The organism is Mannheimia sp. ZY171111, assembly GCF_017750945.1.
Taxonomy (GTDB): Bacteria; Pseudomonadota; Gammaproteobacteria; order Enterobacterales; family Pasteurellaceae; genus Mannheimia; species Mannheimia pernigra.
In genome coordinates, this window is the sequence record NZ_CP046532.1 from 288,357 (window position 1) to 346,027 (window position 57,671).

Here is a 57,671-nt window from a genome sequence, read left to right on the forward strand (position 1 = left end):
TTTACTGGTTGGCTACTCAACCCGATGATTGCTGCGATTGCGATGATATTATCCTCTATTACGGTAGTGCTGAATAGCCAAAGATTGTTGAAATAATTCAAGCGGTTGGATTTGCAAAATAATTGACAAATTCAACCGCTTGTTTTAATTAATCTGCCAAAAACAGGGGGCCTAATGCCGTTTTCGGAATACCAAAATGCTCTGGGTAATGCACGTCCACTAAATACAAACCTTCTGCTTTCGCAGTTGGCGCTGCTTTTTCACGATCTCGTTGCTCTAGCACCCATTTTGCCCATTCCACAGGCTGCCTGCCCTGCCCGATTTCAAGAAGCGTACCAACAATATTTCTGACCATATGATGCACAAAAGCATTCGCTTGAATATCGACAATCACATAATTGCCTTGGCGGAAAACATTTAAATGGTGGATATTCCGCCACGGCGTGTTTGATTGGCATTTTGCCGCACGGAAAGAAGAGAAATCATTCTCGCCTAATAAATACCGCCCTGCTTGGTGCATTTTGGTTTCATCTAGCGGAAAATGAAAGTGGGTAACGCCTTTTGGCAGAATAGCGGAACGTAATTTGTTGTTAAAAATAATGTAACGATAACGGCGGGCGGTCGCACTAAAGCGAGCGTGAAAATCATCGCTCACTTCTACCGCCCATTTCACTGCAATATCATCGGGCAAATGAGCGTTTGTACCAAAACACCAACTTTGCAGCGGTCGATTAGCATCCGTCTCAAAATGCACTACTTGCCCTGTGCCGTGTACGCCAGCATCGGTTCTGCCAGCACAAAACACGTCCACAGGCGAATTTGCCACAACCGATAAAGCTTGTTCTAGCTTTTGTTGCACACTCTCTACGGTTTCTTGTCGTTGCCAGCCAAAATAGCGGCTGCCGTCATATTCAATGCCTAATGCGATTTTCATTACTCAGCCCAATAAACAAGCGGTAGAATTTTTGCAAAATTTTGCGAAAATCTTACCGCTTGCGATATTAAATTATTTATTTAATAAACCTAAAAACTCTTTGCGGGTTTCTCTATCTTCTAAAAAAACACCGCCAAATGCCGAAGTAACAGTATAGCTATTGGTATCTTTTACCCCACGACATTTCACACAAAAGTGCGTGGCTTTCACATAAACTGCCACATCATCTGTTTCTAAAATAGTTTGAAATGCGGTTAAAATTTGCTCGGTAAAACGCTCTTGCACTTGCGGACGTTGAGCGAAAAATTGCACCACACGGTTGATTTTAGAAAGCCCAATCACCCATTTTTTCGGGTAATACGCCACGGCAACTTTGCCATCAATGGTGACAAAATGATGCTCACAGGTTGAAGTCAGCGTAATATCATCAACTAATACCATCTCACTGACGTTCATTCGGTTTTCAATATTCGTGATTTTCGGAAAAGTGGCATAATCAAGACCGCTAAAAATCTCATCTACATACATTTTGGCAAGGCGATGAGGGGTTTCCTCTAAGCTATCATCTGTTAAATCTAAGCCAAGCAGTTCTAACACTGCTTGCATATGCTGTTGAATTTCTGCACGACGACTATCTTTATCTTTTTTATGGGCGACGGTTGGCGTTTCAATGCCTTTTATCAATAAGGCTTGGCGAACTTTTTGAGCTTCGGGAGAAAGTTGATTTTCTACACCATTTAATTCGGGCGAGATCGTTGTCATTGGTTTACCTCTCAAATGTAAGCGGAAGATTTTAACAAATTGACATCAAAAAAAATAGTTCTAAAATGAGCTATTTCAGCGATAAATATTCCTAAAACTATGCGAAATATCCAATATCTTTTTAATGCCGATGTGATTCCTGAAGAACAGGCAGAATGTGTACAATCTTTACTAAATTGCAAAAATATTGAACGTTCCGACCGCTTGTTAGGCTATTCAAAAGGGCGTGGCACAACGTGGTTTTTAAATACAACGCCAGAACTTGGCATTAATGTGGTGTTGCGTCACTATTATCGAGGGGGGATATTTGGAAAACTGATAAAAGACCGCTATTTTTACGCCCGCTTTGAACATACGCGAGCCTATAAAGAATTTTTCTTACTACAACAGATGTTAGCCTGGAAGTTGCCCGTACCTCGCCCAGTCGCAATTAAAGTAGAAAATAGCTTGTGTTGCTATCGTGCTGATATTATGTTGGAAAAGTTAGAAAATACACAAGATTTAAGCAAGATTTTGCAATCTCAAGTGCTTTCAAATCAGCAATATGAACAGATCGGAAAATTAATTCGCCGTTTGCACAATCATCAAGTTCATCATTCTGATCTGAATATCCATAATATTTTGAGAGGAAATGAGGAAAAATTTTGGTTGATCGATTTCGACAAATGCCGTATTGAACAAGGCGAAAGTTGGAAACAGAGCAATTTAGATAGGCTGTTGCGTTCGTTCAAAAAAGAACAAACTCGGTTGAATATTCTGTTTAATGAGGAAAATTGGCAAGCGGTTTTGAAAGGATACTCCGCCCGATAAACATATAGCGCCTGCAGATCGTGACCGCTGCAAGCGGTATATTTTCCATTTATTTTTGCAAAATTACTTCACTTCACGGATCATAATTTCAGACGGAATGACACTGCCTTGCCAGTAAAGCTCAGCCGCTACTTTTTCAGCCAATGCTAAATAGGCTTGGCTGATTTCGTGTTCTGGTGCTGCAACAACCGTTGGCACACCGCTGTCTAAATCTTCACGTAAGCGAATATGTAGTGGCAGTTGTGCGAGTACTTGCGTGCCGTATTTTTGTGCGATTTTATCCGCCCCACCTGTGCCGAAAATCGCCGCAGAGTGTCCACAATTTGAGCAAATGTGCATTGACATATTTTCAATCACCCCCAATACTGGCACAGAGACTTTTTCAAACATTGAAATGCCTTTTATCGCATCTAACAATGCAATATCTTGAGGTGTCGTCACTACCACCGCACCTGTTACGGGGATTTGTTGGGAAAGCGTGAGCTGAATATCGCCCGTACCTGGTGGCATATCAATCACTAAATAATCCAATTCATTCCACCAGGTTTCATTTAATAATTGGTTTAACGCACTGCTTGCCATCGGACCACGCCAAATGGTGGCGTTATCTTCTTCCATCAAATAACCAATTGAGTTAGATTGTAAGCCATAAACGGTAATTGGCGTGATATGTTTATTATCTGGCGATGTTGGGCGTTGCTCTTTTGCCCCCAACATATGTGGAATAGACGGGCCATAAATATCCGCATCTAAAATCCCTACTCTTGCCCCTTGTACCTGCAGAGCCAGGGCTAAATTTACCGAAGTAGTTGATTTTCCCACCCCACCTTTTCCTGAGGTAACTGCAATAATATTTTTTACCCCATTCACTGCTGGGTGCTTATTCGCACGCTTTAAGGTCGCAATTTGGTAATTTAATACCCATTTTACCCCCCTTGCACGGGTTAATTCTTTTAGCTTTTCTTCGGTTTCTGCTTTTAATACCGCAAAAGCAGTGTTCCACGCAAATGGCATCGTCATTTCAATGCGTAAAACCTCATTACCTAATTCTGCTTTTTTAAACGCATTCATTGCGATAAGGTCTTTTTGCAACGTGGGGTGAGTAAATTGTTGTAAAATATTTTTAATTTCAATAAGTTGCTGTTCATTAAGTTGATTCATCTATTCATCCTTTTATTCTAAAATACGCCTTAAATCCTTACTATAAATTACTTCGCTATCGTTATTTAAATCAATACCCCAAAGGGAGGAAACAACGCCTACACGGTGTTCATACTGAAATAGCGGTAACACAGCAACATCACTATAAAGCTGATCATTAATCTCTTGAATCAGTAAAGCACGTTGCTCTTGGTTTAAATTTTCTGCTTGTAACCGATTTAATTTTTCATCAACCACTTCGTTTTTATAATTCGAGTGATTATCTGGGCTGGCTGAATGAAATTTTTGCAAAAAAATGAGCGGATCAGGGTAATCTGCACACCATCCAGAACGTATTAGCTGATAATCTTTCTTCTCTCTTAATTGATTAGCAGTCTGCCAATCCACCATTTTAGGCGTAATATGAAATAAGTCTGATTGAGATAATGTGCGAGTAATCTGATTCGCAATATCGCTATTCATCTGGCTATCATCATACAGTAATGTCATTTTTACAGGATTTTTCAAACTCACTCCAGCTTTCATTAAAAGCTGCTCGACAATAATAGACCGCCACGGTTTTTCTCTCTCTTTCACTAAATGATGTGGAATAACCGACTGGCTTAAAATGCCATATACTTGCCCAATATTAGCTGAAGAAACCATTGCTCGTAACGCTTCACGAACCTCTTTTTTACTTAATTGAGGATCGTTAAAATTAAATTCATAATAATGTGAACATAAGCGTGGAAACTTTACAATATTAATCTTCTGGCTTAACGGAGGATTTTCCACAATATCAAACAGCGAATCCTGTTGCATAGTGGTCATTAAATCATAGACTACATGCTGAAATGGGACATCTTCAGATCGTGCTTTCAAAATTAATTTGTTATCCGATATTTGCTTAATTTGATACGCCGCATTACTTACAAAATGATCAGAATGGGGCTCTTGCCCTTGATAAGTTGGTAATAACGCTACGTGAGCCAACATTTGAGGCAACTGATGATTTGGTCGGTCAAGACGAATTTCTAGCGTATGAGCATTTAATGCTTTTATCCCTAATGCTAAAATTGGCTTTTGCTGATCTATAATCGCTTTAGCATTTTCTATGCCCATATAAATGAGATATTTTGCGAGTAAAGAATGATTTTTAGGATCAATCAAACGTTGCCAGCTCTGAGCAAAGTCTTGTGCTGTCACCGCTTTACCGTTTGACCAAGTTGCTTTGCCATCTAAAATAAATAACCACGATTTTCCATCTTCGGTAAACCAACTTTGTGCAATCGCTGGCACAACTTCGCCTTTTGTATTATATGCCATCAACCCTACCAGTAAGTCTCTCAAAGGGGCGGCATCAGCAGACACTTTTACTTTGTGTGGATCGAGCTGAAATACCGGCGAATAAATGGCTCGTTTTAGTTCGGTACTGCTTGGTTGAGTGTCAACTTGTGGCTGAGAAATTGATTTAGCATTATTTAATTTATCACAAGAGGCAATTAGCAAAACACAAGCGGTCATTTTTGCACATTTTTTTGCAATTTTAACCGCTTGTAAAAATTTCAACATACTCCCCCCCACAGCAATGAGCTATTTAACAAAAAGCACAGGGAATAAAGTAGTGATACCCGCTACAATAATTTCAATCCCCAGAGCCATTAGAATTAAGCCCATAATACGAGTCACCACATTTGACCCCGTTCTTCCTAATTTTTTCACTAAAGGGGCTGAATAACGGAATAAAACATAACAAATTAAGGCAAAAATAATGATAGCAATGCTAAAACCAACATAATCTTCCCAAGTATGGTAACGAGTTCCCCATACAATCGTTGATCCGATTGCCCCTGGACCTGCCATAATCGGCATAGCGAGTGGCACAACGCCAATATTTTCATACTCGGTAATATCTTCGTTTTTCTCTTCTTTATTTTGCTTATGTTCACCTAATTTACCGCTAATCATCGTCATTGCAATACTGACAATTAAAATTCCACCTGCGACTCTAAAAGAGCTTAATGAAATACTAAAGGCATTTAAAATCAGATTCCCGAAGTAAAGACTAACTAATAAAATCACACCGATAGACATAGCCGTAATGAGGCTTGTACGATTTCGCTCGCCTTCATATTGGTGGGCGGTCATACTGAAAAAAATAGGTAAAGAGCCAAAAGGATTGACGATAGCAAACAACCCGATGAAGAATTGGAGGTAGATGGCGAAATTAATGACAATATCCACAAAAACTTCCTCAAACAATGATATTCTAAATGATTAGATCGGTTAATCTTAGTAGATAAAACCTACAGCACTCAGCCTTTTGTTTGAAGCTGAGTGCTTTTTAGTTAACGTCGTATTTAGTGTGATGAATTTTGTTCGAGAAACTCATCATTTATTTCCACAGAGGCTTTTGCTCGAAGGGCTTTTAGTAGCTCATTACGCACTATAAGCTGATTAGCCTGAGTAAATTGTGGAGTAAAAGCCTTAAATTGTTCAGCATTACCTGCCACAATTTTATCTAAAGCAATAATCACAACATCGCCTTTTTGGTTACGAGCAATTTGGTAAGCCACCTTATCTTGCTGTTTTTTCATTGCAAATGCGATTGGAGCTAATACTGGATCTTCTCCCGCTGACTGCATATAAACTAACGTTTGCGGTGCATTGAATTTCACATTAGCAGACTTACCTTCATTGAGCGCTTTCACATTTTCTTCCGCCTTAGCTAACAAAGCCTTCTCTGCTTTTTCTGCTTTCACAGTATTTTCAACAGCTAACTTCGCTTCTTCTAATGTCTGCTGACGTTCTGCTTCGTACTCACTCACACGTACAAATAACGTCTGTAGATTTGTTTCGCTTCCAATATCTAACGCATCAGAATTTTGTTTATTTTGGCGTAGTTCACCTTCAAATAATGCTTTTAATGCCTTCTCGTGTTGTAATGCAGTTGGCACATTTGCACGAGTAAATTGCTCAGTTTTTTGCACTTTCACATTACCTGCTTTTGCCACCTCTTCAAGTGAACTATTATTTTCAAAGGCTCGATTTGCCATTTCACGCACAATAGTTGAATATTCCGTTAATACTAAATCCTGGCGAATGAGTTGAGTAATTTTATCTTTAACTTGGGCTAATCCAATTACTTGCTCAGGCTTACGCGCTAATACTTTAATAATGTGATAAGCGTTATCAACTTTAACAACGCGACTGACTTGCCCTGCTTCTAAATTTTCTACCGCATTTTCAAATGCTTTAGGGAAAGTTCCTGCTTGAGTCCAACCTAAATCCCCACCGTGATTAGCTGACAACATATCTACCGATTTTGCTTTCGCAACGGCTGCAAAATCTGCACCATTTTTTAGCTCTTGCTCAACTGCTTGAGCTTCGGTCTCTGTTGCAACTTGAATATGAGCTAAATGCACTTCGCCCTTAGTTAAATAGTCACCTTTATTGCGATCATAATAAGTTTGGATTTGTTCATCTGTAATATGGATGTTACTTTCAACATCTTTTGGAGAAAAAGTGACATATTCAACCGTTAATTTCTCCGGTGCTAATAATTTTTCTTTATTAGCATCGTAGTAAGCTTGTAACTCTTGTTGTGAAGCGGTCTGATTTTCCATTTCTTTTGCAATTGAGAATTCAGCTAAACGCACCTCACGCTGTTGTAACAATAATTTTGCCAACGTTTCTTGCTGTGATGGCACAGTAAAATCAGTGTTTACGATCCCTTCTTGGATTTGTGATTGCAACATACCCTCGTGAACAATAGCCGCATAAGTATCAGGACTTAAATTGTTTTGACGTAAGGTTTGTTGATATAATTCATTGCTGAATTTACCCTCTTGCTGAAACATTTGACTATTAACAATTTCAGACTTGATTTGTTCCGCACTAATATCTAATTTGAGTTCTTTTGCATATTGGCGTAACAACTCTTCATCAATCAAGCGATTAAGTACCGATTGATTAAATTGCTTCGCATATTCAGGGTTATCCATTAAATCCCAGAAACGGCTACCCATCTCTGAATTCAACACATTTTGCTGACGATTAACCTCATTATTAAATAGCTGTTGGCTAATTTCTTCGCCATTAACCTTAGCGACAGTATTATCGGTAGAAATCAAACTTGTCCCCACTCCACCAATAACAAATGAAATCGCAATTAATGAAAAAATAATTTTAAATACGGGGCCTTTTGTCCGTTCGTGCATTGATTCAATCATTTAAAAATTCCTAACCACTTAAAAAATTGCCGTTGATTATACCCTTTCTCAGATGAGAAATAAATTGCAAATTTTTATTGAAATTTGACCGCTTTCTCTTTAGAATCCACACTTCCTGTCGTAGCTGAGTTAGAGATCGGCTATTGATGTATTATCAACCCTTAATAAAAAGGAAATTAACATGTCTCTAAGCGTAGAAGCAAAAGCAAAAATCGTTGCGGAATTTGGTCGTGATACAAAAGACACTGGTTCATCAGAAGTTCAAATTGCATTACTCACTGCACAAATCAACCATTTACAAACACACTTTGCTAAGCATAAAAAAGATCACCACGGTCGTCGCGGTTTATTACGTATGGTGTCACGTCGTCGTAAATTATTAGACTACTTAAAACGTACAGATCTTGCTAAATATTCAGAAACTATCGCACGTCTAGGTTTACGTCGCTAATTTCAAATATTAGAAATGAGAGCCGAGCTGAAAAGCTCGGCTTTTCTACTCTAGGAATTTTATTTAAGGAAAAAATATGGCATTTGCCTCATTATTTACTTTATTAGATGATATTGCTGCCGTACTTGATGATGTAGCAATTATGACTAAAATGGCCGCAAAGAAAACGGCTGGCGTAATTGGCGATGATCTTGCTTTAAACGCTAATCAAGTAAGTGGGAAAAACGTACTGCCAGAGCGTGAATTACCGATTGTTTGGGCAGTTGCCAAAGGGTCATTTATCAATAAAGTGATCTTAATTCCCGTTGCATTGCTTTTATCATTCTTCCTCCCACAATTAATTATTCCGTTATTAATGGTTGGTGGGGCTTATTTATGCTTTGAAGGTGTAGAAAAATTATTTCATCACTTATTCCATAAAGAGGAAGACAATAATAAAAAAGAACTGTCAGAAAAAGATAAAATTAGAGGTGCAATTCGTACTGATTTCATCTTATCCGCTGAAATTATTATTATTGCGTTAGGAGTATTACAAAATGCTTCTACCTTAACCAAAATTTTATCACTTTCAGCGATTGGTATTGGTATTACCGCTTTTGTTTATGGTTTAGTAGCATTAATCGTTAAATTAGATGATATTGGCCTATGGCTAATCCAGAAGAAAAATACATTCTCACAAGCGGTCGGAAAAGGCTTATTATTTACTATGCCGTGGTTTATGAAAGGACTTTCTATAATTGGCACTATCGCAATGTTTTTAGTAGGAGGTGGCATTTTTACCCATAACTCTTCAATGCACCACCATTTTATTGAAACATTAAATATTCAGCCTAATTTTTCTTTCTTAATTGATTTAGTTGTTGGAATTGTTGTTGGAGTTATTGCTTATATAATTATTTTGCCTCTAATAAAATTATTTTCTAAAAAAGCACATTAACATTAAAAGCATATAGAACAAAGTAAAAGCCTTGATTTTGAAAATCAAGGCTTTTACTTTTAAATCATACTGGCAAAATATAAGTCAATTTTACTTAAATCTGACATTTTATTGTCTAAGTATAATAAAAATAGCAGGAAAACCCTGCTATTTTAAATTATATTGATTTTACATTATCTATATTTTCAGGTAATGCAAATACTTCATTCGTTTTAGGTAGAGCCTCCATATTTACTTGTTTGAGATTCTCCTCACGAATACGATTGGCAAGTATATAGTCATTTGTTTGCTCTGCAACATACAGTGCCATAATACGATCATCAGGCAAGCATTCATCGTGAGCTAATAATAATTCAAATTGTAATTTTGCTTTTTCATACTCATTATTTCGAGTATAGATATAACCTAATACTCTAGCATAATCATCGGTATATTTTACACTTGCTTTATTAGCACGCTTAGTCAATACTTTAACCAACTTGCTATCAGAAGCAACTTGTAGGCGTGTTAATTGAGTGAATAATCCCTGTAGTTGCTCGTCTTCAAATTTTTTCAAGGTTTCTAAAGCAATCTGCTCTGCAGATTGATGATCATCGCTATCAATTAAACGCTTAATCACACCAACACGACTATAAACTGATTTACGGCGACGATTTGGCTGATTCTCCCACCAGATGAGTAGACCTTCTTGACCATCTTCTTGTAAACGTTCATTTTGTAATCCATCATCAACAAAATGCTCTAAATCTGCATATTCTGTCGCAGTTAAGAAATTACGCTGACCAATATCCGATAGTAAACGATCTAATGCTACATAAGCGTTCAACTCTTTGTAAATTTGAATCGCTAAACGTAATACTTCATCATTATGTGGAGCTAATTCTAATAAGCTGTCAATTGCTGTGCGAGCAGCAGGTAACTTCCCTTGCTGTAATAAAATTCTAGTTCGAGCTAATTCAACGGCTAAATTATTTGTTCCTGCAATTTCGGTTGCTTTAATTAAGTATTTATTAGCTGCTAAATCATCACCGTTTTGCTGAGCCGCTTCCGCAGCTTTAATAAGATTCAGCACAGGCTCATCTGCATATTTCGCATTTTTGCTAAAGAGCTTTTCAGCTTTCGAATAATTACCCTCACTCATACGCATTAAGCCTTCAAGCGTTTCTTGTTTAGCTTTTTTATGCTTACGGGTTGAGAACCAATTATAAGCTCCACTACTCATACGACAAATTTTAATGAAAATCCATTCAAGTAGATAAACGACTGCCATTGCTACTACAAAAAAGACCACAAGCATCACAATGCTCATTTCAATTACTGTAGCCGCCGTTTCAATTCTGACATACCCTTGATTACCTGAAATATAAGGTCCTGCAATTAAGCCTGCCAATAATAAAAGCATTAAAAAGAGCGTTCTAAACATAATTATTTGTTCTCCTTTTACTGATTATTGTGCCAAAGGAGTAGGCTGTTCAGCTTCCTCTGATTTAGCTGGTTCTGTTTCTACTGGTTTTACAGGCTCTGCCTGCTCCAACTCTTTCTCAGCTTTAATTTCTACTTTATCAATTTGTTGGGGAGCTTTATTAATTTGCTGAGATAATACTTTCAAGCTTTGTAGAGAATCTGGAACATCAACATAGATAGTCTGTTCAGCTAAATCATCAATCTCTTTTAAGAAATTTTGCACATTATCATTTGAAGTATCGAAATAACTTCTTACCCAAGCTCCCACTGTTTGCAATGATTTTTTATAGAACTCACTTTGCTGACGAGGAATTGCTAAAATCGCAATTTGTAAACGTAAACGGATATTTTCACGTAAGTAAATTTCTTGATTAGGTGCAACAAAGGCTTTCTCATCAGCAACATTACGCTTAGATGATACACGAATAAAATGATCTAAGAAGGAAGTTGCACTTCTCTCTAAATTTTTCTGCCAATCTGCAATTGAATCTGTAACTTCACCTTCTGCGACAGCTGCCTGTGATTGCTCACTTTCTAAAATTGGTAAGTCATCTAATCGATTAGTCAAATTAGCCACACGCTGCATTAATGCGTTTTGGTCAATATTGTTAATATTGGTTAAAGTATTTAAATCTGCTTTAATTGCTTCACGAATATTCGTTGCATCTGAAACTTGAGCCAGAACTTGGTCGGCCTCTAAGAGCAGATTTTTAGCAGTTTCGATATCGTTATCTAATACCACTTTACGAACAGCATTATTTAATAAGAACTCAGCTTCAGATAATAACCAAAAACTCTTATCTGAACTTGAAGCCTTATTTAATTTTTCCACTTGTAACTGCAAGCCATTAACTAGCTGGGCATAATCGCTTTGTGCATTTTCAAGCTCTTTAATACGATATAATGCTTTTTGGTAATTCATTGAAAGCTCAGCAATTTCTGCTTTTTCATTCTCAAAATTTGGTAGTTCAACTGAAGGTTTAGCCAATGCTTGCTGGTTAACCTTATCTGATAAAGCTTGCATTTGAGCTTCAACTTCACCAAATTTTTTATTTGCCATAAAATGACCCGCACCACCGACCGCAAGTGCTACTAATAAAGCTAATAATGCTAAGCCTTTGCCACCTGATTTCTGTTGAACAATAGCTTGTTCTTCCGTGCTTATTTTCTTTTTACTCGGTTCTTTTTTTTCTTCAAACATAGTTTTTTCAATTGTCGATTTTTCAGTAATAGATTCGTTCAAAATACCTTCCTCAATCTCATTTTTTGCAAAAGATTGCTCAGAATTGACCGCTTGTTGGTTTTCCGCTACAACTTCTGCCGTTATAGGTTCTACTTTTTCAGGTACCTTCCTCGATTTTGACATACTCGCCCACCTTAGTTAGTTATATTTGTCAACTTTAAATAATAATGTATTCATCAATGTTACATTATCAGCTTTATCTGATACAAAAATTTTCTCTGCTTGCCAGCCCATTTGCATAGCAATTTTGCCAATACGTTGGCTTACAACTACAAGATTACACTCAAATAGCCACTCTCGACAATTTTCATTTGTTTGCTCATAAAGGCTTTTTAAAATTTCGCTACTGGTTATCACAATAGTATCTATGCCTAAACGCTTACATACGCTGATTTTTTCAGGAATATCGACAGCAACCGATTCTCTACGATAACATTCCAAATATTGAATTGTTGCCCCTCGTAGGATTGCGGTTTCAGCCAATAGCTCACGCCCAGCATTTCCTCTTAAAATCAAAATGGTTTTATCGGTTAGATTTTGCATATCTGGCAGAGCCAAAACACCTTCACTATTTTCTGATTCTAGCGGATAAATAACCGCTTGTTCAGCTTTTTCTGTAAAATATTTCGACGTTCGTTGCCCTACTGCAAAATATTTCAAATCTGAACGAAAGTGAAACCCCGTATCTATTAATGTTTTAACCGCATAATCGACTGCATTCGGCGAGACGACAAAAACATAATCGCCCGATTTAAGACGAGATAACACAGAAGGCAACATAGGTAATTCTCTACCCGCCTCAATGGTGAATAATGGCTGATGCACGGCAAAAATTTGTCGTTCATTTAGCATATCGACTAATTCCTGCCCTCGGCTATCTGGGCGTGTGACAAGTACATTCATTTTATTTGATGAGATTATGGCTATAAACTTCCGCTAAAATTTTATCTGCACCTTCTGCAAGTAACTGATCTGCAACGGCAATGCCTAATTGCTCAGCATCATCTTTATGTCCCTTAGCAGAAGCCCGAATAATTTGTGAACCATCTAACGCACCGACTAAAGCGTTCAGCGTAATTTCATCACCTGATAATGTTGCAAAACCTCCAATTGGCACTTGGCAGCCACCTTGTAATCGGTTATTCATTGCACGCTCAGCCATCACACAACAAGCGGTTAAATTATGATTTAATTTTGCAACATAACTTAGCACTCGCTCATCGTCAATTCTAGTTTCAATTCCTACAGCACCTTGCCCTACAGCGGGTAGAGATTGCTCAACAGAAATGTAGCTACGAATTCGCTCTTGTAACCCTAAACGAATTAAACCCGCAGAGGCTAAAATAATCGCATCGTACTCACCATTATCTAATTTACTTAAACGAGTTCCCACATTACCACGCAATGATTTGACGTCTAAATTAGGGTATTTCGCCATTAACTGGCACTGGCGACGTAAACTCGATGTGCCAACCACCGCACCTTGGGGTAAATCATCTAAACTCGGGTATTTATTGGAAATAAACGCATCTCGAGGATCTTCACGCTCACAAATTACCGCCAAACCCAATCCTTCAGGAAAGCTCATTGGCACATCTTTCATTGAATGCACAGCTATATCGGCTCTATTTTGCAACAACGCTAATTCCAACTCTTTAACAAATAAGCCTTTTCCACCAATTTTTGCCAGTGGAGTGTCTAAAATCACATCACCTTTGGTTGTTATCGGCACCAATTCAACCGATAATTGTGAAAAATGTTTTTCCAATTCATTTTTTACAAAATTAGCCTGCCATAAAGCCAAAGGGCTTTGACGTGTTGCAATGCGTAAAATATCTTTCATAAATTCTAAAATTAAAACACCATAATAAATGGTCCATCCTACCACTTTTTACTTGAACTGCCAAAAATAATCGCTGATTTCTGGTTATATTTAACCCCAAAACAGCTTTTTTCTACCCAAATACTTATATCGTATTTCTTGCTTTTTATAGCATATATATAACTTAAAAAATATTGACATAGATCAAATCAATGATAAAACCTTGCTGATTTTTAACGACAAAATAACTCTTTTGGGTAATAATTTCATCAGTTAAAAAATTTAAAATCTTATGAGGAAATAAACTATGATTAAAAGCACCCAAGCATTTGATGCCCAAGCAGAAGTCAATTCACTTGTCGAGAAAGGCTTACAATCCCTTGATGAGTTTAGAAAACTTAATCAAGAACAAATTGATTTTATTGTAGCCAAAGCCTCTGTTGCAGCACTAGATAAGCATGGTATTTTAGCAATGCACGCTTATGAAGAAACTGGGCGAGGTGTATTTGAAGACAAAGCCACTAAAAACCTGTTCGCCTGTGAGTATGTTGTCAATAATATGCGACATTTAAAAACAGCTGGTGTAATTAGCGAAGATGATGTGACGGGTATCACTGAAATTGCTGACCCAGTCGGTGTCATTTGTGGAATCACGCCAACAACCAATCCTACTTCTACGACCATTTTCAAAGCATTAATCGCTCTTAAAACTCGTAACCCTATCATTTTCGCTTTCCACCCATCAGCTCAACAATGCTCTGCCCACGCCGCTCAAATTGTGCGTGATGCCGCGGTTGCTGCAGGTGCACCAGAACATTGTGTGCAATGGATTACACAACCTTCAATGGAAGGTACTTCAGCCTTAATGAAACATTCAGGTATTGCAACTATATTAGCTACAGGCGGTAACGCAATGGTAGAAGCTGCTTACTCTTGCGGAAAACCCGCATTAGGTGTTGGTGCTGGCAATGTTCCAGCTTATGTAGAGAAAACAGCTAAAGTAAAACAAGCTGTATATGATATTGTGATGTCTAAATCTTTCGACAACGGTATGATCTGTGCATCTGAACAAGCGGCGATTGTAGATAAAGAAATTTACGCCGATTTTGTGAAAGAAATGCAATCTTACGGCGTTTACTTGGTAAATAAAAAAGAGAAAGCCTTACTTGAAAAATATATTTTCGGTATAGATAAAGCGAAAGATGAAAACTGTGCGGGTGCAAAACTGAATTCTGCGGTAGTAGGTAAACCTGCCGCTTGGATTGCTGAACAAGCTGGTTTTAAAGTGCCAGAAAAAACTAACATTTTATTAGCGGAATGTGCTTTTGTCGGCGAGGGTGAACCGCTCACACGAGAAAAGCTTTCACCCGTATTAGCCTTGCTCAAATCTAACTCCACTGAACACGGTCTGGCGCTTTCTGAGGCAATGGTCAATTTCCACGGTTTAGGGCATAGTGCCGCCATCCATACTGAAAACAAAGAGCTAGCGAAAATATTCGGTGAACGTGTGAAAGCGATTCGTGTAATTTGGAATTCACCATCTACTTTCGGCGGTATCGGTGATGTGTATAACTCTTTCCTCCCATCGCTCACCTTAGGTTGTGGCTCTTACGGCAAAAACTCCGTGGGCAACAACGTAAGTGCAGTGAACTTAATCAATATCAAACGTGTGGGCAGACGGAGAAATAATATGCAATGGTTTAAAGTGCCATCAAAAATCTACTTTGAGCGTGATTCAATTCAATATTTAAAATCAATGCACGATGTGCATAAAGTGATGATCGTGACCGACCGTTCAATGGTAGATCTAGGCTTTGTTGATAGAATTACAGAACAACTACGCCAACGCCGTAATCAAGTAATGATCCAGCTTTTCACCGATGTTGAACCAAACCCAAGCTTGCAAACCGTACAACGTGGCACGGAATTAATGCGTAGCTTCCAGCCAGATACGATTATTGCATTAGGCGGTGGTTCACCAATGGACGCAGCCAAAATTATGTGGCTATTCTATGAGCAACCTGATGTGGATTTCCGTGATTTAGTGCAAAAATTTATGGATATTCGCAAACGTGCGTTCAAATTTCCACAATTAGGCAGAAAAGCGAAATTTGTCGGTATTCCAACCACTTCAGGCACTGGCTCCGAAGTCACTCCATTTGCAGTAATTACCGATGGCGATATTAAATATCCACTCGCAGATTATTCTCTCACACCTACTATTGCGATTGTTGATCCAGCATTGGTAATGTCCGTGCCGTCTCACGTGGCAGCAGATACGGGTTTAGACGTATTAACTCACGCAACCGAAGCCTACACGTCGATTTTAGCCAACGACTATACGAACGGCTTGGCGTTACAAGCGATCAAATTAGTATTTGAAAACTTAGAGAAATCGGTGAAAGAGTTTGACGAAGCTGCACGTGAAAAAATGCACAATGCTTCAACTATGGCGGGTATGGCATTTGCTAACGCATTCTTAGGTATTTGTCACTCTATGGCACACAAAATCGGAGGCAAATTCCACACCATTCACGGCAGAACCAATGCTATTTTACTTCCACACGTTATTCGCTATAACGGCACTCGCCCAACCAAAGTGGCAACTTGGCCAAAATATACTCACTATGTGGCAGATATTCGTTTCCAAGATATTGCAAGAATGCTTGGTTTACCCGCTGAAACACCCGAACAAGGGGTGGAATCCTACGCTAAAGCGGTGCATAATTTAGCTATGCGTTGTGGGGTAAAAATGTCATTACGTGAGCAAGGCGTTGATGAACAAGCATTCCTAAATGCTCGCCGAGAGCTTGCTCTACACGCATTTGAAGATCAATGCACGCCAGCAAACCCTCGTTTAGCAATGATTGAAGATATGGAAGCAATTATGACGAAAGCCTACTACGGCAAAGAATAGGGAAAGAAATAATCGTTTATCTAATAAAAATGATCGCCTTACAAGCGGTCATTTTTGTTTGCTTTTTTGCAAAAATCACAAAAAATCTAACCGCTTGTAAGCAATCTCCACCCACCACCGAGTGCTTTATACAGATCAATTAAATTCAAGGCTTGTGAAAGCTGAGATTGCACCAGTTGCTGTTGATAACTTAGCACAGCCATTCTGGCTCTAATAGCAACATCTAATGTTTTCTCACCATATTTAAACAAACTTTGGGCATCACTTGCCTGTTTTTGTGCTTGTCGTACTACATTTTGTAGTAATAGGCTTTGATTAGTTAGACTTGATTGCTGCTGATAAGCAGAATCTACCTCGCCAAGTGCTTTCAAGAGGCTATTATCATACTCAATCATCGCTGCTTGCAAGCGAGCATCTGAGGCATTAATATTTGCTTGAATTCTGCCATTAGTAAAAATGGGCAATTTTATACCGAGGCTGACTAAATTAGCTAAAGCGGAAATTGGCGATAAATCATTATTGATTTTAATGTAGCCGCCTTGCCCTAAAAACTGAATATCAAAGCGAGGGTAAAGATCTGCCTTCGCACTGGCTAACTTAGCCGACATTGCCTCCACCTGGCGGGCATTCGCTCTTATATCAGGGCGGCGTGCAATGACGGAGCTTGGCATTTGTCCGCTTGGGCTATCAGGAATTTTCGCTAACGGGTTGCCACTTTTCACGATGTGAAAGCCTTGCGGCACAGCGCCAACTAATACCGCAATATTACGTTGGAGAGCATCAGATTGTGATTGCAAAGTTGATTGCTGAGCCTGAAAGGCGATAATTTGAGCTTTAATTTCACTGATTTCATACGCCGTTGCCTGGCCCGCATTAAAACGCCCTTGAATATAACGATGTAATTCTTCTAACATAGCCACATTTTTGCGAAGGATCTCTTGTTGCTGGTCGATCGCATAAATTTTGAAATAATTTTCTGCAATGCTGCTAGAAACTAAAAGTTGAGTACCATAAACTTGCTCTTGGCGTCCTAACATTCCAGCTTTTGCCGCATCAGCATCACTACGTTTTTTGCCGAAAAAATCAGGCTCCCAAGAAGCAGAAATACCGCCTTGTGCCGTTGTCATCCCAGCTCGTTTGGGATCAAACAGCCCTGTGTTCATATCCATCATTCCACCACCAACAGAGCCACTTGCCCCAACATTGATGCCCTTATCAGCTTCAGTATATTCACTATTAGCTCGAGCTTCTGCTAATCGGGCTTGAGCTAATTTAATATCAAGACTGTTCGCTAATCCTTTTTCAATTAAGGCGGTTAATTGTGGATCGTTCCAGTTTCTCCACCATTGCTGAATTTCATTCGACCCTTTAGCTACTTGGGTTTTATCAAACTCAACTGGTATTTCAACAGAAGAGTGGGTATCGACCTTAATACTGCTACAAGCGGTCAAAAAAGCAGTAAAAATTGCAATTGTCGATAAGTTATAAATGTTCATTTTTTATCCTTGTTTAGATAACATAGATTTAAATTGCATTAGTGCGATGCTTAAGAAAACCGCTCCAATTAATGCCATTTTTACTAAGTGTAGCCAGACCAAATCTAAGCTTGCATTGCGAAATAACACATCTTGAGCATAACTGCCAAGAATGGTTGTCGGCGAGAACTGCGTTAATTGTTGTGCTAGCTGTGGCATATTTTCAAGCGGGGAATTTGCTCCTGAAAGCATATACATCACTAAATAGATTGGAATACAAAGCAAACCAAATTGTGGCATTGTCGGTGCAAATACCGCCAATAAAATCCCTAATGAAGCAATAGAAAACAGAAAAATGGCTACCCCTAAAATAAAAATAGCGATTTGTTGATTACTTATTGGCGCACCGAGAAAGCCTGAAACAATAAATTTCAGTGAGAGTAAAGTAACAATTAACAGTATTACACCATTAGCAAGAATTTTTGATACAGCAATTTCACTTGAACGAACGGGCATAACCAATAAATGTTCTATTGTGCCACGTTCTCTTTCCCGAATTACTGCAGAGCCTGAAAGTAGCAAAGTTAATAATGTAAGGTTACCCACAATTTGCCCTGCTCCCATAAACCAAGCAGTATCATAATTAGGATTATATAGCACATTGATTGCAGTATTAAATGGAATAGGCAACGCTCTAGAGCCAACAAAACGTTGAATTTCTTGGTTAAAAATTTGACTGATGTAATAAGCCCCTATATTTGCTTGTGTCATTGCTGTTGCATCAACTAATAATTGCACTTTGGGCTCTTTTCCAGCTAGGGTGTCTCGTTGATAATTTGGGGGAATTTCTACAATAAAGGTATATTGACCTACATCCATTGCACGATCAACTGCTTTAGGCTCAATATCCTCCACTGTTTTAAAATAAGGGGGAATTAACGCATCTTTCAAGCGGTAAGATAGTGCCGAATGATCATAATTAATAATGCCAACTGATCCATTTTTAACATCGGTCATTCCCTGTTTAGCAATCGTAATAATGGCAAATGAAAACATATAGATAATGAGTAAAACCAAAACCTTATCACTAAATAAACTTTTCAACTCTTTAAATGCGAGGAAACCAACATTTTTAAACCAACGGTTCATTTATTTCTCCTGTTTTTTCAACGCAAAAGTTGCTAGCGCAAGATAAACGGCATAGATAATCGCCAACGCCAAATAGGGTTGAATAAAATCCGTAAATCCAAGCCCTTTAGTAAATCCGCCTAAGCTGATTTGCTGAAACCACGCCCCAGGGAAAATCATTGAAACCAGTTGCACATTTTCATCTAAGCGAGAAACTGGATACATCATTCCCGAGAAGTTAATGGTTGGCACAATCGAAATAATTGCCGCAGCAAAAATTGCAGCTACTTGCGATTTCACAAAGCTAGAAACTAACAAGCCAAAGCCAGTGGAAGCACAAATTGCTAATATCACCCCTAAAAACATAGCAGTTACTGAACCTTTAATCGGCACACCAAATACAAAAATAGCTGCCAGTACCATAATTAAATAGCTGATAAACGAAAGTGCAATATAAGGAAGTTGTTTGCCCAATAAAAACTGGAACTGAGAAGCGGGTGAGCCATAAAGATTCATAATTGTTCCCATCTCTTTTTCCCTTACCACACTCAGTGCGGTCATCATTGGGGGGACAAGCATCATCGCAAGCATAATAATACCAGGTGTCATAGCAAAAACGCTTTTGAAATCTTGGTTATAGATCATTCTAGGTTCTGTTGCAGAGGGAATGTTTGCACTAATGCCATTTTCTCTTAACATTTCCTGCATATATTGCCCGATAACCCCTTGTGCCGAACCTCGTAAATTTTCTGCCGTACTTGGATATGCCCCATCAATAAACAAACCAACTTCAGGCATTCTTTGGGCTAATAAATCACGTCCAAAATCAGATGGGATTTCTAACACTAATTTTGCTTTTCCTGTTTGTAAACTAAGGTTTATATCATCTATAGAATAAATATTGTCTTGACGAATAAAATAAGGCGAGCCAGAAAAGGCTTCAATCAATTTACGGCTCTCCGAGCTATTATCGTGATCAAGCACGGTAAAATTTAACGGTCTTATATCAAAAGAAATGCTTGATCCCATAGCCAATAACATCACTAACGGACCAAGTAAAGCAAATAATAAGCGTATATTATCTCTTAACAGTTCTTTACCTTCACGCACCGCAAAAGTCCAAACGACACTCAACCCATTTGCAAAAAATTTCTGATTTTTGACCGCTTGTAATGAGTCATTTTCTTGCTCGTTTGTATCAACTATTTGTTTCGGTGCAGTGACCTCATCGGCTTGTTCTTCTAAATAAACAATAAAGGCTTCTTCAAGCGTTTTCGCATTTTTTACTATTCTTAATTCTTCAGGCGTGCCAACCCCAAGCACTTTTCCTCTGTGCATAAAGGAAATACGATCGCAACGAGCCGCCTCATTCATAAAGTGGGTTGTCACAAAAATCGTAATACGATCTTCTCTGGAAAGTTTAATTAAATACTCCCAAAACATATCACGAGCGGCGGGATCAACCCCAGAAGTCGGTTCATCTAAGATCAGCACTTCAGGCTGATGCAAACACGCTGCGGCAAGTTGTAAGCGTTGGCGAATACCAAGTGGCAAAGATAACGGCTTTTCTTCGGCTAAATGAGCAAGATCAAATTGATTCATCACATTATTCACATAATGCGACCATTCACTACGCGGAATTTGGTAAAGTTTAGCGTGTAACTCCAGATTTTCTCGCACAGTCAGCTCTTCATAAAGTGAAAAAGCTTGTGACATATAGCCCACTCGCTTTCGGGTATCGATATTACTCGCATCAATCGGCTGACCAAGCAATAGTGCCATACCTTCTGTTGGTTCAAGTAAGCCTGTTAGCATTTTCATTGTCGTGGATTTACCGCAGCCATTAGAGCCTAAAAAGCCAAAAATTTCGCCTTTAGGAATCACGAAGCTCACATTATCTACCGAAACAAAATCGCCGAATTTCTTAGTTAAGCCTTCAGCTACAATAACAGGCGGCTCATCTTTTAGTGGTTCAAAAGATGGAATAACCAAGCCATCGACCGCACCTCGTTTTTCAGGCGGTAATAATTTAATATAGGCTTGTTCTAAATTTTGGCTATTTGTTTCAGCAATGACGGTTTGAGTAGGTTTATCAACAATTAACTTGCCATCGTCCATCGCAATCACATATTCAAAGCCTTCTGCTTCATCGATGTAGGCGGTGGCGATAATCACCGTCATATCAGGCGTTTCGGCACGTAACTCTTCAACCAACGCCCAAAATTGCCGACGTGAAAGCGGATCAACCCCTGTTGTCGGTTCATCTAAAATGAGCAGCTCGGGGCTATGCACTAAAGCACAACAAAGACTAAGCTTTTGCTTCATTCCTCCCGAAAGTTTGCCAGCTGCCCTATCTGCAAATGGCAAAAGACCTGTTGCTTTTAACAGACGATGAATTCGTGCTTTTCGCTGGCTTGGAGATAAGCCAAACATTCGAGCGTGAAAATCAATATTTTCATAAATAGACAGTGTGAGATAAAGATTTTTGCCTAGCCCTTGCGGCATAAACGCCACTTTATGGGTTAAAATCTCCCTATCTTTCGCATTTGATACATCTAAACCAAAGACCGAAACTTCGCCTTGCTGAAGAATTTTCACCCCTGCAATGAGAGAGAGTAGCGTAGATTTCCCCATACCATCAGGGCCAATAAGACCAACTGTTCTGCCTTTAGGAATTTCAAGTGAAACATTATCAACCGCCACGGTATTTTTATAAGTATGGCGAAGATTGCTTATTTTAACCGCAAGCTCAGTCATCATTTATCGGCTCTCTGGCAGCTTTACAGATAATGTTTCAGGCCAATCTACGCTTTTATCATATTTCACATAGCCCATTGCTGTCATACCGCCTTTGAAAAAGCCAACATATTGCTGAGCAATTTCCGCTGGAATCTGTAACTTCACTTTAAACATTAATTTTGTGCGTTCTTCCGCTGTCTCTACAGATTTTGGCGTAAATTGTGCTTCACTTGCAACATAGCTAATTTGAGCAGGAAAAAGGTAATCTACACCATCAATTTTAATACGAGCTTCTTCGCCTATGTTGACATTATTTGATTGATAAGCGGGTAAAAATACATTTAGGTAAACCTCTTTAGTATCGAGCAAACTCACCACTTTTGCCCCCATACCCACTACATTACCGACATCAACAATACGATACTCTACTCTACCTGCAATCGGGGCTTTAATTAACATATCATCATTTTGTGAAGAGGCTTGGTTAGCCGCAGCCTCTGCCTGATTCACATTTGCTTCTGCTTGAGAAATGACTGCCTGAGCCTGATTAACCGCAGCTTGTGCTTCTGCTTTGGCAGCTTTTGCCGTTTCAACCGCTGCTAACGCTGCTTTATAACTTGCCTGACGACGTTCTAATTCACTGGCAGACACTAAATTCTCACGGCGTAATTTTTTCGCATTATCCAATTCTAATTTGGCCACTGAGGCTTGTTGCTGTTGAGCACTCATTTCTGCTAAAGCACGGGCAACGGCTTCTTCTGCCCGTAATTTTTGGGCTTTCGCACTTTCTACTTGTGCTTTTGCAGCAGAAATTTGCGCTTCTGCAAAAATGACTTGGCTTTCTGATTGGGTAGAAGAGAATCGTACAAGCGGTTGGTTTTTCTCAACATTTTGCCCCTCTTTAACCAAAATTTCTTCCACTTTTCCTGCATAAAGCGTAGCAACATCTAAGCGTTCTAATTCTAACCGCCCATTTACCGACGCAATACCCGATAATTCGGTACGCTCGCTCTGTATGTAGTGCCATAAATAAGCGCCACCTGCCACCACTACAATTAAAGTAGCAATTAAAAATTTCTTCATCTTTTATCCTTAAAACCTATCAACTGGTCTGAACTGTAAACCAATAGCATTCTATAACCCAATCGATCCGATAACAACATAAACCATCTGGCAAAACGTGCTTTCTTAATTTATCTTGAATCAAGCCAGCTATAAAAATTTCACCAAAAATCTAATTTATACTATTTAGTTATAAGCACTTATGCCAAAAAACCTGTAAACTGCTCGAATTTATTTTTTATGGTCTTACCTTTCAATGAGGAAATTTTATGTCAATCACGATATTAGACGGTGGAATGAGCCGTGAATTAATGCGTCGTAACGCACCTTTCCATCAGCCAGAATGGTCAGCAGCTGCACTCTATGAAGGCTCGCACTTTGTACAAGCCGTTCACGAGGATTTCATTGCCAATGGGGCTGAAGTTATTACTACCAATAGCTACGCCGTTGTGCCTTTTCATATCGGCGAAAAACGTTTTGCTGCTGATGGCAAAAGTTTGGCGGATTTAGCTGGCCGTCTTGCAAAACAAGCGGTCAAAAATTCAGGAAATTTTGCAACTCAAATTGCAGGATCTCTACCGCCAATGTTTGGTTCTTACCGAGCCGATCTAATTAAAGCCGAGCGTTTTACTGAAATTGCTCAACCATTAATTGATGGTCTTTCACCTTATGTGGATATTTGGTTATGCGAAACCCAAAGTGCGATTATTGAACCCATTTCAATCAAGGCATTATTACCCAAAGACAATCGCCCACTTTGGGTCTCTTTTACTCTTATCGATGACGAACCAACCCCAGAACCACAACTTCGATCAGGCGAAAATGTAAAACAAGCAATAGAAAAAATGGTAGCATTAGATGTGCAAGCCATTTTATTTAATTGTTGTCAACCTGAGGTGATAAGCAAGGCGTTGGCGGTGACACAAAAAACCTTAGCAGAACTAAAAGCCAATCATATTCGCATCGGGGCTTATGCGAATGCCTTTGCTCCACAGCCCAAAGATGCAACCGCAAATGATGGTTTAGATGAAGTGCGTAAAGATTTAGATCCCGATGCTTACTTAGCTTGGGCAAAAAAATGGACTGAACAAGGGGCAACTATTATTGGTGGTTGCTGTGGTATTGGTGTGGAATATATTGAAACACTTGCAAAAAATTTAAAGTAAGGAAACCTTATGTCAAATAAAAAAATAGGATTACTCTCGCTTACCGCCCTCGTGTTAAGCTCAATGATTGGCTCAGGCATTTTCAGCTTGCCTCAAAATATGGCGGAAGTGGCTGGGGCTGAAGCAATTACGATTGGTTGGCTAATTACGGGCGTGGGTATTGTCTTTTTAGGCTTATCATTTTTCTTCATTTCCCGACTTCGCCCTGATCTCGACGGCGGTATTTACACCTATGCACGAGAGGGATTTGGTGAGTTGATGGGCTTTATGTCAGCTTGGGGCTATTGGCTATGTGCAACTATCGGCATTGTGGGCTACTTGACTGTAGCGTTTGAAGGATTAGGAGTATTTACTGATAGCGAAAGCACAGTCATTTTCGGGCAAGGTAATACGCTTGCAGCTTTTATTGGCTCATCGATTATTGTCTGGCTGGTTCACGCCTTAATTGCAGGAGGTATTAAAGAAGCTGCGTTTGTTAATCTGATTGCTACCTTTGTAAAAGTTGCACCGCTTATTCTATTTATCGGGCTAGGCGTTTGGTATTTTGATGTGGATTTATTCAACTCCGATGTAAAAGCAACCGCTTTGAATAAAAGTGTAAGTGATCAAGTTAAAAGTACGATGCTCATTACATTATGGGTATTTACAGGTGTTGAAGGTGCTTCTGTACTTTCTGCTCACGCCAAAAAGCGTTCTGATGTAGGCTTAGCCACCGTACTAGGAATTCTAATTGCACTCGCACTTTATGTAGCAATTACCATTCTTTCACTCGGTATTCTACCGCGAGAAACCATTGCGAATATGACAAATCCATCAATGGGTCCGTTACTTGATGCAATGATGGGACCAACTGGTAAAGTGATCATTACCGCTTGTTTAATTGTTTCCGTACTTGCCTCTTATATCAGCTGGACGATGTACTCTGCTGAAGTGCCTTATCGTGGTTCAAAAAACGGAGCATTCCCTAAAATTTTAGATAAATTAAATGAAAACGGTACACCCATTAATTCCCTTTGGTTTACGGGTTTTGTTGTACAATTCTGCCTTGTGCTGGTTTTTGTCTTTGAACAAAGCTATAACACGCTATTGTTAATTTCTACTTCAATGATTTTAATTCCGTATTTTTTAATCGGAGCATATTTATTCAAATTAGCTATTCAAACCAATGCAGCTTGGTACATTAAACTCACAGGTTTTATGGCATCAATTTATGGCTTATGGATTGTTTATGCTGCTGGATTAGAATATTTACTGCTCTCGGTTGTGCTTTATGTGCCAGGTATTTTGTTGTATCTCTATTCTAACTATAAATTCAACGGTAGATTAACGCTTTCAAACCCAGAAAAGATGATTTTAAGCATCTTACTTGTAATTTTTGGATACGCTGTGATTGAATTACCAACGCTATTAGCAACAGGCTAATTTGCAAAATCCTGATAAAAAATAACCGCTTGTGTAAGCGGTTATTTTTTTGCTATTCTCTGCGAAAACGCAACATATAAAAAGGAAAATCCTATGCAAATCTACCAAAATAAAGCACTCTGCCAAGTGCGAACCATTACCTTATTTCTCAGCCTTACCAAAGATAAATCACAATGGGAAATAGCTCTAAAATCTGCCAAAACGGAATTTGATTTACTTGTGCCAGCTATCCAAAATCAAGGCTATTCACTGCAATCTATTCGCATCGTAACTAACAGTTTTGGCGAATATTTAGATTTAACCAATATTGACACAGCGAAACAAGATTTAGCCTATCTGAAAAATTTATTGAGCGAATTAAACGACAGCGGATTGCGAATCCGTTTTGCGATTGGAGAAGCCAAAACGGCTCAAGAGTTAGCACTTTTGCCTGAACTTATTCTAAATTATGGCGATTTATCTAACGCTTGTGTCAATGTTGAACCCGATGAATTTGGCATTTTAGATAATGATAAAATTTTACAATCTGCTCAAATTGTGAAGCAAATTGCTGACATTACACCTAGAGGCGAAGGTAACTTTAATTTTACCGTTAATTTTAATTGCAAGCCGTTTATTCCTTATTTCCCTGCGAGTTATCACTCTAGCGAGTTGCCAAATAGCTTCGTTATTGGCTTGGAAACACCTGATTTATTAGTGGCAGTATTAAAAGGGCTACATAAAACTGAGCATAATGATTTCTATCGCCAATGCTATGACGTGATGGCAGAGGCACTTCAATATCACGTTGATGAAGTATTAACGGCGGTCAAATCTGTACAAGATTCACTAACATTTAAATTTGCAGGTATTGATAGCTCTGCGGCTCCGTCAAAAAATTGTGCTTCAATGACAGAAGTGTATGAATTAATGGGTGTCCCTTATTTTGGAGCAGCTGGCACCGTTGAGGCTTCATCACTGCTCACCAAAGTGTTTAAATCCGTTAAAAATGTACCGCTTGTGGGTTTTTCTGGCTTAATGCTTGCTGTTACAGAAGACTTAGGGCTTGCTGAAGGCACGCAAAAATCACAATTTGATATTAGGGCATTGCTTACTTACAGTGCAGTATGTGGGATAGGTTTAGACACAGTTCCTATTCCGAGCGATGCAAGTATTGAACAAATTGCCGCATTAATGCGAGATACAGGAACAATGGCATTTAGGCTCAATAAACCGCTAACTGTGCGTTTATTCCCCATTCCAAATAGAAAGGCGGGAGACATAACCGAGTTTGAAAGTGATGATCTATGTAACTGCAAAATTTTGGCAGTACCTTAATAGTCAAAAAGGCTGATGAATTAAATTCATCAGCCTTTCAATTTACTTCACTTTTAACTTTTTCCCCACCGTAATCTGATAATTTTTTAAGTTATTCAGCTCACTAATTTTTTGTGGAGTTGTGCCGTATGCTCTGGCAATGGAGTAAACCGTTTCGTCTTTTTGGACAATGTGATAGCCATTATTCGATACTTTAACACCTTTCTTGTAAGAAGAGTGGTCTTCCTTATTTTTTACCTGTTTTTCCTGATTTTTAGACGTTCTCTCTTTGATCTGCGACTCTTTCTTGGTTTCTTTTGAGGAAGCTTTCTTCTCTTTCTTGACTTTAGTCGATCTCTCTTGTTTTTTCGTTGCCGCTTTTTTATCGTTTTTATATGCTTTTTTACTTACGCTCAATGAGTCTGAATCATTTTTATAACGATAAGCTACCAACCCCTGATAAATCGCTTTCGCTAACTGGCGACGATAATTCTCACTTGCCAGTTTTGCCTCTTCCGTTGAATTCGATAGAAACCCTGTTTCGATCAATACTGATGGGATATCTGGTGAACGCAATACACTCAAACTTGCGTGTTGTGGAGAGGATTTAACAAGTGAGGTGAGACCTGCCATTTTGTCTAAAATGGTTTTACCTAACTCATAGCCTGTACGTTGGGAATGCGAAAATTGCAAATCCAATACTGTTTGGTTTAAATAACGCTCTTTATTGCTGGCAAGCACTGAACCTGCCCCTCCCAGTAATTCCGATTGTTTTTCGTGATCTTCTAACCATTTTCCCATTTCATCACTAGCACGGCTATTAGAAAGCACCCAAACAGAAGCACCTTTTAAGGCATCTCCTCTTGGAGAGGAATCTGCATGAATAGAAACCAATAAATCAGCACGATGTTTCCGTGCAATTTCGGTACGCTGTGGTAATTGAATAAAATAATCACCATTACGCGTCATCACCGCCTTAAATTTCGGGTCAGCATCTAATAAAACTTTTAGCTCTTTAGAGATAGCGAGTGTCACATTTTTTTCTAAAATACCTAAGTTTTTCCCAATTGCTCCTGGGTCTTTTCCGCCGTGCCCAGCATCAATTGCTACGATAGTTTTGGCAACACTCGAAAAACTTAATAAACTCAACGCACTAAAAGCAATATATTTGATAACTTTATTCATCACCTTCCCTACAAGCGGTCTATTTTTGATTAAAATTTACTAAAAGATTTTGCTACAGATTGATTTTGTGGAATAACCGTAATTTGTCGCCCTTCATCCATATAATCAATTTGAATGACAAAATCAGCCTCTGGAATCATTCCCTCACCTTTACTTGCCCATTCAAGCAAACACAATGTTTGTGGTTTGAAATAATCACGCATTCCCATAAATTCTAGTTCTTCAGGGGCAGCTAAGCGATATAAGTCAAAATGGTAAACATTAAAAGGGGAAAGATGATACTCTTCAACTAACGTATAAGTTGGACTTTTGACATTACCTTGATGCCCAAATGCTTTAACAATACTACGAGTTAAAGTTGTTTTACCTGCACCTAAGTCGCCATTTAGATAAATAACAAGAGCGTGATTGCTATCTTGCAATAAATATTTTTTGAGCACTAATGCAAACGATTGACCAAATTCAAGTAATTTGGTTTCATTTCCACAGTAAAAAGAGAGTAAAGCTGCCATTATTTTTCATCTACGTTAATAAAATGTTTCCGATAAAATTTCAATTCGTTAATAGACTCACGAATATCATCTAACGCCAAGTGCGTATTGCCTTTACTGAATTTTTCTAACATCTCTGGCTTCCAGCGTTTTGCCAATTCTTTTAAAGTACTCACATCTAAATGGCGATAGTGAAAATAATCCGCCAGATCAGGCATATATTTATAAAGGAAACGTTTATCTTGTGCAATACTATTACCGCAAATGGGCGAAGCTCCTTTCGGTACCCAGCGTTTTAAGAAATCAAGGGTTTGTAATTCTGCCGCACGCTCAGTAAGTTTGCTCGCTTTTACACGCTCAATTAAACCATTTTCTGAATGAGTTTTCATACACCAATCACTCATTTTTCCTAACAATTCATCAGATTGATGAATTGCCAAAACAGGGCCTTCCGCTAGAATATTCAGATCTTTGTCGGTCACTATAGTTGCAATTTCAATAATGCGTTCTTTTTCAGGATCTAAACCCGTCATTTCCAGGTCGATCCAAATTAAATTGGGTTCCTTTTGAGTCATTTTATTTCCTCTCCGCTACTTTTCGTAAAGTCTAGTGCATTTTTGACCGCTTGTGGTACAAATTGGCTAATATCACCCTTGTGACGATAAATCTCTCTCACCATTGTGGATGAAAGATAACGCCATTCTACCGAAGGTGGGAAGAAAATGGTTTCTAAATCGCCTGATAATTTATGATTTAATTGAGCCAGTTGGATTTCATAGTCGATGTCATCAGCTCCACGAATACCTCGAATGAGAGCTTTTGCATTATGCTGTTTAGCAAAATCAGCCAGTAAGCCACTAAAACCAATCACTTCAATATTATCAAGCTCTGCACAACTTTGTTTTACCAATTCAACTCGTTCTTCAAGGCTAAGGAGTGGCTGTTTACTTGGGTTTTTAGCCACTGAAACGATCACGTTACTAAATAGCCTTGATGCCTTGTAAATAATATCTAAATGTCCATTCGTAATTGGATCAAAGGTTCCTGCATAAATAACGGTATAACTCATTTTATTTCTCTACTCTGTACCTATATAGGGAGCAAGCAAATCTAAATGGCGTTTCAACGCGCCTTGATTTTCTTGCAATACACTAAAACCTGACTGTGCAATTTCTTGACCAAGACTTGGTTTTTCTAGTAAAAATTGCACCTTTTCAGCTAGCATTTCTGCTGAACTTTCTATTTCAATGACCCCTTCAACATCTCGTAACTTTTCAAAAATCTCGGGGAAATTATAGGTGAATAAACCTGAAATGACAGGAATCTTAAAAACTATTGGCTCAAGCGGATTATGCCCTCCGTGCTTTACTAAGCTCCCTCCCACAAAAGCTATGTCCGCAAGCCCATAGAGTATCATCATTTCACCAATGGTATCACCTAGTAAGACTTTGGTGTCTTGACTTACTGATTGATTATTCGTGCGTTTGACATAGCTCAACCCTGATTTTTCAATCAATAACTCAACACGATCAAAACGTTCTGGATGTCTCGGAACTAGAACTAATAACAAGTGAGGAGAGCGTTGCAAGAGCAATTTATGTGCTTCTAAAATAAGTGTTTCTTCACCTTCATGCGTACTAGCTGCGATCCAAATCGCTCTATTTTGTAAATTTAGTTGTTCTTTTGTATCAACGATAAGATCACGCAGCTGTGCTGTGATTTCCAAATCAAATTTAAGATTGCCTGTGTTTACCATTTTGGCAGGATTATAGCCTAATGCCAAATAGCGATCTTTACTCACTTCATCTTGTGCCATAATAAGAGAAATTTGATTTAGCATATCCTTCATACTCTCTCTAATCCAGCCATAACGTTTCGCTGAACGAGGTGATAGTCTGGCATTAGCAATCACAAACGGAATATGTCGCCTATTCGCTTTGCGGATTAAATTTGGCCAGAGCTCTGTTTCAATCACAATAATTAATTTCGGATCGACAAAATCTAAAAAACGCTCTACGGCATCAGGTAGATCGTAAGGTAAATAAAAATGTGAGACCGAATCACCAAATGCGGCTATTACTCGATCCGAGCCTGTTGGTGTTACCGTTGTAATAATAAGTGGGAGTTCAGGATATTGCTTTCCAATCGCTTTAATAAGCGGGGTTGCCGCAATCACTTCGCCCACAGAAGCGGCATGAATCACAACACCTTTTGCTTTTGGCTTTTCAGCCTCTTCATATATACCATAACGCTCCCATAAACGCTTACGATAGGCAGGTTGTTTCCCCCCTTTGTACCACATTAAAAAGAGTACAATTGGCTGCAATAAATAACTTAAACAAATATAGAGTAAACGCAGCATTTATTTTCCTTACAAGCGGTCTTTTTTTTCTGATTTTTTGCAAATCTTGCCTTATTATACCTAAACATAAACCACGAAATAGCTTGGATTTCGTGGTTTACATTATTTTAAACGAAATTATGCTTGATGCGGATTGCGAGTATTGGCATTTACTAAGTTACGCATTAATAAGGCAAAATCCAGATCAACATCTTGTGGCACATCTAAAAAGACAAAATGCCCGTCACCCAGTGCCGCATCTACATTTTCATTTTTACGATTAAGCATACGTTCGATTTTAAATACAATATTGCCTTTTGGCGTCATCATTTCCACCGAATCGCCGACTAAGAATTTATTTTTAACCGCCACTTCTGCCATACCTTGCTCATTGCGTTTGCCAGTAAACTCCCCCACAAATTGTTGGCGTTCGGAAATCGAATAACCATATTCATAATTTTGATATTCATCGTGCGTGTGGCGACGTAAGAAACCTTCAGTATAGCCACGATGTGCAAGGCTCTCAAGCGTATCTAATAACGACTCGTCAAATGGCTTACCCGCTGCGGCATCATCAATCGCTTTGCGATAAACTTGAGCGGTTCTTGCACAATAATAGAATGATTTGGTACGCCCTTCAATTTTAAGCGAATGCACGCCCATTTGGGTTAAACGTTCCACGTGTTGTACCGCACGCAAATCTTTTGAGTTCATAAAATAAGTACCGTGTTCATCTTCAAAGGCAGTCATTTGCTCATCAGGACGCTGCGATTCGGTATAAAGGAAAACTTTATCCGTTGCCTCGCCGCTACCTAAGGTTGGGGTGACATTTTTGATCTCAATTTCAGACTCGTATTTCGGTACAATTTGACCGACTTCATCGACTTTACCCTCTTCCATTTTGTATTCCCAACGGCAAGCATTGGTGCAAGTGCCTTGGTTTGGATCACGCTTATTAATGTAGCCTGAAAGTAAGCAACGACCTGAATAAGCCATACATAACGCACCGTGAACAAAAATCTCTAATTCCATCTCTGGTACTTGTTGGCGAATTTCTTCAATTTCTTCTAATGATAATTCACGCGATAAAATCACACGAGTTAATCCCATTTGATACCAAAATTTTACTGTTGCCCAGTTTACCGCATTTGCTTGTACTGAAAGATGAATATCCATTTCAGGAAAATTTTCACGCACAAGCATAATTAAACCAGGATCCGACATAATAAGAGCATCAGGTTTCATATCCACAACCACTTTTAGATCTTTAATAAAGGTTTTTAATTTGGAATTATGAGGTGCAATATTGACGACCACATAGAATTTTTTACCTAATGAGTGAGCTTCATCAATCGCAATTTTTAAATTCTCGTGATTAAATTCATTATTACGCACACGCAAGCTATAGCGTGGCTGCCCTGCGTAAATGGCATCTGCACCATAGGCAAACGCATAACGCATATTTTTCAACGATCCTGCAGGCGAAAGCAATTCAGGTTTGGCATATTTTAAGGTCATATCATTCTCTTTTTTCTGATAACAAGTCAGGACTTTCCCAGAGGAAAGTGTAAGCGGTCTATTTTCTAAGAAATCTTGCATATTGGCAAGTTAATCCATTACAATCTCTCTTTTTATGTGGGGAAACAATGAAACTTAAACTCTTTTTAGCAACAACTGTGTTCGCATTTTCAACCTTAGGCAACGCTCAAAGCATCAAAATGGAAATGATGCAGCTCAATATGAATACCAGCAAATTGATGAGAGCAAAGAGCGCAGACGATTTTCAGGCAATCGCAAAAGATTTTATCGAGATTACCGAGAAAACCAAATCGATGTTGCCTGACAGTGTAGAGGGCGATAAAAAAGCAACTGAAGATTACCAAGCTGGAATGCAGAAATTGATTGAGGTGGTAAAAAAAGCGGACGAAAAAGCCCAATCAGGCAATTTACAAGCGGCTAAAATGATGATTTCAGAGCTTGAAATGCTCAAACGTGAATATCACAAAAAATATAAATAATTGAACATAAAGGGTAAGTTAAAACTTACCCTTTCATTTATTCAAATTCTAATTCCACCGCATTTTCACCCAGTAAATCTTTTAGTTCCGAAAACATCTGCTCATTAGGCGTTATTCGCCACTCTACGCCCCCTTTCAGCAACGCACGCCCCTCTGGACTTTGGTAATAGAAATGCAGTGGTAACGTGCCTTCCTTGTGAGGCGCGATGATAGCGGTCATTTTTTTGAGAAAATTGGCAGAAAGCTGCTCTTTACTAATAGCAAGTGCCAAACTTTTTGCAAATCTGCTGCGAGCGTCATCAAGAGAAAGCACTTCCCTTGCCGACATTTTTAGACCACCACTAAAATCATCAAACTGCACAGAACCTGTGGCGACAATAATTTGATCTTGTTGCATTAAATGCCCAAAATTTTCCAATGCTTCAGAGAAAAGCGTAATATCGAGCTTACCCGAACGGTCTTCAATCGTTGCGATACCAATACGGCTACCACGCTTTGTTACTGCTACCCGTGATGCCATTACCATACCAGAAACCGTGACCATTTGCCCTCTGAAAGTCGGTTGTAACTCGTTTAACCGACTAGGGGCATAGTGCGATAACTCTTTCAAAAATCTGCTAATTGGATGCCCACTTAAATAGAGCCCTAATGTTGCACGTTCGCCATCTAAAATAGTCTGTTCAGACCATTTTGGCGTATTTGCATAGGCATTTTGTACTTCTTCGGGTGTTTCAGTCAGCACACCAAACATATCGCTCTGCCCTAACTCTTCCATTTTCGCGTGCTGATCGGACGCTTTAAGCGCATCTTCTAAATTTTTCATTAACGCCGCACGATGTGGACCAAGTTTATCAAAAGCACCTGACATAATCAGGCTTTCAAAAGTTCGACGGTTAATTTTTTTCAGATCGACACGAGCAGTTAAATCAAACAAATCTTTGAATTTGCCGTCTTTGTTACGAGCAGCTAAAATCGCCTCAATCGGACCTTCTCCAACGCCTTTAATTGCACCAAGCCCATACACAATTTCACCTTTTTCATTTACGCTAAAGCGGTGCTTTCCGCTATTTACATCAGGTGGTACAACGGTTAGCCCCATATTTATACATTCATCGTAAAAGCCAACGATTTTATCGGTATTATCCAATTCTGAAGTCATCACAGCGGCCATAAATTCGGCTGGATAATGGGCTTTTAACCAAAGCGTTTGGTAAGAAACCAAGGCATACGCTGCTGAGTGCGATTTATTAAAACCATAGCCTGCAAACTTTTCTACTAAGTCAAAAATTTGACCTGCAAGTTTTCCATCAATCCCTTTTGATTCTGCCCCTTTTTCAAACACTTCACGTTGAGCCGCCATCTCTTCGGGCTTTTTCTTTCCCATTGCACGGCGAAGTAAGTCCGCTCCACCCAGCGTATAACCAGCCAGCTCTTGGGCAATCTGCATTACTTGCTCTTGGTAAACAATAACACCGTATGTCGGCTCTAAAATTGGTTTTAAGCATTCGTGCTGATATTGTGGATCTGGGTAAGAAACCTCTTCTTTACCATGTTTACGGTCGATAAAGTTCTGCACCATACCTGATTCAAGCGGACCTGGTCGGAACAATGCGACTAGCGCGATAATATCTTCAAAACAGTCGGGTTTTAAGCGTGAGATCAAGTCTTTCATACCCCTTGATTCAAGCTGGAATACCGCCGTTGTTTTCGCGGCGAGCAATAAATCAAAGGATTTCTTATCATCAAGCGGAATCATTTCAATTCGAATCGGCTCTTTACCCTCACGAGATAACCGCTCATTTATCATTTCCAACGCCCATTTGATGATAGTCAGCGTACGTAGCCCTAAAAAATCAAACTTCACCAGCCCGGCATATTCCACGTCATTTTTATCAAAATGGGTAACAGGGTGTAATCCTTCGCTATCGCAATAAAGTGGTGAAAAATCAGTAATAGACGTTGGGGCAATGACCACTCCACCTGCGTGTTTACCTGCATTACGCGTTAAACCTTCGAGCTTACGCGCCATATCGATAAGGTCTTTCACTTCCTCATCGGTTTCATATAGCTCTGGCAATTTCGGTTCCGCAGCAAACGCCTTTTCTAAGGTCATACCTGGATCAAGAGGGATCAGTTTAGAAATCCGATCCACGAAACTATAAGGATGCCCAAGCACACGTCCTACATCTCGAATTACCGCTTTCGCTGCCATTGTACCGAAGGTAATAATTTGTGATACTGCTTGCCGCCCATAGGTTTCCGCCACGTGTTCAATAACTCTGTCTCGCCCATCCATACAGAAATCCACGTCAAAATCAGGCATTGAAACACGTTCAGGGTTTAAAAAACGCTCGAAAAGCAAGTCAAATGCTAATGGATCGAGATCCGTAATTTTTAACGCATAAGCAACTAACGACCCTGCTCCCGAACCACGCCCAGGACCAACAGGAATGCCATTATCTTTCGACCATTGAATAAACTCCATTACGATCAAGAAATAACCAGGAAATCCCATTTGATTGATAACATCTAATTCAACTTGCAATCTTTCGTCATAAACTGACCGCTTGTTAGCTCGCTCTGAGGAATCAGGGAATAAAAATGCTAAACGCTCCTCCAACCCCTCTTTTGATTTTTTCACTAAAAAATCTTCGGTAGAAAGCTCACCCGTTGGAAAACTTGGCAGGAAATATTCCCCTAAACGCACAGTTACTGAACAACGCTTAGCAATTTCTACCGTATTTGCTAACGCACTAGGTAAATCAGCAAAGAGCTTGCACATTTCCTCTTCTGAACGGAAATATTGCTTAGGTGAATATTTTTTCGGACGTTTTGGATCGTCTAAAGTGTAACTATCGTGAATTGCAACACGAATTTCGTGAGCATCAAAGTCATCTTCTTTGAGGAAAACAACATCATTGACCGCAACTAATGGAATTGCATTTTTTCGTGCAAATTTAACCGCTTGTGTGATGTAGCGTTCTTCGTCCGCTCGCCCCGTACGGCAAACAGACAAGTAAAAATGATCGGGGTAATATTGTTGATAAAAGGCGAGTTTTTCCGTAGCTTCTTGCACGTTTTCTTTGAGTAAGGCTTTGCCCACATCGCCCATTCTCCCGCCCGAGAGAATAATGATACCTTCATTGAATTCAGCAAGCCATTCATATTTGACCATCGGATATTCAAAATAGCCTTGCTGATAAGCTTTAGAAATGATTTGAGTGATATTGTGATAGCCTTTGTTATTTTTGGCTAATAAGGTAAGCTCAACATAGCCATCACCACCTGACTCTGATTTAACATAAATATCAGCCCCAATAATTGGTTTAATGCCCGAGCCTAATGCTTCGCCATAAAATTTTACTAAGCCACAAAAATTTGTAAAATCGGTTAAGCCCATTGCCACCATATTGTTGGCGACAGCAGTTTTAACTAATGATTTAACCTTCGCTAAACCATTAATCATAGAGAAATCACTGTGTACTTTTAAATGAACGAAACGACAATCAGACATAGAATTAGGGTAGAATTAGAATTTTTCAACAGGATTTACAAGCGGTCGTTTTTACCACTTTTTTTGTAAAAACGACCGCTTGTAAACATTAATCACGCTTTTTACTTAACAACCACCAAACCACAACTAAACAGAGTAAACTTGGAATTAATGCCCCAACTGGCACAGGTAGCCAAGTCGCAATCAGGCTTAAATTTCCAAATACAATGTTCGCCACATAAAACATAAAGCCCGCAACAATACCAATCACGATTTTAGCCCCCATCGTGCTGCTGCGTAGTGGCCCGAAGATAAACGAAATCGCAAGTAACATCATCACAGCCATTGAGATCGGTTGGAATACTTTACGCCAAAAGGTAATTTCAAAGCGTTTTGAATCTTGCCCCGTATCTTTTAGGAAGCCGACATAATCTGCCAATCCTGAAATAGAAAGAGACTCTGGTTTTAGCGAAACAATACCTAATTTGCTTGGCGTGAGGCTGGTTTGCCAAACCTGATCGGGCTGTTTGCCTTGTTGGATCTGGTTTTCGCCTATTTCCGATTTTTCAATGTTAGAAAGCACCCAGCCTTTTTCATCGTTATATTTGGCTTCTTCGGCTTTTAACATCGATTGTAATTCACGTTTATTTTCGCCTTCACCAAATTCATAAATTAACACATTACTCAGACTTTTTTCATTATTTATTCGGTTGATATAGATAAATGAGTTTCCATCTTTTGCCCAAAAACCATCTTTCGTCGCAAGCATTGATCCACCACTTTGGGCAATAGAACGCATATTACGAGCAAATTGCTCAGTTTGTGGCACACCCCATTCACCAATAATCATCGTAAAAATAACAAGTGGTAAGGCTGTTTTCATCACAGCTAAGCCAATCTTAAAGCGAGAAAAGCCCGACGCCTGCATTACCACTAGCTCACTACGATTGGCAAGATTACCCAAACCTAAAAGTGAGCCTAATAACGCCGCAATCGGGAAAAATGTTTCAACATCTTTTGGAATCGTTAAAATCGTGTAATAGGCTGCTTTTAAGCCATCGTAAGAGCCACGACCGACATAACGAAACTCTTCTACAAACTTAATGATCGCCCCTAACCCTATCAACATAAATAAGGTTAAAAAAATCGCCCATAAAATGGTTTTTCCGATATATCGTTCTAAAATATTCATTGTGAAAAATTGCATATACACCGCCTTATTGGTTAATTTTCAGCGGCAAACCGTGATAGCGTAATTTCGACATAAATTTACCGTTCCACATATTTAGCATAATACCTAAAATTAAAAAGGCGATAGAAACCAGTGGCATTAATATTTCAGCATTGAGTTTGCCTGAAGAGCCAGATGATTTCAGCAAGCTTTGCAACAAGAAATAAATCAAGTAAAGCAACAATGCTGGCAACAGTTTTGCAAAGCGTCCTTGGCGTGGATTGACGCTGCTCATCGGAACGGCCAGTAATGCCATTAACGGCACGGCAAAAATTAACGCTAAACGCCAATGGAATTCCGCTTTTGCCTCGGGCGTATTTGTTTCAATTAATTTTTTTATATCTGCACGTTGCACTAATTTCTCGTCTGACTCCACATCTTGATAACCTAAATAAGCTGAATAAGTTTCAAAATGAGAAATGCGAAAATCAGGGCTTTGTGGTGTGCCCTCAAAACGTTTACTTTCCGTCAGTGATAACACCTGATCGCCGTTTGGCAACCCCTGCAAAGTCCCTGATTCTGCCACTGCTACGGAAGGTTTGTTGCTCTTTTTTTGTTCGGGCTGAAAAACATAAATATCTTTTAAACTATTATTTTCAATCTTATCAATAAAAAGGACATAGCCTCCCGCAGATATAAATTGCCCAGCCGAAAGTGCCGCAAAACGAGGGTTTGCTTTCGCTTCTGCCAATAATTCACTTTGTTTATTAATTGCCCAAGGAGTGAGCCAAAATACGTTATATGCCGCCAATACCGTTGTAAAAACAGAGAGTAACATCGCCACTTTCACTAATAACCCAGACCCAACACCACAAGCTCGCATTACCGTAATTTCACTTTCTGCATAAAAACGTCCAAGCGTTAATAGTAGTGCAATAAAAAGTGACAACGGTAACATTAACTGTGCCATTGTCGGCATACCTAAACCTAATAGGCTAACAATTAAATCTGCAGGCACTTTACCACTGACTGCAGAGCTTAGCACACGCACCAATTGCTGACAGAAAAAAATCAACAAGAGGATAAACAATATTGCTACTTGGCTTTTAAATATCTCTTTGGTTAAATATCGGCTTAAAATCACAATGTTTTTCTCTATTATTTTAAAATCTTCATCGCTCGCTTATCATAAATACAAGCGGTGTGTTTTTATGCTTTTTTTACAAATGCAAATTTACTCTCAAAAGAGAGTAATCATACTTTTTAGATAAAAAATCTCTGCTAGTATAAAGTAAAGAAGCTAAAAGAAAAACCAGTAAAATTATCCATATAACCAAGAAGTTGGTTGATATTTCAATATAAGACGTAAATTCTTGAAAATTTTATTATACTAAGCACTTATTTCTATTTTCATTTATGATTGAAATACTCGACTCAACACAAACGATATAATTAGGGAGCAATAATGGAATTTAGCGTTAAAAACGGTAGCGTTGAAAAGCAAAGAACGGCTTGTTTAGTTGTAGGGGTTTATGAACCTCGTAGGCTTTGTTCCGCGGGGAATCAATTAGACAAATTAAGTAACGGCTATATTAGCTCGTTAATTAGGCGAGGCGATTTAGAAGGCAAAGCAGGGCAAACCTTGTTATTACATAACGTACCAAATGTGGCAGCCGATCGCGTATTACTTGTAGGCTGTGGGAAAGAACGCGAACTCACTGAACGCCAGTACAAACAGATTATCCAAAAAACTGTACAGACCATTAACAATACAGGCTCAATGGAAATGATCTGCTTTTTAACTGAACTGCATGTTAAAGGTAGGTCAGCGTATTGGAATGTTCGTTTTGCTATTGAAGCTATTCAAGAGCATCAATATGCTTATACTGATTTCAAAAGCATTAAACCTGAAGTGCGTCGTGAGCTACGCCGTGTGGTGTTTAATGTCGCAAATCGTAAAGATTTAACGGAGGCTGAACGTGCGTTAGAACACGGAAAAGCCATCGCATTCGGGGTAAGTTGTGCCAAAAATGTAGCAAATTGTCCACCGAATGTGTGTAATCCTAAGTATTTATCACAACTCGCACAAAAATTAGCTGAACATTATGAGCCCATTTCTACCACTATTATTGATGAAAAACAAATGGCAGAACTTGGAATGAATGCTTATTTAGCTGTCTCTCGTGGTTCTGAAAATCAGGCTTTTCTCTCTGTGATTGAATATAAAGGCAATCCAAACCCCGATGCTAAACCGATTGTGCTAGTAGGTAAAGGCTTAACCTTTGACTCTGGTGGCTTATCCATTAAACCTGCAGAAGCAATGGATGAAATGAAATACGATATGTGCGGTGCAGCCAGCGTTTACGGCACAATGAAAGCCGTTGCTGAAATGAAGTTACCGCTTAATATTATCGGTGTTTTAGCCGGCTGTGAAAATGCAGTTGATGGCAAATCTTACCGACCTGGGGATATTCTTACCACAATGTCTGGCTTAACTGTTGAGGTGCTAAATACCGATGCTGAAGGGCGTTTGGTATTATGTGATACGCTCACTTATGTCGAACGTTTTAACCCAGAACTGGTCATTGATATTGCCACCCTCACAGGGGCTTGTATGATTGCATTAGGTAATCACAATAGCGGATTAATGTCACCATCTAACAGTTTAGCCAACGAATTATTAACCGCATCAGAACAAGCGGACGACAAAGCGTGGCGTTTACCGCTAGGCGAAGAATATCAAGAGCAACTTAAATCTAACTTTGCCGATCTTGCCAATATCGGCGGACGCTTAGGTGGAGCAATTACCGCAGGTCAGTTCTTGTCAAACTTCACTAAAAAATACACTTGGGCACATTTAGATATTGCTGGCACAGCGTGGAAATCGGGTGCGGCAAAAGGGGCTACTGGTCGTCCTGTTAATCTTTTAACCCAATTCTTAATTAACAAAGCAGAAAGCTAATGACAAGCGGTTAAATTTCCGTAAAATTTTGCAAGTTGCAAAAACCACCCAAATGCTTTCATTTAAGCACTGGCTCTGCTAACGGATCCGTAAAGAGCCAGTATAGTGATTAATATTTAGGCGTAATTATAGCGATAAAGGATTGATGCCTCAAATCAATCCTTCACAATCTCATAGCAAGGCTGGTAAGGTTGCCCAGTTGGAATTTTCATTCTATGCTGAACAACAAAACGCTGTAGCAAGCGGTCAATTTCTTCCATTAATTTACGATCGCCGTGTAATTTAAATACACCATATTGTTCAATTAGATCTGATGTTTCAGCTTTAATATTCCCCGCAACAATACCCGAAAATGCTCGTCTTAAATTGGCTGCCAACTGCTCTTTGGGTTGATCTAAACTTAAATTCAGATTTGCCATACTTTCGTGGGTTGGAATAAATGGCGTAATAAAATCTTCTTCAATTTTTAATGACCAGTTGAAATTATAAGCATCTCCACTTTCATAACGGCGATTTTTTACCTCTACCATTGATTGCTTCACTTTACGAGCAACTAGAGCGGGGTCGTCAATAATAATTTCATATAAGCGACGAGCCTCTTCCCCTAACGTATCGCCAATAAATTTATCAATCGCATAAAAATAATCAGCAGACGCTTTGGGGGCGGTTAAAATCAGCGGTAATTTTTGTGCATTATTGGCTGGATTTAATTTAATGCCAATAATATAAAGTAACTCTTCCAATGTACCTGGTCCACCTGGAAATACCACGATAGCGTGCCCCAAACGAACAAAAGCTTCTAAGCGTTTTTCAATATCAGGCATAATCACCAATTCATTCACAATTGGATTTGGCGGTTCAGACGCAATAATCGAAGGCTCTGTAATGCCTATAAAGCGTCCATTTTTGTAACGCTGATTCGCGTGTCCGATAGTGACCCCTTTCATTGGCGCTTCCATTACACCTGCACCACAACCCGTTACGATATTTAGCTCACGCAAACCAAACTCTTGTCCTACTGCTCGGCAATATTGGTATTCAATGTCATTGATAGAATGCCCACCCCAACAAACCACTAAATTGGGGTCGGTGTTCATCTCTATCGCTTTTGCATTACGCAAAATTGAAAAAACCGTATTGGTGGTTAAGGTTTCTAGCGACGCATTCTCAAGCGGTGGAATCGCATTTTTCAACGCATTTACAAAAACAATATCTCTTAACACCGCAAACAAATGGTATTGAATATTTAAAATCATCTTACCATCTACAAAAGCAGTTTCAGGCGGATTATGCAGCTCAAGCGACACACCTTTTTCACGGGTGAGTAATCTCATTTCAAAATCAGGATGTTGGCTCAATAAAGCACGGCTATCATCGGTATGAGCCCCTGAACTTAGCACCGCTAATGAGCAATTACGATACAACTGATATAAATTCCCTTGCGTATTTTTAGCCAATAATCGCATTTCTAAATGAGAAAGCTGCTCCATACTCCCTTTGGGGTTTACTCTGTGTATTGTCATAATATCTCCTGTATTTGCAAAAAATTAAATAAAAACGACCGCTTAGATTATTTCAGCAACTTCGCAATCACACGACTTACCGCAAAAAAACCAAATGTTGCGGTAACCATCGTCACCGCCCCAAAACCGTTGGCACAATTCATCGTAGCAGAAACTTCACATCCCTCACCCATTTTCGGGAAAATTAACGGCTGGGTAGAAAATACACAATCTATGCCAAACTTGCGTTTGGGATTTTGGCTGAAATGGTATTCCTTACGCAATAATGAACGCACTTTTGAGGCAAGCGGATCTTGAATGGTTTTGCTCAAATCTGCAATTTGAATTTGAGTTGGATCGGTCTGCCCACCAGCTCCGCCCGTAGTAATCAACTTGATTTTATGACGCTTGCAATAAGCAATCAGTGCTGCTTTCGTTTTCACCGAATCAATCGCATCAATCACATAATCATAACCACGATTGAGGTAATCAGGAATATTCTCTTGCGTGATGAAATCATCAATAATCTCAACCGCACATTCAGGGTTAATTCGCTCAATCCGCTCTTTCATCGCCTCAGTTTTAAGTTGAGCCACCGTGCCACTCATTGCGTGAATTTGACGATTAATATTCGTTACACAAATATCATCCATATCGATCATAGTAATCTTACCAATGCCTGAACGAGCCAACGCCTCCACCGCCCAAGAGCCAACACCGCCAATACCAATCACGCAAATATGTGATCGACTGAGCTTTTCCAGCCCTTCGGGCGTGTAAAGCCGCCCAATGCCGCCAAAACGCTGTTCGTAGTTGTCTAATCTTTCAGCCATTTATAGATTTCCGTTTTTGATATTTTCCAACTCTTCCCAACGCTCAAACGCTTGTTCTAATGCGGCTTCGGCATCCGCTAGCTGTTGCAATTTCTCGTTGGTGTAAACCTGATCTTTTGAGAAGAAATCAGAACTGTTTACCTCGTGCTGCAAAGCCTCGATTTCCGCTTCTAAGGCTTCCATTTTTGCAGGCAACTCGTCTAACTCTCGCTGATCTTTGTAAGAGAGTTTAACCTTTTTCGCTTCCGCTTTTGGCTTTTCTTGCTTTGATTGCTCTTCTACAAGCGGTTGTTTTTTCTCAATTTTTTGCGAATTTGAAGCCAATGTTGTGTGGTAATTTTCCTGCTGCTGTTTCGCATCAAAATAGCCGCCAATATATTTGTTCAGTACGCCATCGCCTTCAAAGAAATAACACTCTTCCACCGTATTATCAATAAATTGACGATCGTGGCTCACAATCAGCAAAGTGCCTTGATAGTCCGCCAACATCTCTTCCAATAATTCAAGGGTTTCTACATCCAAATCATTGGTCGGTTCGTCCAGAATTAGCAGGTTATTCGGTTTCAACAACAATTTTGCCAGTAATAAACGGTTTCGCTCACCACCTGATAAGGCTTTAACAGGCGTCATCGCCCGTTTTGGTGGAAACAAGAAATCTTGTAAATAGCCTAAAACGTGGCGTTTTACGCCGTTTACTTCCACATCTTGTTTTCCATCTGCCACGTTATCCATCACTGTTTTTTCTAAATCTAATTCCGCACGATATTGATCGAAATAAGCCACTTCTAATTTTGTACCACAACGGATTGAGCCTGAAGTGGGTTGTAGCTCACCCAACAATAATTTGATGAAAGTGGTTTTTCCACAGCCGTTCGGCCCCACTAAAGCAATTTTGTCACCACGCTGAATAGTGGCGGTGAAGTTTTTGAGCAGCGTTTTGCCCTCAATTTCATAGCTGGCATTTTCCAGCTCAAATACAATTTTGCCGCTACGTGCGGTTTGATCAAGCTGAATTTTTGCTGTGCCTTGTACTTCTCGTCGGCTGCGACGTTCTTCTCGCAACGCTTTTAAGGCACGCACACGCCCTTCATTACGAGTACGGCGAGCCTTAATCCCTTGGCGAATCCACACTTCTTCTTGAGCCAGTTTTTTATCAAACAGTTCATTTTGTAACGCTTCCACACGCAGATCTTCGGCTTTCTCTTCCAAATATTTATCGTAATTGCTTGGATAAGAAACCAGCTTGCCACGATCCAAATCCACAATGCGAGTCGCCATTTTGCGGATAAATGAACGGTCGTGAGAAATAAAGATGATCGAACCTTTGAAATCCAGCAACAAATTCTCCAGCCAAGTAATTGCCTCCACATCTAAGTGGTTGGTCGGCTCATCAAGCAACAAAATATCGGGATCTGCCACTAACGCCCGAGCAAGCGCCGCACGACGAACCCAGCCGCCCGAGAGTTCACACAAACGTTTTTCTGGATCAAGCTCCAACAATTTCAAGGTATCTTGAATCCGATTTTCAAACTGCCAGCCGTTGCTATGTTCAAGTTGAGCCTGTACTGCAGACAATTTCGCTAATAAATCATCGCTATAATCTGTCAGCATTTGTTGCGAAATGTGGTGATATTGCTTTAATAATTCGCTTAAATGAGCAATTCCCTCCGCCACATAATCAAACACCGTTTCTTGAATATGACGAGGTGGATCTTGCTCCAAACGAGTCACCACAATATCTTTTTCAAAAATCAACTTGCCGTCATCAAGTTGTACTTCACCAGCAAGCACTTTCATTAAAGTCGATTTGCCTGCCCCGTTTCTTCCTACCAAACACACTCGCTCGTTTGGTTCAATGTGTAATTCGGTGTGATCTAATAAAGGATGATCGCCAAAACCTAGATAGGCGTTGGATAAATTAAGTAGTGCCATAGTTTTTACATCAGAATGATTTTACAAATTTTAAAAAACTTTAAATTGTTCGATTATAAAAGAAGGATGGGACATCACCCATCCTTATACTTAAGATAAAAATCCACCAACCCCTTTAAACTTCTCCACAAATGCCACGATTTTCTGAAAAACCGTCTGCTTTTTAGTCTTATATTGTGGGTTTAGCGGGCTCATTTTAGGTAGAAGATCATTTAAATCTGTACCATTTTCGCTAGCGTATTCTCGTTTAAGAGAGGTCATTATATACCGTTTTGCTGCATCTATATTTAAATTTTCGCTCTCAATTAAGTTCTCAGCCTCTCTTTTTTGCTCTTGCTGAGCAAATAGGAAAAATTCCTCAATAATAGTCGATTTATCCGGAATTTTATCTAAATCAGTTTGATGGATAAAATCAACAACCAGTCCTTCTTTGGCTCGGTTATCCAAACTCGAACGAATAGTCCGGCGAATTTCCTCAATGAGTGCCGGTTTATTTTTGCGTTTTTTATTATGTTCAAAAATCAATTCTAAAATATAATCTAAATTGATTTCTTGTGATTTTAATAAATCGATTTCAAAAACCACATCGCTCCAATCAATTTGAGATTTTCCAGCATTACCATTTTGATTTTGTTTTCTCTGCCATTCCCGAATATCATTATAGGTTGAACGATAATCTTGTAATTTTCTCTCTGGCAAAATCACATTATTTCCAACAATATATGTGCCATCAGGCTCTTTTACGCTATTTTCATTCTGTTCAGTATTTTTTAACTCGTGAAATTCATCGTAATTATGCAACACATTTTCCAAACGCAGATATTCACCAAATAATTGGGTAAATGCTTTTTTATCATCCTCAGTTTCGAGTTGAGCAGGATCAGGGAATTTCGTTTGCAACGCTTTAACTACTTCTTTATAACCTCGATGATAATTTCCCTGAGCATCTTGATAACCTTCCATATATTCTTTAAAGCTGCGTTCTAATACCACATTACGCGTATTTTTATTACCAAATAAGGTAATGGCATCAATGGTATCCTGCTCTAAATCACGGAAAGTCACGATATTACCAAATGCCTTAGTTGCATCATAAATCCGATTTGTACGGGAAAAGGCTTGCATTAAACCGTGATAACGCAAATTTTTATCGACAAATAAAGTGTTTAACGTTGGGGCATCAAAACCTGTTAAAAACATTCCAACCACAATCAATAAATCGATTTCCTGATTTTTAACCCGCATTGCTAAATCACGGTAATAGTTTTGAAATTCTTTACTCTCTACGCCGTAATTTGTTTTAAATAAAAGATTGTAATCATCAATTGCCAAACTCAAAAATTCTTTTGCCGAACTATTCATTGCGGTAGGTTCAAAAGTTTCATCAGCAATTTCACCAATCGCATTTTGTTCTTCATTAGCTGCAAAAGAAAAAATGGTTGCAATTTTCAACGGATTTTCGACCGCTTGTTGTTGCAATTTAAACTGCTCGTAATACAGTTTTGCTGCTTCAACCGAACTTACGGCAAACATTGCATTAAACCCTTTTCCTGATGAATTTAAACGGTGTGTTTTTTGCTTGAAATGAGTCAAAATATATTGCGTAATTTCCTTAATACGTTCCGGGTGTAATAACGCCTGTTTATTTTCAAGTGCGGTCAATTTTTCTTGATTTTTTTCACATTCAATCTCTTTGAATTTAGGACGAACATTATTGTAATCCACCTTAAATTTCAGCACTTTTTCATCACGAATGGCATCGGCAATCACATAAGAATGTAGCTGCGAACCAAAAACTGTCGCTGTGGTTTCCGCACCCAATGCGTTATCAGCAAAAATTGGCGTACCGGTAAATCCAAATTGACAGAATTTTTTAAATTTTTTCTTTAAATTCTTTTGTGCTTCTCCAAATTGCGAACGGTGACATTCATCAAAAATAAATACCACAGGCTGTTTATAAATCTCTAAGTTATCTTCTGATTTCATCAGGTTATTCAATTTTTGAATAGTGGTAACAATAATTTTATTATCTTTTTTTTCTAAATTACGTTTTAAGCCTGCTGTACTTTCTGAACCATTCACACTATCAGGCGAAAAACGTTGGTATTCTTTCATTGTTTGATAGTCTAAATCTTTTCTATCTACCACAAAAAAGACTTTATCAATAAAATCTAATGCTGTGGCAAGGCGTGCTGCTTTAAAACTGGTTAATGTTTTTCCTGAACCTGTGGTGTGCCAAATATAACCGCCGCTTTCTAAATTTCCCCAATTTTTAGTGAAATGCGTATTTTGAATTTTCCATAAAATCCGCTCTGTTGCGGCAATTTGATAAGGACGCATCATTAAAAGCGTATTATTCACATCAAATACCGAATAATGAATCAACACATTAAGTAAAGTATTTTTCTGTAAAAACGTAGCGGTAAAATCTTTTAAATCCTTAATCAAAGTATTATCCGATTTCGCCCAATTCATCGTAAAATCAAAACTGTTTTTGTCCCGCTTAGTTGTATTGGCAAAATAGCGAGTATCCGTACCGTTTGAAATCACAAAAATTTGTAAAAACTTAAATAACGAATTTTCAGTATTAAAACTCTCTTTGCTATAACGATAAATTTGGTTAAAGGCTTCACGAATAGCCACCCCACGCTTTTTCAATTCAATTTGTACCAACGGCAAGCCATTCACGAGAATCGTCACATCATAACGATTCAAATGAGAACCTTTTTGCTCAAATTGATTAATAACCTGCACTTTATTATGGGCAATTTCTTTTTTATCTAACAAATAGATATTTTGAATACGCCCATTATCAAACACAAAGTCATAGATATGATCCTGATGAATTTTTCGGGTTTTCTCGATAATGCTCTCTGAGGCTTTATCGAGATATTCATCAACAAAGCGTTTCCATTCCGAATCTAAAAAATGCACATTATTCAAGCGTTCCAACTGCTCACGAACATTCATCAGCAATTTTTCTTGGCTATTTAAATCCGGACGATATTCATAGCCCTGAAATTGTAAATCAGCAATCAGCTCTTTCTCTAAATCAGATTCAGATTGGAAAGAACTTGGTTGGGTGATTTTTTCATATTTATCTAAAACGATGAAATTATTGGTTTCTGTGATGAGATTAGTATCTTGCATATATGTTTATCCTATCTATATCAATTTTCATTAAAATGATATTTTTTATTAATATAGTCAATTAATTCTTTCAGTTTCTCTTTATCTGAAGGTATAATTTCTGAAATTTCTTCAGTTGCATACTTAGCATGACTTGATAGATTTATAAGTCTCTTTAAATAATCTGAATGTTCAGGTAAAAGCTTAGACCAATCCTTGTATCCCAAAAAAGTAGATAATTTTTCAAGAATCTGCCTAACAAAATGAAAATGATATTTTTGAATAGAATTATTCTTAATTGCAGATTCTATTTCCTTTTTCAAATATAAATGGTAAGAAAAAGGAGAGTCATTTGATGGATTTAATTGATACGTCCCGTTTTCCTGTAAACGCATAACATAGCAAATAGCATTTTTACTACCTTTATATTCATAAACAGGATCATCTCTATCCAATTCATTAAATAGAACATTATAAAATAAAGCATTATGTGTTGTAATAATAAAATTAATATTGGTAGATTTGTAAGACTTAATTAATTTAGATAAATCTACGGCTAAGAGGATCAGATAATTATCATCTAATGAACTCACAGGATCATCAATAAATATATATTTTAAATCTTTAAATTCGGACTCATCACTTTGCTCAGATATGTCTCCTAAGACATAATAAATAAGAGTATAGAATATACTCCAAATAAAACATCTCTCTTCTCCATGAGAAATTTTTATTTTTTTCTTAGAGCGTTCATCACCGCCTTCATATGAAAAAGAAACCTCATTAGCCCATGATCTGTTTGGATGTTCATTATCATAATCTTGATTAGAAAATATAGGAGTAAGTTTTGTATTAGTATATCTGTGAAAATTTTCAATAATATCCTTATCACCAAAAAAATGTAAAACCCAATTAACGAAGTTATTTGATTGAATTTTTAATGTAGGGTGGAACTCATTTTCAAACTCATTATTCCAGTAAAAAAGATCTTCTGTTAAGGCATTGTAATATAGAATTTTTGTTCTAGAATCTGGAGGATTACTTAATTCATTCTCTTTATCTCTAATATTTCCCTTGATTCCCTCTATCATTTTATTTAACTTATTCTTTCCCTCTGGTCTTTTAGCTTTTTCAAGATTTTCTTCAAACTTCTTTAAATTTTCATTTTCTTTGGCTATTTCTTTTTCTAAAATAGTTTTTGGGCTAACCAGCTTCTTGAATTCCATAGACAAACGAGTTTTACCAGTACCATTAAAGGCATAAATTATTTGTACCTTTTTAGGCTTTTCACTCTTTTCAGCATTCTTTTTAAGTTCTTCTGCTATTTCTTCTAAACTTTTACTCATTTTATCCCCCTTGATTAGAGAAACTTAATAACTCATTCCGATAATATTCATATTGTTTTCTTCTTAGTTCAATTTCTCTTGGTAATCCATCCTTAATAGAATTAGCTAAGTTTTCAAATTTATCCAGAATTAAAATAATTTTTTCTTGTATATCTAAAGATGGCACAGGAATTTTATATTCTTTAACTTTACTATCTGAAACAGCAGGGTAAGCAGAACCACTTTGGTTTTCTTCTAAAAAATTTTTAAAATCTATTGAGCCAAGATTGTGATAAATCCATTTAGGTAATGCTAAATCTGTATTTGCTCGTAATACACAATACCCAGTACTTGCAATCGAATTTTCAAATTCTTCATTAATAAAAGCAAAACGTAATTGTGTAGGTCTTGTGGTCGCAAAGATTACGTCATCTTTAACCACCAACTTTTGGGCTCTACTCGGTGCTGTTAATGCTGAGATCTCAATTGTTTCTCCAATAGAGTGATTTTCTCTATCTACCGATGTTAAATCTATATATTTATAACTATTCGTATTATTTTTCCATCTTATATTGCTACTTAATAATGTAATATCACCTAAACATCTATATTCAGCATTTTTAAAGAATGGATTTTTTTCATTTTCATTCAGAAGTAAATCACGATAATAGTGATATTGTTTAACACGTAATGATAATTCAGCTTCCAGCGTAGCTTCCAGCTCGGTGAATTTGTCAAGTGTTTTTACAATTTTTTGTTGGATTTCGAGTGGGGGGATTGGGATCAATATTTTCCTAAACCTTGCTTTAGATATATTAAATCGAGTAACTCCACTTGCTGTTTTGGCTATTTCTATCCTCATAAAATGACTTCTAAATAAAAATTTAGAAAATTCTGGCATCATTTTAATTTCATCAAAAAATCGTAAGCCAAATGAAAAACTATTTAAGTACACAGGTTCATTAAAATAAACAGTTACTGCTGATGACATTCCTGCCTCATCTGCTGTTTCAGAAGATCCTGTAAATAAAACATCACCATATTTAACCTGATGCTGTTTTTCATCCGAATTCACTTTAACTGTTTCTAATCTATTTTCATCAATTTGCATATTATCAAAGATATTTTTGTAGGTAATATACTTTGCATTTCCATTTTCAAAATCGTGTTTTGATTTTCCAGTTAAACCGCCATAAATTTCTGCAATTTCCCCCAACGGCTTCCACTCCACCTTAGCCCCATTTAATAATTTTTCAATAATGCTATTACTCATTTTGCAAATTTTCCTTGATTTTATACCGCTTGTTTATCATTGCTAATGTAGGATGGGCTTTAGCCCATCATCATATACTATCACTATACACTCAATGTTTTTGATGGGCTAAAGCCCATCCTACTGAGCTACGATTTTGTTTTTAACCTTTTTTGGTAACTTTTTCCCTTTGAGGTTAAACGATATTTTTGATACCGGCTGGTTGGTTTTTCGGGTATGGTCATTTCAATTAAATTTAATTCCATTGCCGGTGTAAGATAGTATTTTCTCAAAGACGGTCGATGCTGAATTTTTAATAATCTTAAAAGTGCTGATATATTCTCTTCTTGTGTTAAAACCGTTAATAATTTAGCTACCGATTCTGTTAAATCCAAGTCATCATCTAGGTCGCTATCTAGGTCGCTATCTAGGTCGCTATCTTGATCTTCTGATAGCATTGAATGGTGAACAGGTAAACTGATAGCAAAGTAGCTACGCTCTTCATCTGTATCAAACTGCGGAGCCGGCGAACCGTTTTCAGCCATTGCTCTTAGAATGGTAGGGATTCCAGTAGAACGTCCCTCTGTTAATTCTAAATCTTTTAAAAACTCACCTATTCTGCGGTTACGATAACGGCGACTTACTGCTTTGCCGGTTTGTAAATCGGTTAATTTAATTGAGCGATCAGGACCGGGGAAACTTAAAATCACAATTTCATTTGGGCTAATTCTCACTTCGATCGGCTCACGAATTTCATACGAACGATGATAAACCGCATTAACCAAGGCTTCTTCTAGGGCAAGAAACGGGTAGTTCCAAAAGCGAATTGATTCTGCCTGATAAGGCACTTTGACTATTTTTTCCTGCAAATAACGGTTTTTGATATATTGCAAGGCATCTTGAGTAATTCGCCCGATTGTGCCTTTGAAGGTTTTTTCTTCAATTTCTCCACCACCTGCTCCTTTAGGAAAATAGACAACATCAATTTGTGTTTCAGGAAAAAATTTTTCAGGTTGGCTATTAAAAAAGAGCAAACCAACATTTTTCGGAAATAGGGCTTCTGAACTTCCGCCTACGATATTCATTCGTTTGGCAAGCTCTTCCACTGAAAAGAATTTCGCATTCACGGCTAAATCGCTTTTGATTTCCGCCAAGAATTCACGCATTAAATGAGGTTCTAGATCATCTAAGGTTGCTGATAAACACAATCTATCATCAAAGGGAACTTTATTTGCCAGTGCTAATAGCTCTTGCTCAATCTCCCCTTTCGCTTCAATGGTATTGGAGTGTTGGCGAATATAATACGCCCAATTTTCGCTATTTTTCTGCGATAAGGATTTTTTCGCACGATAGGGTCGCATTTCGCCGCCAACCGCCCATAGCACTAAAATCAGCTTCCCTTGAATTTCATAAGTAGCCGTAAGTGTATGAAAGGCAGGGACGATATGATTTTTTTCCAGTTGCAATAACTCTTTGCGGATAGCATCAACCTGTTCCGGCAATACACCAACAGGCGGCAGTACTGGTATCCCGTCTTTTTCTTCAAGGCCAACAATTAAATAACCACCACCTAAATTATGGAAATCATTCGCAAAGGCACAAATCGTGTGTAAAACCGCTTCAGGATTCCAATTAGCTTTAAATTCAATTCGCTCATCTTCAATGATGCGTTTACTGATAAGCTCTTGAATATTTACAGGAAGTTTGTCGTTCATTTACTTACTCCGCTTCAATCTCCGCCACAATCGCATCAATATCCGCACGCAAGCGGTCAATTTTTGCCACTGTTTTGCAAATTTCTTCGTTGAGTTCAGTGATGTTAATCACTTCTCGGGTATCTTTTTGCTCCACATAAGAACTTACTGCAAGGTTGTACTCATTATCCGCAATTTGACTGTTTTCGACAGATTTTGCGAGATGCTCAACATCAACTTTATCCGCAAAGAGTTTCAAGATTTCAGCGATATGCTCATCAGTCAGCACATTATTATTGGTTTCTTTTTTAAACAGCCCGCTTGCGTCAATAAATTGGGTTTTAGTGTCGGTTTTATGTTTGGAAAGCACTAAAATATTTGTTGCAATAGACGTGCCGAAGAAAAGATTTGGCGGTAGTGCAATGACGGTTTCCACCACATTTTGATCAACGAGATATTTTCGGATTTTTTGTTCCGCACCGCTGCGGTAGAAAATACCGGGAAAGGTGACAATTGCCGCTCGCCCTTTGGCAGAAAGGTAATTTAATGCGTGCAGAATAAAGGCAAAATCCGCTTTGGATTTCGGAGCAAGAATACTAGCCGGGGCGAAACGTTCATCGTTAATCAAGGTTGGGTCATCTGAGCCAATCCACTTAATCGAATAAGGGGGGTTGGATACAATGGCATCAAAAGGTTTATCATCTTTTAATTTTGGATTGATTAAGGTATCGCCAAGCTCAATATGGAATTTGTCATAATTGATATTATGCAAAAACATATTCATACGAGCGAGATTGTAGGTAGTATGATTAATTTCTTGACCGAAAAATCCCTCTTCAATCAGATGATCATCAAATTGCTTTTTCGCTTGTAATAATAACGAGCCTGAACCACAAGCTGGATCATAAATTTTATTGACCGCACTCTGACCATGTAAAGCAAGTTGTGAAATCAGTTTAGACACATGTTGCGGTGTAAAAAACTCACCGCCCGATTTGCCTGCATTGGAAGCATAATTGGAAATCAAAAACTCATAGGCATCACCAAAAAGATCGATCTGATTATCCGCAAATTCCCCGAAATTTAACGTTTCAACGCCTTTTAATACCGCTGCAAGTCGTTTATTTTTATCTTCAACCGTATTCCCCAAGCGGTTACTTTTGGTATCAAAATCGGCAAATAAACCTTTAATATCGTATTCCGAATCAAAGCCCACTGCAGAACTTTCAATATCCGTAAAAATATCGGCAAGTTCAATGTTTAAATTTTTATTTAAATGGGCATTTTTAGCGATGTTTTTAAATAATTGGCTGGGATAAATAAAATAACCTTTGGTCTTGATGGCATCTTCTTTAATGCCTGCCGCATCAATTTCTTCATCGGAATAGGCTGAGTAATCAATATTTTCATCACCTTGCTCAATATAGGCGGCAAAATTTTCACTGATGAAGCGGTAAAACAGTGTGCCTAATACATATTGTTTAAAATCCCAACCATCTACGGCTCCACGAACTTCGTTTGCAATTTGCCAAATTTGGCGATGGAGTTCTGCTCTTTGTTGAATAGCTGCCATTTTTGTATTCCTAATATGACTCATATATTAAAGCGGTCGAATTTCCCCAAATTTTTGCATATTGCTTGTTTGCAAAATTCTCTGAAAAAACGACCGCTTGTATAGTTTAAGATTATTCTTCTGTTGAAGTTTCTACATTCTCTGCATTAGTGTCTGCGTTATCAAATTCGCTAATACTGTCATCTTCTTCAGGCTCACACACTCGCTCTAGACCGACAACGTGTTCATCTTCTGCAGTTCGAATAATGCGAACGCCTTGGGTATTTCGTCCAACGAGGCTAACTTCTGCAGCCCTTGTGCGAACGAGCGTGCCAGCATCAGTAATCAGCATAATTTGGTCAGCTTCCTCAACTTGAACAGCGGCGACTACTTTGCCGTTGCGTTCGTTTACCTTAATTGAAACCACTCCTTTGGTTGCGCGAGATTTCACTGGATATTCACTGATTATGGTGCGTTTTCCATAGCCATTTTGCGTTACAGTAAGAATGTCACCTGCGGTATGAGGAATCACAAGTGAAACCACGCGATCGGTATCAAGGCTAACGCTTGAGGTCTCTTCCGCATCTTCGTTTTCAATCTCAATAATTTCGGCTTCTTCAATCTCTTCTGCTGAAATTTCAGTGGTGGAAAGTTTAATACCTCTCACCCCTGTTGCGGTACGCCCCATTGCACGGACGGCTTTTTCTGCAAAACGAACCACTCGACCTTGTGCTGAGAAGAGCATAATTTCGCTCTCGCCGTCTGTGATGTCCACGCCAATTAATTCATCACCTTCGCGAAGTTTTAATGCAATGAGACCGCTTGATCGAACATTGCTGAACGCATCAAGCGAAACTTTTTTCACTACGCCACTTGCAGTTGCCATAAAGATAAATTTATCCGCACTAAATTCGCCGTTTGGAATTGGAAGGATTGCGGTAATACGTTCATTTTCTTCTTTCACCAAGGGCAGAATATTCACAATCGGCGTGCCTCTTGCCCCACGGCTAGCTTGAGGTAGTTGATACACTTTTAATTGATATAAACGACCACGGCTTGAGAAGCAGAGAATGGTGTCGTGGGTGTTTGCCACCAATAATTTTTCGATGAAATCATCTTCTTTCATCTTTGTTGCCGACTTTCCTTTACCGCCACGGCGTTGGGCCTCGTAGTCTGAAAGCGGTTGATATTTTACATAACCTGCGTGTGAAAGCGTGACCACCACATCTTCTTGGGCGATTAAATCTTCAATGTTGATGTCACCAGAGGCGGCAGTAATTTCTGTACGGCGTTCATCATTGAAAGTGGCTTTCACTAATTCTAACTCTTCACGGATCACTTCCATTAAGCGTTCTGGGCTAGTTAAAATATGAATTAATTCGCCAATGACAGTTAAGAGTTCTTTATACTCTTCAACAATTTTTTCGTGTTCTAAACCAGTTAAGCGGTGTAAACGTAACTCTAAAATCGCACGAGCTTGAGCTTCAGATAAGTAATATTCGCCATCGCGCACGCCTAAGTTTTCAGGCAAATCTTCTGGGCGAGAAGCCCCTACACCAGCAGCTTCCAACATTGGGGCTACGTTGCCTAATGCCCAAGGACGAGCAAGTAAACCTTCTCGCGCTTCTTCAGCCGTTTTTGAAGCACGGATAAGCTCTATGACAGGGTCAATATTCGCTAATGCAATCGCCAAGCCTTCTAAAATATGAGCACGCTCACGGGCTTTGCGTAATTCAAAAATAGTACGGCGTGTTACTACTTCACGGCGGTGTTTCACAAAGGCTTCAATGATTTGGCGGAGGTTCAACACTTTCGGCTGACCGTTGTCTAACGCGACCATATTGATACCGAAAGTAACTTGCATTTGAGTCAGTGAATATAAGTGATTTAACACCACTTCGCCCACCGCATCACGTTTTACTTCAATAACAATCGAGATCCCTTTTTTGTCTGAATAATCGTCAATTTTGCTGATGCCTTCAATTTTCTTCTCTTTTACCAGCTCTGCAATTTTTTCAATTAATTTTGCTTTGTTTACTTGATAAGGCAACTCGGTAACAACAATTTGCTCACGTCCTTTGTCTGTGCTTTCTACACTTGCTTTTGCCCGTACATAAACTTTGCCTCGCCCTGTGCGGTAAGCGTCTTCAATCCCTTTACGACCATTAATAATCGCCCCTGTTGGAAAATCTGGACCAGGAATATAACGCATTAGCTCTTCAATGCTGATCTCTTCATTTTCAATATACGCTAAGCAGCCGTCTAACACTTCGCCTAAATTATGGGGCGGAATATTGGTTGCCATACCCACTGCAATGCCCGAAGAACCATTTACTAACAAGGCTGGAATTTTAGTTGGCAACACATCAGGAATCATCTCTTTACCGTCATAGTTTGGCGAGAAATCCACCGTTTCCTTGTCTAAATCGGTGAGCAATTCCTGGGTAATTTTCTGCATACGCACTTCGGTATAACGCATTGCCGCTGGTGCATCACCATCGATAGAACCGAAGTTACCTTGACCATCTACCAACATATAACGCAATGAGAACGGCTGAGCCATTCGCACAATCGTGTCGTACACCGCAGAGTCACCGTGTGGGTGGTATTTACCAATCACATCACCTACTACACGGGCTGATTTCACGTGCGGTTTATTATAAGTGTTGCTGTTTTGATCCATTGAAAAAAGCACTCGGCGGTGAACAGGCTTTAAGCCGTCTCTCACGTCAGGCAATGCACGCCCAACAATGACCGACATCGCATAATCAAGGTAAGAAGTTTTTAACTCGTCCTCAATACTTACGGGAATAATATCTTTGGCTAATTCGCTCATTGAAATTTCCTAATTTTTAGTAGTAAAAGAGCCTTAAGTAAACAAGGCAAAAAATTGGCGAGATTATAGCATAAAAAGGCGTGCAAGCGGTTATTTTCTTTCAGTAAAACGCGGTTTTGCTGGCATTCTCAACTCAATCCGTTCTCGGTTAGCAAAGAGCGCTGTTTCTGTAGGTTCATAATCTAGCCACAAACTCGGATCTTGCGGTAGCTCTTCCGCCCAGAAATACTGCACCTTAAAGCCTCTTGCTAAGCACTCTTCGTGCAGAGCATCGTAGCGTTTTTTCAAAAAAGTGAGCTTATTAAAGAAAAAACGCACGTGTCCTTCTCCTAATTTATAATCAGCTGGCTGTCCTTTCAGGCTGAATTTCCCTTTTGCCACGGCATTCGGAATTCGGGTAAGTTCTCGATGTTCGGCAAGCAGATGTTGATCACACAATTCCGCAGGCGGAACAAGGTTGATCCTTGTCATTTTAATTTTCCTTTTAGGTTAAATGCGTTATAGTAACGCCTAAATTTACCACAGGAACCAACTTATGGAAAATGTCGATCAACACGAAATTACAAAATTTGAAAAAATGGCACAAACTTGGTGGGATCCGAACGGCAGTTTCAAGCCTATTCACCTGCTCAATCCACTACGTTTGTCCTATATTTTAGAAAAATCGAACGGTTTATTCGGCAAAAAAGTATTAGACGTTGGTTGCGGTGGTGGCATTTTAAGTGAAGCGATGGCAAAACAAGGGGCAATTGTCACTGGCATTGATATGACCTCACAGCCGCTTGAAATAGCGAAACAGCACGCCAAACAAAGTGATTTAGCAATCGATTATCAACAAACTACAATTGAAGATTTTTTGCAAAAAACGACCGCTTGTTCTTCGTTAAATCCAACGGATAAATTCGATGTCATCACCTGTATGGAAATGCTCGAACACGTTCCTGATCCACTGTCG

The 57,671-nt window shown here is 38.8% G+C and carries 44 protein-coding genes (2 of these 44 cut by a window edge); 11 read left to right on the plus strand and 33 right to left on the minus strand.

Features of this window, described 5'->3' with window-relative positions:
• Positions 1-96 carry the end of a cation-translocating P-type ATPase gene (locus GM698_RS01345; RefSeq protein WP_209289528.1) on the plus strand. Its footprint begins 2,058 nt before the window's first position, so the window shows 96 of its 2,154 coding nt (coding positions 2,059-2,154); its start codon lies beyond the left edge, outside the window; it ends in the stop codon at positions 94-96.
• Positions 97-148: 52 nt separating this feature from the next.
• Here GM698_RS01345 and truA read toward each other — a convergent pair whose 3' ends face one another.
• Both truA and folE read right to left on the minus strand, forming a co-directional pair.
• Positions 149-934 (minus strand): tRNA pseudouridine(38-40) synthase TruA, encoded by a 786-nt coding sequence (truA, locus tag GM698_RS01350; protein WP_209289529.1) that lies wholly within the window; start codon positions 932-934, stop codon positions 149-151.
• A gap of 72 nt (positions 935-1,006) precedes the next feature.
• Positions 1,007-1,696, minus strand: coding sequence for a GTP cyclohydrolase I FolE (gene folE / locus GM698_RS01355; RefSeq protein WP_176809789.1), 690 nt, complete (start codon positions 1,694-1,696; stop codon positions 1,007-1,009).
• 99 nt (positions 1,697-1,795) lie between these two features.
• On the opposite strand from folE, the gene GM698_RS01360 reads away from it, so the two are divergent.
• The gene (locus GM698_RS01360; protein WP_209289530.1) at positions 1,796-2,506 is read left to right on the plus strand and encodes a 3-deoxy-D-manno-octulosonic acid kinase; all 711 of its coding nucleotides are present in this window, start codon (positions 1,796-1,798) and stop codon (positions 2,504-2,506) included.
• Positions 2,507-2,569: 63 nt separating this feature from the next.
• Here GM698_RS01360 and apbC read toward each other — a convergent pair whose 3' ends face one another.
• The 4 genes from apbC to GM698_RS01380 all read right to left on the minus strand — a co-directional run bounded on the left by apbC (position 2,570) and on the right by GM698_RS01380 (position 7,878).
• Positions 2,570-3,667: an iron-sulfur cluster carrier protein ApbC gene (gene apbC, locus GM698_RS01365; protein ID WP_209289531.1), complete on the minus strand. Its 1,098-nt coding sequence runs from the start codon at positions 3,665-3,667 to the stop codon at positions 2,570-2,572.
• Positions 3,668-3,679: 12 nt separating this feature from the next.
• Complete coding sequence (locus tag GM698_RS01370; protein ID WP_209289532.1) at positions 3,680-5,218, minus strand: peptide ABC transporter substrate-binding protein; 1,539 nt, start codon at positions 5,216-5,218, stop codon at positions 3,680-3,682.
• A gap of 21 nt (positions 5,219-5,239) precedes the next feature.
• Positions 5,240-5,890 carry a YchE family NAAT transporter gene (locus GM698_RS01375; protein WP_159629425.1) on the minus strand — a complete coding sequence of 217 codons (651 nt, stop codon included), beginning with the start codon at positions 5,888-5,890 and terminating at the stop codon, positions 5,240-5,242.
• A gap of 116 nt (positions 5,891-6,006) precedes the next feature.
• Positions 6,007-7,878 (minus strand): SurA N-terminal domain-containing protein, encoded by a 1,872-nt coding sequence (locus tag GM698_RS01380; RefSeq protein ID WP_176808131.1) that lies wholly within the window; start codon positions 7,876-7,878, stop codon positions 6,007-6,009.
• A gap of 181 nt (positions 7,879-8,059) precedes the next feature.
• Between GM698_RS01380 and rpsO the strand changes: the two genes are divergently transcribed.
• Together rpsO and GM698_RS01390 are read left to right on the plus strand one after the other, a co-directional pair.
• Complete coding sequence (rpsO, locus tag GM698_RS01385; RefSeq protein WP_159629423.1) at positions 8,060-8,329, plus strand: 30S ribosomal protein S15; 270 nt, start codon at positions 8,060-8,062, stop codon at positions 8,327-8,329.
• A gap of 76 nt (positions 8,330-8,405) precedes the next feature.
• Entirely contained in the window at positions 8,406-9,266 is an 861-nt protein-coding gene (locus GM698_RS01390) for a DUF808 domain-containing protein (protein ID WP_209289533.1), read from the plus strand.
• A 157-nt stretch (positions 9,267-9,423) separates the two neighbouring features.
• Here the strand turns inward: GM698_RS01390 and GM698_RS01395 are convergent, their stop codons facing one another.
• From GM698_RS01395 to hemC, 4 genes are read right to left on the minus strand one after another with little or no spacing between them, the layout of a single operon-like run.
• Complete coding sequence (locus GM698_RS01395; protein WP_209289534.1) at positions 9,424-10,689, minus strand: heme biosynthesis HemY N-terminal domain-containing protein; 1,266 nt, start codon at positions 10,687-10,689, stop codon at positions 9,424-9,426.
• Between the two features lie 24 nt (positions 10,690-10,713).
• Positions 10,714-12,096 (minus strand): uroporphyrinogen-III C-methyltransferase, encoded by a 1,383-nt coding sequence (locus GM698_RS01400; protein ID WP_209289535.1) that lies wholly within the window; start codon positions 12,094-12,096, stop codon positions 10,714-10,716.
• Positions 12,097-12,111: 15 nt separating this feature from the next.
• Positions 12,112-12,876: a uroporphyrinogen-III synthase gene (locus GM698_RS01405; protein ID WP_159629415.1), complete on the minus strand. Its 765-nt coding sequence runs from the start codon at positions 12,874-12,876 to the stop codon at positions 12,112-12,114.
• Between the two features lies 1 nt (position 12,877).
• Positions 12,878-13,816, minus strand: a complete 939-nt coding sequence (gene hemC, locus GM698_RS01410) for a hydroxymethylbilane synthase (RefSeq protein ID WP_209289536.1) — start codon at positions 13,814-13,816, stop codon at positions 12,878-12,880.
• Between the two features lie 286 nt (positions 13,817-14,102).
• Between hemC and adhE the strand changes: the two genes are divergently transcribed.
• The gene (gene adhE, locus GM698_RS01415; RefSeq protein WP_209289537.1) at positions 14,103-16,712 is read left to right on the plus strand and encodes a bifunctional acetaldehyde-CoA/alcohol dehydrogenase; all 2,610 of its coding nucleotides are present in this window, start codon (positions 14,103-14,105) and stop codon (positions 16,710-16,712) included.
• Between the two features lie 86 nt (positions 16,713-16,798).
• On the opposite strand, the gene GM698_RS01420 is transcribed toward adhE, so the two are convergent.
• From GM698_RS01420 to GM698_RS01435, 4 genes are read right to left on the minus strand one after another with little or no spacing between them, the layout of a single operon-like run.
• Positions 16,799-18,208 carry an efflux transporter outer membrane subunit gene (locus tag GM698_RS01420; protein WP_209289538.1) on the minus strand — a complete coding sequence of 470 codons (1,410 nt, stop codon included), beginning with the start codon at positions 18,206-18,208 and terminating at the stop codon, positions 16,799-16,801.
• A 3-nt stretch (positions 18,209-18,211) separates the two neighbouring features.
• Positions 18,212-19,336 (minus strand): ABC transporter permease, encoded by a 1,125-nt coding sequence (locus tag GM698_RS01425; protein ID WP_176812391.1) that lies wholly within the window; start codon positions 19,334-19,336, stop codon positions 18,212-18,214.
• On the minus strand, positions 19,337-22,072 hold the full coding sequence (gene rbbA / locus GM698_RS01430; RefSeq protein ID WP_371739917.1) for a ribosome-associated ATPase/putative transporter RbbA: 2,736 nt from the start codon (positions 22,070-22,072) through the stop codon (positions 19,337-19,339).
• Positions 22,073-22,075: 3 nt separating this feature from the next.
• On the minus strand, positions 22,076-23,137 hold the full coding sequence (locus tag GM698_RS01435) for an HlyD family secretion protein (RefSeq protein WP_209289540.1): 1,062 nt from the start codon (positions 23,135-23,137) through the stop codon (positions 22,076-22,078).
• 248 nt (positions 23,138-23,385) lie between these two features.
• On the opposite strand from GM698_RS01435, the gene GM698_RS01440 reads away from it, so the two are divergent.
• The 3 genes from GM698_RS01440 (at position 23,386) to GM698_RS01450 (ending at position 27,021) form a co-directional block, all read left to right on the plus strand.
• A complete protein-coding gene (locus GM698_RS01440; RefSeq protein ID WP_176809776.1) occupies positions 23,386-24,282 on the plus strand; it encodes a homocysteine S-methyltransferase family protein in 897 nt (298 codons plus the stop codon).
• A 9-nt stretch (positions 24,283-24,291) separates the two neighbouring features.
• The gene (locus GM698_RS01445) at positions 24,292-25,704 is read left to right on the plus strand and encodes a basic amino acid/polyamine antiporter (RefSeq protein WP_159629405.1); all 1,413 of its coding nucleotides are present in this window, start codon (positions 24,292-24,294) and stop codon (positions 25,702-25,704) included.
• Between the two features lie 93 nt (positions 25,705-25,797).
• Positions 25,798-27,021, plus strand: coding sequence for a DUF711 family protein (locus GM698_RS01450; RefSeq protein ID WP_176812388.1), 1,224 nt, complete (start codon positions 25,798-25,800; stop codon positions 27,019-27,021).
• Positions 27,022-27,063: 42 nt separating this feature from the next.
• On the opposite strand, the gene GM698_RS01455 is transcribed toward GM698_RS01450, so the two are convergent.
• The 6 genes from GM698_RS01455 to yegQ all read right to left on the minus strand — a co-directional run bounded on the left by GM698_RS01455 (position 27,064) and on the right by yegQ (position 32,535).
• A complete protein-coding gene (locus tag GM698_RS01455; protein ID WP_209289541.1) occupies positions 27,064-28,185 on the minus strand; it encodes an N-acetylmuramoyl-L-alanine amidase in 1,122 nt (373 codons plus the stop codon).
• Positions 28,186-28,214: 29 nt separating this feature from the next.
• Positions 28,215-28,697: a tRNA (adenosine(37)-N6)-threonylcarbamoyltransferase complex ATPase subunit type 1 TsaE gene (gene tsaE, locus GM698_RS01460; protein WP_159629401.1), complete on the minus strand. Its 483-nt coding sequence runs from the start codon at positions 28,695-28,697 to the stop codon at positions 28,215-28,217.
• Positions 28,697-29,251, minus strand: a complete 555-nt coding sequence (orn, locus tag GM698_RS01465; RefSeq protein ID WP_176808118.1) for an oligoribonuclease — start codon at positions 29,249-29,251, stop codon at positions 28,697-28,699. Before orn ends, tsaE begins: the two co-directional genes overlap by 1 nt.
• On the minus strand, positions 29,248-29,745 hold the full coding sequence (gene coaD / locus GM698_RS01470) for a pantetheine-phosphate adenylyltransferase (protein WP_176808117.1): 498 nt from the start codon (positions 29,743-29,745) through the stop codon (positions 29,248-29,250). The genes orn and coaD overlap by 4 nt, the downstream gene beginning before the upstream one ends.
• A gap of 9 nt (positions 29,746-29,754) precedes the next feature.
• On the minus strand, positions 29,755-31,038 hold the full coding sequence (gene waaA, locus GM698_RS01475; protein WP_176808116.1) for a lipid IV(A) 3-deoxy-D-manno-octulosonic acid transferase: 1,284 nt from the start codon (positions 31,036-31,038) through the stop codon (positions 29,755-29,757).
• A gap of 117 nt (positions 31,039-31,155) precedes the next feature.
• Positions 31,156-32,535: a tRNA 5-hydroxyuridine modification protein YegQ gene (gene yegQ, locus GM698_RS01480; protein ID WP_209289542.1), complete on the minus strand. Its 1,380-nt coding sequence runs from the start codon at positions 32,533-32,535 to the stop codon at positions 31,156-31,158.
• A gap of 128 nt (positions 32,536-32,663) precedes the next feature.
• On the opposite strand from yegQ, the gene GM698_RS01485 reads away from it, so the two are divergent.
• Complete coding sequence (locus tag GM698_RS01485) at positions 32,664-33,035, plus strand: cytochrome b562 (RefSeq protein WP_209289543.1); 372 nt, start codon at positions 32,664-32,666, stop codon at positions 33,033-33,035.
• 37 nt (positions 33,036-33,072) lie between these two features.
• Here the strand turns inward: GM698_RS01485 and dnaE are convergent, their stop codons facing one another.
• From dnaE to lptF, 3 genes are all read right to left on the minus strand, one after another.
• Positions 33,073-36,549, minus strand: a complete 3,477-nt coding sequence (gene dnaE / locus GM698_RS01490) for a DNA polymerase III subunit alpha (RefSeq protein WP_209289544.1) — start codon at positions 36,547-36,549, stop codon at positions 33,073-33,075.
• 88 nt (positions 36,550-36,637) lie between these two features.
• The gene (lptG, locus tag GM698_RS01495) at positions 36,638-37,735 is read right to left on the minus strand and encodes an LPS export ABC transporter permease LptG (RefSeq protein ID WP_159629389.1); all 1,098 of its coding nucleotides are present in this window, start codon (positions 37,733-37,735) and stop codon (positions 36,638-36,640) included.
• Between the two features lie 10 nt (positions 37,736-37,745).
• On the minus strand, positions 37,746-38,843 hold the full coding sequence (gene lptF, locus GM698_RS01500; protein ID WP_176808113.1) for an LPS export ABC transporter permease LptF: 1,098 nt from the start codon (positions 38,841-38,843) through the stop codon (positions 37,746-37,748).
• 321 nt (positions 38,844-39,164) lie between these two features.
• Between lptF and pepA the strand changes: the two genes are divergently transcribed.
• Positions 39,165-40,661 carry a leucyl aminopeptidase gene (pepA, locus tag GM698_RS01505; protein WP_176809771.1) on the plus strand — a complete coding sequence of 499 codons (1,497 nt, stop codon included), beginning with the start codon at positions 39,165-39,167 and terminating at the stop codon, positions 40,659-40,661.
• 155 nt (positions 40,662-40,816) lie between these two features.
• Here the strand turns inward: pepA and ppnN are convergent, their stop codons facing one another.
• The 10 genes from ppnN to GM698_RS01555 all read right to left on the minus strand — a co-directional run bounded on the left by ppnN (position 40,817) and on the right by GM698_RS01555 (position 57,187).
• Positions 40,817-42,184: a nucleotide 5'-monophosphate nucleosidase PpnN gene (gene ppnN, locus GM698_RS01510; RefSeq protein ID WP_176812384.1), complete on the minus strand. Its 1,368-nt coding sequence runs from the start codon at positions 42,182-42,184 to the stop codon at positions 40,817-40,819.
• A 47-nt stretch (positions 42,185-42,231) separates the two neighbouring features.
• On the minus strand, positions 42,232-42,996 hold the full coding sequence (tcdA, locus tag GM698_RS01515) for a tRNA cyclic N6-threonylcarbamoyladenosine(37) synthase TcdA (protein WP_209289545.1): 765 nt from the start codon (positions 42,994-42,996) through the stop codon (positions 42,232-42,234).
• On the minus strand, positions 42,997-44,928 hold the full coding sequence (locus GM698_RS01520; RefSeq protein ID WP_209289546.1) for an ABC transporter ATP-binding protein: 1,932 nt from the start codon (positions 44,926-44,928) through the stop codon (positions 42,997-42,999).
• A gap of 90 nt (positions 44,929-45,018) precedes the next feature.
• Positions 45,019-48,078: a type I restriction endonuclease subunit R gene (locus GM698_RS01525; RefSeq protein ID WP_209289547.1), complete on the minus strand. Its 3,060-nt coding sequence runs from the start codon at positions 48,076-48,078 to the stop codon at positions 45,019-45,021.
• A 20-nt stretch (positions 48,079-48,098) separates the two neighbouring features.
• Complete coding sequence (locus GM698_RS01530; protein ID WP_209289548.1) at positions 48,099-49,403, minus strand: AAA family ATPase; 1,305 nt, start codon at positions 49,401-49,403, stop codon at positions 48,099-48,101.
• 1 nt (position 49,404) lies between these two features.
• Positions 49,405-50,655 (minus strand): restriction endonuclease subunit S, encoded by a 1,251-nt coding sequence (locus GM698_RS01535; protein ID WP_209289549.1) that lies wholly within the window; start codon positions 50,653-50,655, stop codon positions 49,405-49,407.
• Positions 50,656-50,783: 128 nt separating this feature from the next.
• Positions 50,784-52,349 carry a Fic family protein gene (locus tag GM698_RS01540; protein ID WP_209289550.1) on the minus strand — a complete coding sequence of 522 codons (1,566 nt, stop codon included), beginning with the start codon at positions 52,347-52,349 and terminating at the stop codon, positions 50,784-50,786.
• 4 nt (positions 52,350-52,353) lie between these two features.
• Positions 52,354-53,901, minus strand: coding sequence for a type I restriction-modification system subunit M (locus GM698_RS01545; RefSeq protein WP_209289551.1), 1,548 nt, complete (start codon positions 53,899-53,901; stop codon positions 52,354-52,356).
• Positions 53,902-54,013: 112 nt separating this feature from the next.
• Entirely contained in the window at positions 54,014-56,716 is a 2,703-nt protein-coding gene (gyrA, locus tag GM698_RS01550; RefSeq protein ID WP_209289552.1) for a DNA topoisomerase (ATP-hydrolyzing) subunit A, read from the minus strand.
• A gap of 90 nt (positions 56,717-56,806) precedes the next feature.
• On the minus strand, positions 56,807-57,187 hold the full coding sequence (locus GM698_RS01555; RefSeq protein ID WP_176809761.1) for a pyrimidine dimer DNA glycosylase/endonuclease V: 381 nt from the start codon (positions 57,185-57,187) through the stop codon (positions 56,807-56,809).
• A 64-nt stretch (positions 57,188-57,251) separates the two neighbouring features.
• Here GM698_RS01555 and ubiG point away from each other — a divergent pair, with 64 nt between their 5' ends.
• Positions 57,252-57,671, plus strand: the 5' portion of a protein-coding gene (ubiG, locus tag GM698_RS01560; RefSeq protein WP_209289553.1) for a bifunctional 2-polyprenyl-6-hydroxyphenol methylase/3-demethylubiquinol 3-O-methyltransferase UbiG. The gene runs 306 nt beyond the window's last position; 420 of the gene's 726 nt are visible here — the first part of the coding sequence; it begins with the start codon at positions 57,252-57,254; its stop codon lies off the right edge, out of view.

What these genes read in the sequence shown, in the direction of transcription:
- GM698_RS01395 (WP_209289534.1), bottom strand. Translation starts at nt 10,689, where the DNA reads ATGTTTAGAACGCTCTTTTTAATGCTTTTATTATTGGCAGGCTTAATT.
- ppnN (WP_176812384.1), bottom strand. Translation starts at nt 42,184, where the DNA reads ATGACAATACACAGAGTAAACCCCAAAGGGAGTATGGAGCAGCTTTCT.
- orn (WP_176808118.1), bottom strand. Translation starts at nt 29,251, where the DNA reads ATGACTCAAAAGGAACCCAATTTAATTTGGATCGACCTGGAAATGACG.
- GM698_RS01380 (WP_176808131.1), bottom strand. Translation starts at nt 7,878, where the DNA reads ATGATTGAATCAATGCACGAACGGACAAAAGGCCCCGTATTTAAAATT.
- GM698_RS01525 (WP_209289547.1), bottom strand. Translation starts at nt 48,078, where the DNA reads ATGCAAGATACTAATCTCATCACAGAAACCAATAATTTCATCGTTTTA.
- coaD (WP_176808117.1), bottom strand. Translation starts at nt 29,745, where the DNA reads ATGAGTTATACCGTTATTTATGCAGGAACCTTTGATCCAATTACGAAT.
- GM698_RS01400 (WP_209289535.1), bottom strand. Translation starts at nt 12,096, where the DNA reads ATGTCAAAATCGAGGAAGGTACCTGAAAAAGTAGAACCTATAACGGCA.
- GM698_RS01520 (WP_209289546.1), bottom strand. Translation starts at nt 44,928, where the DNA reads ATGGCACTACTTAATTTATCCAACGCCTATCTAGGTTTTGGCGATCAT.
- yegQ (WP_209289542.1), bottom strand. Translation starts at nt 32,535, where the DNA reads ATGACCTTAAAATATGCCAAACCTGAATTGCTTTCGCCTGCAGGATCG.
- hemC (WP_209289536.1), bottom strand. Translation starts at nt 13,816, where the DNA reads ATGAAAGATATTTTACGCATTGCAACACGTCAAAGCCCTTTGGCTTTA.
- rpsO (WP_159629423.1), top strand. Translation starts at nt 8,060, where the DNA reads ATGTCTCTAAGCGTAGAAGCAAAAGCAAAAATCGTTGCGGAATTTGGT.
- folE (WP_176809789.1), bottom strand. Translation starts at nt 1,696, where the DNA reads ATGACAACGATCTCGCCCGAATTAAATGGTGTAGAAAATCAACTTTCT.
- lptG (WP_159629389.1), bottom strand. Translation starts at nt 37,735, where the DNA reads ATGCAATTTTTCACAATGAATATTTTAGAACGATATATCGGAAAAACC.
- GM698_RS01435 (WP_209289540.1), bottom strand. Translation starts at nt 23,137, where the DNA reads ATGAAGAAATTTTTAATTGCTACTTTAATTGTAGTGGTGGCAGGTGGC.
- rbbA (WP_371739917.1), bottom strand. Translation starts at nt 22,072, where the DNA reads ATGACTGAGCTTGCGGTTAAAATAAGCAATCTTCGCCATACTTATAAA.
- GM698_RS01425 (WP_176812391.1), bottom strand. Translation starts at nt 19,336, where the DNA reads ATGAACCGTTGGTTTAAAAATGTTGGTTTCCTCGCATTTAAAGAGTTG.
- GM698_RS01420 (WP_209289538.1), bottom strand. Translation starts at nt 18,208, where the DNA reads ATGAACATTTATAACTTATCGACAATTGCAATTTTTACTGCTTTTTTG.
- GM698_RS01445 (WP_159629405.1), top strand. Translation starts at nt 24,292, where the DNA reads ATGTCAAATAAAAAAATAGGATTACTCTCGCTTACCGCCCTCGTGTTA.
- adhE (WP_209289537.1), top strand. Translation starts at nt 14,103, where the DNA reads ATGATTAAAAGCACCCAAGCATTTGATGCCCAAGCAGAAGTCAATTCA.
- GM698_RS01405 (WP_159629415.1), bottom strand. Translation starts at nt 12,876, where the DNA reads ATGAATGTACTTGTCACACGCCCAGATAGCCGAGGGCAGGAATTAGTC.
- dnaE (WP_209289544.1), bottom strand. Translation starts at nt 36,549, where the DNA reads ATGTCTGATTGTCGTTTCGTTCATTTAAAAGTACACAGTGATTTCTCT.
- apbC (WP_209289531.1), bottom strand. Translation starts at nt 3,667, where the DNA reads ATGAATCAACTTAATGAACAGCAACTTATTGAAATTAAAAATATTTTA.
- GM698_RS01360 (WP_209289530.1), top strand. Translation starts at nt 1,796, where the DNA reads ATGCGAAATATCCAATATCTTTTTAATGCCGATGTGATTCCTGAAGAA.
- GM698_RS01455 (WP_209289541.1), bottom strand. Translation starts at nt 28,185, where the DNA reads ATGAATAAAGTTATCAAATATATTGCTTTTAGTGCGTTGAGTTTATTA.
- GM698_RS01450 (WP_176812388.1), top strand. Translation starts at nt 25,798, where the DNA reads ATGCAAATCTACCAAAATAAAGCACTCTGCCAAGTGCGAACCATTACC.
- GM698_RS01535 (WP_209289549.1), bottom strand. Translation starts at nt 50,655, where the DNA reads ATGAGTAATAGCATTATTGAAAAATTATTAAATGGGGCTAAGGTGGAG.
- truA (WP_209289529.1), bottom strand. Translation starts at nt 934, where the DNA reads ATGAAAATCGCATTAGGCATTGAATATGACGGCAGCCGCTATTTTGGC.
- GM698_RS01370 (WP_209289532.1), bottom strand. Translation starts at nt 5,218, where the DNA reads ATGTTGAAATTTTTACAAGCGGTTAAAATTGCAAAAAAATGTGCAAAA.
- pepA (WP_176809771.1), top strand. Translation starts at nt 39,165, where the DNA reads ATGGAATTTAGCGTTAAAAACGGTAGCGTTGAAAAGCAAAGAACGGCT.
- GM698_RS01545 (WP_209289551.1), bottom strand. Translation starts at nt 53,901, where the DNA reads ATGGCAGCTATTCAACAAAGAGCAGAACTCCATCGCCAAATTTGGCAA.
- GM698_RS01390 (WP_209289533.1), top strand. Translation starts at nt 8,406, where the DNA reads ATGGCATTTGCCTCATTATTTACTTTATTAGATGATATTGCTGCCGTA.
- GM698_RS01485 (WP_209289543.1), top strand. Translation starts at nt 32,664, where the DNA reads ATGAAACTTAAACTCTTTTTAGCAACAACTGTGTTCGCATTTTCAACC.
- tsaE (WP_159629401.1), bottom strand. Translation starts at nt 28,697, where the DNA reads ATGGCAGCTTTACTCTCTTTTTACTGTGGAAATGAAACCAAATTACTT.
- GM698_RS01555 (WP_176809761.1), bottom strand. Translation starts at nt 57,187, where the DNA reads ATGACAAGGATCAACCTTGTTCCGCCTGCGGAATTGTGTGATCAACAT.
- gyrA (WP_209289552.1), bottom strand. Translation starts at nt 56,716, where the DNA reads ATGAGCGAATTAGCCAAAGATATTATTCCCGTAAGTATTGAGGACGAG.
- tcdA (WP_209289545.1), bottom strand. Translation starts at nt 42,996, where the DNA reads ATGGCTGAAAGATTAGACAACTACGAACAGCGTTTTGGCGGCATTGGG.
- GM698_RS01540 (WP_209289550.1), bottom strand. Translation starts at nt 52,349, where the DNA reads ATGAACGACAAACTTCCTGTAAATATTCAAGAGCTTATCAGTAAACGC.
- waaA (WP_176808116.1), bottom strand. Translation starts at nt 31,038, where the DNA reads ATGCTGCGTTTACTCTATATTTGTTTAAGTTATTTATTGCAGCCAATT.
- GM698_RS01440 (WP_176809776.1), top strand. Translation starts at nt 23,386, where the DNA reads ATGTCAATCACGATATTAGACGGTGGAATGAGCCGTGAATTAATGCGT.
- GM698_RS01530 (WP_209289548.1), bottom strand. Translation starts at nt 49,403, where the DNA reads ATGAGTAAAAGTTTAGAAGAAATAGCAGAAGAACTTAAAAAGAATGCT.